This is a genomic window from Lachnospiraceae bacterium JLR.KK008 (assembly GCA_037015955.1).
Classification (GTDB): Bacteria; Bacillota; Clostridia; order Lachnospirales; family Lachnospiraceae; genus VSOB01.
In genome coordinates, this window is record CP143548.1 from 1,991,963 (window position 1) to 2,049,633 (window position 57,671).

General features: G+C 48.7%; 52 protein-coding genes and 1 pseudogene (2 of these 53 running past the window's edge). 4 read left to right on the forward strand and 49 right to left on the reverse strand.

What is annotated here, in order from left to right; translation table 11 throughout:
- The 4 genes in view from V1224_10060 to V1224_10075 are tightly spaced (at most 39 nt apart) and all read right to left on the reverse strand, a layout consistent with a single transcriptional unit that may run on beyond the window.
- A protein-coding gene (locus V1224_10060) for a glycoside hydrolase family 32 protein (protein ID WWR14840.1) crosses the window boundary here: on the reverse strand, positions 1–251 show its start. It extends 1,063 nt beyond the left edge of the window; only the first 251 of its 1,314 coding nucleotides appear in the window; it begins with the start codon at positions 249–251; the stop codon falls past the left edge of the window.
- A gap of 39 nt (positions 252–290) precedes the next feature.
- The gene (locus tag V1224_10065) at positions 291–1,151 is read right to left on the reverse strand and encodes a carbohydrate ABC transporter permease (GenBank protein ID WWR14841.1); all 861 of its coding nucleotides are present in this window, start codon (positions 1,149–1,151) and stop codon (positions 291–293) included.
- The gene (locus V1224_10070) at positions 1,151–2,023 is read right to left on the reverse strand and encodes a sugar ABC transporter permease (protein ID WWR14842.1); all 873 of its coding nucleotides are present in this window, start codon (positions 2,021–2,023) and stop codon (positions 1,151–1,153) included. The genes V1224_10065 and V1224_10070 overlap by 1 nt, the downstream gene beginning before the upstream one ends.
- Positions 2,024–2,038: 15 nt before the next feature.
- A complete protein-coding gene (locus tag V1224_10075) occupies positions 2,039–3,415 on the reverse strand; it encodes an ABC transporter substrate-binding protein (GenBank protein ID WWR14843.1) in 1,377 nt (458 codons plus the stop codon).
- A gap of 226 nt (positions 3,416–3,641) precedes the next feature.
- Between V1224_10075 and V1224_10080 the strand changes: the two genes are divergently transcribed.
- Positions 3,642–4,673 carry a LacI family DNA-binding transcriptional regulator gene (locus V1224_10080; protein WWR14844.1) on the forward strand — a complete coding sequence of 344 codons (1,032 nt, stop codon included), beginning with the start codon at positions 3,642–3,644 and terminating at the stop codon, positions 4,671–4,673.
- Between the two features lie 82 nt (positions 4,674–4,755).
- On the opposite strand, the gene V1224_10085 is transcribed toward V1224_10080, so the two are convergent.
- The 4 genes from V1224_10085 to V1224_10100 form a co-directional block, all read right to left on the reverse strand.
- The gene (locus V1224_10085) at positions 4,756–5,784 is read right to left on the reverse strand and encodes a GDSL-type esterase/lipase family protein (protein ID WWR14845.1); all 1,029 of its coding nucleotides are present in this window, start codon (positions 5,782–5,784) and stop codon (positions 4,756–4,758) included.
- A 44-nt stretch (positions 5,785–5,828) separates the two neighbouring features.
- Entirely contained in the window at positions 5,829–7,451 is a 1,623-nt protein-coding gene (locus V1224_10090) for a DUF5722 domain-containing protein (protein ID WWR14846.1), read from the reverse strand.
- A gap of 86 nt (positions 7,452–7,537) precedes the next feature.
- On the reverse strand, positions 7,538–10,468 hold the full coding sequence (locus V1224_10095) for a response regulator (GenBank protein WWR14847.1): 2,931 nt from the start codon (positions 10,466–10,468) through the stop codon (positions 7,538–7,540).
- 55 nt (positions 10,469–10,523) lie between these two features.
- Positions 10,524–11,828, reverse strand: a complete 1,305-nt coding sequence (locus V1224_10100) for an extracellular solute-binding protein (protein ID WWR14848.1) — start codon at positions 11,826–11,828, stop codon at positions 10,524–10,526.
- Positions 11,829–12,037: 209 nt separating this feature from the next.
- Between V1224_10100 and V1224_10105 the strand changes: the two genes are divergently transcribed.
- Positions 12,038–13,780 (forward strand): NFACT RNA binding domain-containing protein, encoded by a 1,743-nt coding sequence (locus V1224_10105; protein WWR14849.1) that lies wholly within the window; start codon positions 12,038–12,040, stop codon positions 13,778–13,780.
- Positions 13,781–13,902: 122 nt separating this feature from the next.
- Here the strand turns inward: V1224_10105 and glgA are convergent, their stop codons facing one another.
- From glgA to spoIIIAA, 25 genes are all read right to left on the reverse strand, one after another.
- Positions 13,903–15,348, reverse strand: a complete 1,446-nt coding sequence (gene glgA / locus V1224_10110; protein ID WWR14850.1) for a glycogen synthase GlgA — start codon at positions 15,346–15,348, stop codon at positions 13,903–13,905.
- A 541-nt stretch (positions 15,349–15,889) separates the two neighbouring features.
- Positions 15,890–16,408: a sporulation transcription factor Spo0A gene (spo0A, locus tag V1224_10115; protein ID WWR14851.1), complete on the reverse strand. Its 519-nt coding sequence runs from the start codon at positions 16,406–16,408 to the stop codon at positions 15,890–15,892.
- 121 nt (positions 16,409–16,529) lie between these two features.
- On the reverse strand, positions 16,530–18,863 hold the full coding sequence (locus V1224_10120; GenBank protein ID WWR14852.1) for a DUF4125 family protein: 2,334 nt from the start codon (positions 18,861–18,863) through the stop codon (positions 16,530–16,532).
- A 37-nt stretch (positions 18,864–18,900) separates the two neighbouring features.
- A complete protein-coding gene (gene spoIVB / locus V1224_10125) occupies positions 18,901–20,148 on the reverse strand; it encodes a SpoIVB peptidase (GenBank protein ID WWR14853.1) in 1,248 nt (415 codons plus the stop codon).
- A 79-nt stretch (positions 20,149–20,227) separates the two neighbouring features.
- The gene (gene recN, locus V1224_10130; protein WWR14854.1) at positions 20,228–21,913 is read right to left on the reverse strand and encodes a DNA repair protein RecN; all 1,686 of its coding nucleotides are present in this window, start codon (positions 21,911–21,913) and stop codon (positions 20,228–20,230) included.
- On the reverse strand, positions 21,903–22,361 hold the full coding sequence (locus V1224_10135; GenBank protein ID WWR14855.1) for an arginine repressor: 459 nt from the start codon (positions 22,359–22,361) through the stop codon (positions 21,903–21,905). Before V1224_10135 ends, recN begins: the two co-directional genes overlap by 11 nt.
- Before the next feature lies 1 nt (position 22,362).
- Positions 22,363–23,220 (reverse strand): NAD(+)/NADH kinase, encoded by an 858-nt coding sequence (locus tag V1224_10140; GenBank protein WWR14856.1) that lies wholly within the window; start codon positions 23,218–23,220, stop codon positions 22,363–22,365.
- Between the two features lie 72 nt (positions 23,221–23,292).
- Positions 23,293–24,117: a TlyA family RNA methyltransferase gene (locus V1224_10145; GenBank protein WWR14857.1), complete on the reverse strand. Its 825-nt coding sequence runs from the start codon at positions 24,115–24,117 to the stop codon at positions 23,293–23,295.
- 12 nt (positions 24,118–24,129) lie between these two features.
- Positions 24,130–26,013, reverse strand: coding sequence for a 1-deoxy-D-xylulose-5-phosphate synthase (dxs, locus tag V1224_10150; protein ID WWR14858.1), 1,884 nt, complete (start codon positions 26,011–26,013; stop codon positions 24,130–24,132).
- A 12-nt stretch (positions 26,014–26,025) separates the two neighbouring features.
- Entirely contained in the window at positions 26,026–26,919 is an 894-nt protein-coding gene (locus V1224_10155) for a farnesyl diphosphate synthase (GenBank protein ID WWR14859.1), read from the reverse strand.
- The gene (xseB, locus tag V1224_10160; GenBank protein ID WWR14860.1) at positions 26,909–27,112 is read right to left on the reverse strand and encodes an exodeoxyribonuclease VII small subunit; all 204 of its coding nucleotides are present in this window, start codon (positions 27,110–27,112) and stop codon (positions 26,909–26,911) included. The genes V1224_10155 and xseB overlap by 11 nt, the downstream gene beginning before the upstream one ends.
- Complete coding sequence (gene xseA, locus V1224_10165) at positions 27,109–28,314, reverse strand: exodeoxyribonuclease VII large subunit (GenBank protein ID WWR14861.1); 1,206 nt, start codon at positions 28,312–28,314, stop codon at positions 27,109–27,111. The genes xseB and xseA overlap by 4 nt, the downstream gene beginning before the upstream one ends.
- Complete coding sequence (gene nusB, locus V1224_10170; protein ID WWR14862.1) at positions 28,311–28,736, reverse strand: transcription antitermination factor NusB; 426 nt, start codon at positions 28,734–28,736, stop codon at positions 28,311–28,313. The genes xseA and nusB overlap by 4 nt, the downstream gene beginning before the upstream one ends.
- A 10-nt stretch (positions 28,737–28,746) precedes the next feature.
- The gene (locus V1224_10175; GenBank protein ID WWR14863.1) at positions 28,747–29,127 is read right to left on the reverse strand and encodes an Asp23/Gls24 family envelope stress response protein; all 381 of its coding nucleotides are present in this window, start codon (positions 29,125–29,127) and stop codon (positions 28,747–28,749) included.
- A gap of 109 nt (positions 29,128–29,236) precedes the next feature.
- Positions 29,237–30,490, reverse strand: a complete 1,254-nt coding sequence (locus tag V1224_10180; GenBank protein WWR14864.1) for a transglutaminase domain-containing protein — start codon at positions 30,488–30,490, stop codon at positions 29,237–29,239.
- Positions 30,491–32,086 carry a peptide chain release factor 3 gene (locus tag V1224_10185; GenBank protein ID WWR14865.1) on the reverse strand — a complete coding sequence of 532 codons (1,596 nt, stop codon included), beginning with the start codon at positions 32,084–32,086 and terminating at the stop codon, positions 30,491–30,493.
- Complete coding sequence (locus V1224_10190) at positions 32,076–33,251, reverse strand: phosphopentomutase (protein ID WWR14866.1); 1,176 nt, start codon at positions 33,249–33,251, stop codon at positions 32,076–32,078. Before V1224_10190 ends, V1224_10185 begins: the two co-directional genes overlap by 11 nt.
- A 228-nt stretch (positions 33,252–33,479) precedes the next feature.
- Positions 33,480–34,241, reverse strand: coding sequence for a SpoIIIAH-like family protein (locus V1224_10195; protein ID WWR14867.1), 762 nt, complete (start codon positions 34,239–34,241; stop codon positions 33,480–33,482).
- A gap of 12 nt (positions 34,242–34,253) precedes the next feature.
- On the reverse strand, positions 34,254–34,874 hold the full coding sequence (locus V1224_10200; protein WWR14868.1) for a stage III sporulation protein AG: 621 nt from the start codon (positions 34,872–34,874) through the stop codon (positions 34,254–34,256).
- Positions 34,867–35,445 (reverse strand): stage III sporulation protein AF, encoded by a 579-nt coding sequence (locus tag V1224_10205; protein ID WWR14869.1) that lies wholly within the window; start codon positions 35,443–35,445, stop codon positions 34,867–34,869. The genes V1224_10200 and V1224_10205 overlap by 8 nt, the downstream gene beginning before the upstream one ends.
- Before the next feature lie 14 nt (positions 35,446–35,459).
- Positions 35,460–36,506 carry a stage III sporulation protein AE gene (locus tag V1224_10210; protein WWR14870.1) on the reverse strand — a complete coding sequence of 349 codons (1,047 nt, stop codon included), beginning with the start codon at positions 36,504–36,506 and terminating at the stop codon, positions 35,460–35,462.
- 3 nt (positions 36,507–36,509) lie between these two features.
- The gene (locus tag V1224_10215; protein ID WWR14871.1) at positions 36,510–36,896 is read right to left on the reverse strand and encodes a SpoIIIAC/SpoIIIAD family protein; all 387 of its coding nucleotides are present in this window, start codon (positions 36,894–36,896) and stop codon (positions 36,510–36,512) included.
- A 9-nt stretch (positions 36,897–36,905) separates the two neighbouring features.
- Complete coding sequence (spoIIIAC, locus tag V1224_10220) at positions 36,906–37,100, reverse strand: stage III sporulation protein AC (protein WWR14872.1); 195 nt, start codon at positions 37,098–37,100, stop codon at positions 36,906–36,908.
- Positions 37,101–37,121: 21 nt separating this feature from the next.
- Positions 37,122–37,640 (reverse strand): stage III sporulation protein AB, encoded by a 519-nt coding sequence (locus tag V1224_10225; GenBank protein WWR14873.1) that lies wholly within the window; start codon positions 37,638–37,640, stop codon positions 37,122–37,124.
- Positions 37,625–38,578, reverse strand: coding sequence for a stage III sporulation protein AA (gene spoIIIAA / locus V1224_10230; protein WWR14874.1), 954 nt, complete (start codon positions 38,576–38,578; stop codon positions 37,625–37,627). The genes V1224_10225 and spoIIIAA overlap by 16 nt, the downstream gene beginning before the upstream one ends.
- A 218-nt stretch (positions 38,579–38,796) precedes the next feature.
- Between spoIIIAA and grcA3 the strand changes: the two genes are divergently transcribed.
- Positions 38,797–39,042, forward strand: a complete 246-nt coding sequence (gene grcA3, locus V1224_10235; GenBank protein WWR14875.1) for an autonomous glycyl radical cofactor GrcA3 — start codon at positions 38,797–38,799, stop codon at positions 39,040–39,042.
- A gap of 201 nt (positions 39,043–39,243) precedes the next feature.
- Here the strand turns inward: grcA3 and lgt are convergent, their stop codons facing one another.
- Together lgt and ychF are read right to left on the reverse strand one after the other, a co-directional pair.
- Positions 39,244–40,146 (reverse strand): prolipoprotein diacylglyceryl transferase, encoded by a 903-nt coding sequence (gene lgt, locus V1224_10240; GenBank protein WWR14876.1) that lies wholly within the window; start codon positions 40,144–40,146, stop codon positions 39,244–39,246.
- 56 nt (positions 40,147–40,202) lie between these two features.
- Entirely contained in the window at positions 40,203–41,303 is a 1,101-nt protein-coding gene (ychF, locus tag V1224_10245; protein WWR14877.1) for a redox-regulated ATPase YchF, read from the reverse strand.
- Between the two features lie 269 nt (positions 41,304–41,572).
- Here ychF and V1224_10250 point away from each other — a divergent pair, with 269 nt between their 5' ends.
- Positions 41,573–42,100: a hypothetical protein gene (locus V1224_10250; GenBank protein ID WWR14878.1), complete on the forward strand. Its 528-nt coding sequence runs from the start codon at positions 41,573–41,575 to the stop codon at positions 42,098–42,100.
- An 89-nt stretch (positions 42,101–42,189) separates the two neighbouring features.
- Here V1224_10250 and rsgA read toward each other — a convergent pair whose 3' ends face one another.
- From rsgA to V1224_10320, 14 genes and pseudogenes are all read right to left on the reverse strand, one after another.
- Positions 42,190–43,068, reverse strand: a complete 879-nt coding sequence (gene rsgA / locus V1224_10255; protein WWR14879.1) for a ribosome small subunit-dependent GTPase A — start codon at positions 43,066–43,068, stop codon at positions 42,190–42,192.
- A 16-nt stretch (positions 43,069–43,084) separates the two neighbouring features.
- Complete coding sequence (gene pknB / locus V1224_10260; GenBank protein WWR14880.1) at positions 43,085–45,217, reverse strand: Stk1 family PASTA domain-containing Ser/Thr kinase; 2,133 nt, start codon at positions 45,215–45,217, stop codon at positions 43,085–43,087.
- A gap of 36 nt (positions 45,218–45,253) precedes the next feature.
- Positions 45,254–46,000, reverse strand: coding sequence for a Stp1/IreP family PP2C-type Ser/Thr phosphatase (locus tag V1224_10265; GenBank protein WWR14881.1), 747 nt, complete (start codon positions 45,998–46,000; stop codon positions 45,254–45,256).
- Between the two features lie 183 nt (positions 46,001–46,183).
- A pseudogene (locus V1224_10270) lies at positions 46,184–46,882 on the reverse strand (ATP-binding cassette domain-containing protein).
- Positions 46,883–47,024: 142 nt separating this feature from the next.
- Positions 47,025–47,807, reverse strand: coding sequence for a sulfate ABC transporter permease subunit CysW (gene cysW, locus V1224_10275; protein ID WWR17459.1), 783 nt, complete (start codon positions 47,805–47,807; stop codon positions 47,025–47,027).
- Positions 47,808–48,032: 225 nt separating this feature from the next.
- A complete protein-coding gene (gene cysT / locus V1224_10280) occupies positions 48,033–48,887 on the reverse strand; it encodes a sulfate ABC transporter permease subunit CysT (GenBank protein ID WWR14882.1) in 855 nt (284 codons plus the stop codon).
- Between the two features lie 34 nt (positions 48,888–48,921).
- On the reverse strand, positions 48,922–49,989 hold the full coding sequence (locus tag V1224_10285; protein WWR14883.1) for a sulfate ABC transporter substrate-binding protein: 1,068 nt from the start codon (positions 49,987–49,989) through the stop codon (positions 48,922–48,924).
- A 158-nt stretch (positions 49,990–50,147) separates the two neighbouring features.
- On the reverse strand, positions 50,148–51,980 hold the full coding sequence (gene cysC, locus V1224_10290) for an adenylyl-sulfate kinase (GenBank protein ID WWR14884.1): 1,833 nt from the start codon (positions 51,978–51,980) through the stop codon (positions 50,148–50,150).
- Between the two features lies 1 nt (position 51,981).
- Positions 51,982–52,884 carry a sulfate adenylyltransferase subunit CysD gene (gene cysD, locus V1224_10295; GenBank protein WWR14885.1) on the reverse strand — a complete coding sequence of 301 codons (903 nt, stop codon included), beginning with the start codon at positions 52,882–52,884 and terminating at the stop codon, positions 51,982–51,984.
- A gap of 3 nt (positions 52,885–52,887) precedes the next feature.
- Positions 52,888–53,232: a helix-turn-helix transcriptional regulator gene (locus tag V1224_10300; GenBank protein WWR14886.1), complete on the reverse strand. Its 345-nt coding sequence runs from the start codon at positions 53,230–53,232 to the stop codon at positions 52,888–52,890.
- Between the two features lie 79 nt (positions 53,233–53,311).
- A complete protein-coding gene (locus V1224_10305; protein ID WWR14887.1) occupies positions 53,312–54,418 on the reverse strand; it encodes a Helicase associated domain protein in 1,107 nt (368 codons plus the stop codon).
- Positions 54,419–54,448: 30 nt separating this feature from the next.
- Positions 54,449–55,177, reverse strand: coding sequence for an ABC transporter ATP-binding protein (locus V1224_10310; GenBank protein ID WWR14888.1), 729 nt, complete (start codon positions 55,175–55,177; stop codon positions 54,449–54,451).
- On the reverse strand, positions 55,178–56,479 hold the full coding sequence (locus V1224_10315; GenBank protein ID WWR14889.1) for an ABC transporter permease: 1,302 nt from the start codon (positions 56,477–56,479) through the stop codon (positions 55,178–55,180). It abuts the gene before it with no gap.
- Between the two features lie 50 nt (positions 56,480–56,529).
- Positions 56,530–57,671 carry the 3' portion of a glycosyltransferase gene (locus V1224_10320; protein ID WWR14890.1) on the reverse strand. It continues 10 nt past the right edge of the window, so only the last 1,142 of its 1,152 coding nucleotides appear in the window; its start codon lies beyond the right edge, outside the window; its stop codon occupies positions 56,530–56,532.

Below are 57,671 nucleotides of genomic sequence, written 5' to 3' on the forward strand. Positions count from 1 at the left end.
TCATGTTCCACAGCACTGCCGGAAAAGCAACCGTTCTGATCGCCATATTTACTTGGAAAAAGGGCAATCCCCTTGTGTTCCCAGTTTACCAGATCCTTACTCACCGCATGCCCCCAGTGCATGGTTCCCCATATGGGAGCATAGGGAAAGTACTGGTAAAACAAATGGTAGCATCCCTTATAGTAAATGAATCCATTGGGATCATTGATCCAGTTTCCCGGTGCTTTCAAATGTACTTTGTCTCGTCTCATGTCCCGTCAATCCCCTGTTATTTTCATATATTTGGTTCGTTATTTTACCGCTCCGGCCACCACGCCGCCGATGATCTGTTTTTGAAGCACTACATACAGTACGAGGATCGGAATGACGCAGAGAAGTAATCCCGCCATGATTGTACCATAATCAGCCGAATATGTCCCGTAAAAGCTGTAGGTAGACAACGGCAGCGTCAGCAGTTCCTTGTCCGTCAACACAAGCGACGGCAACAGAAAATCATTCCAGAATGCCAGTGAATTTAAAATAACCATTGTCGATATAATCGGTTTCAGTAGTGGAAACACAATCAGGAAAAATGTCTGTACATGACTGCATCCATCGATACGGCTTGCTTCCTCCAACGCGATCGGAACATTTCCTTTGATAAATCCATGGAACATAAAAACCGACATTGCCATGGAAAATCCGGTGTGCATAAAAATCAGAGTCAGCCTGTGGTTGAGAATGTTCAATGTACCTCCATAAATGCTCACGAGTGGAATCATAATCGCCTGAAAAGGAATAATCATGGAAGCGACCATCAAACCGAAGGTAATGCTGGTGACCTTATTTTTATTACGCACGATATAATAGGCCAGCATTGCCGCAAACAATGTGACCAGTACCGTCGAGAGCCCAGTCACGATCAGAGAGTTTTTGAAAGCATTCAGAAAATCCATCTGTTCAAATGCTCTGACAAAATTATCAAAAGACAGTCCCTTGATCGTAAACAGCCATGAGAATGGGCTCTTGATAATATCTCTCTTTTGTTTCAGCGAGTTAATCACAACCATCAAAAAAGGAAACATATATGCTGCAAATAGCATTGCCAGCAGAATGATTGCCAGTATGTGCAGGGCTTTTCTTCTGTTTCCGCCAACTGTCGTCTGTTTCATTATGCTTCTACCTCCTGTTTCTTTGTCAGATATACCTGAATACCACTGATGCAAGCCACCACGACAAACAGAATCAGTGCCTCCGCCTGCCCTACACCAAACGCTCTGGACGTAAACGCCTTTTCATATACGTGCATGGCCGCCATCTCCGTCGTACCATAAGGTCCGCCTGCCGTGAGAGACAGATTGACATCATATACCATAAACGCACGCGATAATGTCAGGAAAAGACAGATTGTAATGGACGACATCATCAGCGGTACGACGACGCTCACCATCCTTCTCCAGCCGGAAGCGCCGTCTATACTTGCCGCTTCCATAACATCTTCGCTCAATCCCATAAACCCGGCGACGTAGATCAGAATCATATAGCCCGAAAGCTGCCATACGGACACGAGTACCAGCGCCGCAAACGCTTTTCCTGGCGTAGAAAGCCAGGAAATCTCAAACAGATCCCAGCCCGTCGATTCACCGATATTGACAAACGCCCTCGAAAACACGAATTGCCAGATATAGCCGAGCACAATACCGCCGATCAGATTCGGGGTGAAAAATCCTGCCCGGAAAAAGTTCTGTCCTTTGATTCCTCTCGTCAACAGATAGGCAATGGCAAACGCAAACACATTCACGAGAAGGACAACTACAATCACATACTGAAAAGTAAGAAGCAGTGAGGTCCAGAACTGTCCGTCCCGCACGACTCCCAGAAAATTGGCAGCTCCGATAAAATTCTTCTTCGTGGCCACACCGTCCCAATCCGTCATCGTCAGATAAACGCCATACACAAACGGAACAATAACGACTGCGAAGAAACAAAATAATCCCGGCAATCCGAATATGCAGAAATCTTTTCCGCTGTTTTTTGATTTCATAACTCCTTCCCTCCTCTATTTCTGCTGCGCCCAATAGGCGGCAATCGATTGTGTCAGTTCCTCTCTGTCACTTCGATCAGCCATATATTTCTGCATTGCCGATCCCAGAACCGACCAATGGTCATTGGGAACGATGGCCGAAGCGTTGAACGCGTTACCCGCATGGACTTTCTCATAAATATCTCTGCTCAGAGGATCCAGCGGTTCATAAGGGTTATTCCGGAAAGGCGGAATCACATTGCATGTCTTTACAAGCATCTGCTGACCGATCTCGCTGTACACAATCCAGTTCAGGAACTCCCGGGCCGCCGCCTGCTCCTGCTGTGATGCAAATTGTCCATCCACCATCACCTGTTTTGACGGCGAGGCCTGAATCTCCCGGTTCGCAAAATCTTCGACATCATTATTCATAAAGTAAGGCAGAAATCCGTATTCATCCGTATTTACCGCTCCCGCTTCCTCCAAGTTCGGCCACGCCCAGTTGCCGTTAAACCAAAAAGCGGTCTTGCCATCCGCCAAATCAATGGCCATCTCATCATAGTCAGCACCAAGAGGATCTCCTTTGGCCACATTATATTTTTTCAATATATCGAACATATCCAGAAACTGAGAGAGCCGGTCATATTCCTCCAGCTTCACCTCTCCGGCTCTGATTCGCCCGATCGCGTTCTGTGCTCCCTCAGAAGTCCCGTCGTAAGTCTCATAGATATACTGAAGGTGATGTGCCCCCAGAGACCAGTCTTCTTTTGCCAGAGAGACCGGTTTCTCCATACCCGCACGCACAAGTTCATCCAGAAGCTCCGTAAATTCTTCCTGTGTCGTGATCTCGGAAGGATCAAAAGACCTGCCCAGAATATCTTCTATGACCGCCTTATGATAAATGATCCCCCGTCCTTCAATGCAAAGCGGCAGGCTGTATACCTTTCCGTTTACAAACGTCAGATACCCTTCCGCCTCCTTCGTCCACGGCTCATCCGTCAGATCCGCCGCCTTTTCCTCCGCAAGGGCAATGACATCCGTCGTGTCCAGAATCGACAGTGTAGGCGGGTTTCCCGAATTATAAAGGCTCACTACCTTCGTATACGGAGAATCTCCATCCGTGACCGGCATGACCTCTACATGGACGCCTGACCGCTCTTCATACTCCGCGCTCATCTTTTCCAATGCCACCTGAATCTCAGCCTTGGAATTAAGAAGTGTAATGCTTGTTCCTCTCAGAGAATCGTCGTAAGCAAAAGAATCCACTGACAGATCAATGGGAACTTCTTCTTTTACCTCGTCCGGATCATCTGGATCGCTGGCAAACCCAAAGGTACAGCCTGTCAAAGCGGCCGCTGTCATGACGGCTGCCGCCACGATCCCGACGACTCTCCATGAAATCGTTTCCTTCATGTAACCTTCCTCCTTTTCCTCATTCTTTTTGTAACCGGTTAAGTGACCGGTTACTCTTGTTATATAAACACATTACCACATGAAACTTCAGAACGTCAATCCAGAGAAAAAACTTTGTAAATCTTCTATAATTTTCACTGGCCTCTTTTATTTAATTTTCACAAAACCGGTTACGTAATCGGTTATTCCTTGTTTTTCCTGATATTTCCTGCTATACTGTTCCATTATGAGAAAGAAAAAGAATGTTACATTCAGCGATATTGCAAAATATACCAACTTTTCCAAGACTACCATTTCCCGATATTTCAATGATCCGGACTCCCTCACTCTGGAAAACCAGGAAATTATTTCCGCGGCGCTAGAAAAACTGGATTACAAAGAAAACAAGGTTGCACGTATTCTTGCTAATGGAAATACGGAATTTATCGGTATCATCATTCCCAATATGTTTTACCGCTATTATTCCGAAATGATGAACCGTATCCTGTCCACTTATGAAACCTTCGGTTATAAATTTCTTGTCTTTATCGGAGATCAGGACGAAGAGGCCGAGCGGCGCTATATCAGAGAATTGTTAGCCTATAAGATAGAGGGCCTTATCATTTTAAGCGATACGATCCCCTCCCGGGAACTGGCGCAGCTTCAGATTCCCATCGTTACCATCGAACGTGAGGATAAATATGTATGCAGTGTAAATACCGATAATTACATGGGCGGAATTCAGGCCGTCAGTCTGCTGGCAAAACATAACTGTGACGTTTTCCTACACATCAATTCCCCGACACCACCGGAAGTTCCTGCCTTTGGTCGTATTCAGGGATTCCTGGATTTCTGCGTGGAACATCATCTGGAACACCGGACAGTCTATAAGGAAATGGGTGCCCGTTACGAACTCGTACAGGAAAATATGAAGGAAATCCTGACAGAGCTGGAGCAGCGCTATCCTGGCAGAAAAAAAGGGATTTTTGTTTCCAATGATACCCATGCCAATGTCCTCGTCAACCTTCTGGTAAGAAAATATGGAACACTGCCGGATGATTACCTGATCGTTGGCTTTGACAATTCCCCGATCTCCACGGAAGCGGTTATCCCCATCAGCACGGTCGGTCAGCAAATCGACAAAATTGCATACGAAGCAGTCAGTCTTCTCGTAGAGCAGATGAAAGAACGCCAGAAAAGAAAACCGGTCCCCTTGAAAGAACCCATCCACAAGGTGATCGTCCCTGTCTTAAAACGGCGGGAGACAACAGAAAAATAAATATAAATAATATGAAACAGGGAGAGACGCTTCACGCGCTCTCCCTGTTATCTTTATCATAATATTGTCTCTAATGACAGACTCAATTCTGAACTGTCACATCAGACACAGCCATTTCATACGGATTCTCAAACAACTGGCGGTACACATAAGCACCGATCAGTGCCTGCCCTGTCGCATTGGGATGCAGTCCATCCACAAGATATGAGGATTTACTGGAAAAATCCAGCTCCGGTTCATTGAAAAGATCTATGACCCGAATCCCCCAGAACGCCGCCATCTGCTGAATCGCCAGCACATACTGGTTCAGGTAATAACCATTCCGGTTTCTCCGCATATACCCTACCCGGCGCAGCGGTGTCATAAAGACGATCTCACCGTCCGGATACATCTGTTTCAAACCGCACATCATCAGATTGAGACTCCCATAAAAAGTATCGGGTGTCATATCTCCGATCTGTCCGATAATCGTACCGTCTTCGTTACGCCCACCGTAGTCATTGGTTCCGCCAAGTACTAGAATCAGGTTGGCATCCCGCGCCATCGTCGGGTAGCGGTCGATCAGTCTGTCCGGATGAGGCCCCGCTACACTCGAGCCGTTCCATCCATAATTGTTCAGACAGACCGCACCTGCCTTCGCACTGACAACATTGGGAAACGACAGCGACGTATCGGAAAGTTTATCACCATAAGTAATACTGTCGCCGAGGGCATTGATCTTTATGTCCCCTTCAATGGAAATCTCTCTCCAGAGCGTGGGCTCAGGCATCACGTAATTCTCCGCCGCGTCTCCGGGAATATATCCGATCATTCCCATATAGTAGATCTGTACCCATCCGTTGTCCATCCTGCTTATCGCGATTGCAGGCTGCCCTTCTTTCAGAACGCCAAGCACATCCCATGACGTTCCCGGCTGAATATGCACCTGCGTGTCCGCTTTCATCGACAGATAAACGGACATGTCAATCTGTGGTCCCTGACCTGCATCGGTCGTAGTCTGTGTCGTCTCGTTTTGTACCGGCTCCTGCGCGGCGACTGTCCTTCCTCCTGCGAAAGAACAGATGCCGCCAAGCAGGATACCGCCGAGCAGCACTGCTGTTCTTCGTATCATACTGCGATCAATCTCCGATCATTTTGCTGATTTGTTCTCATCCCTTATCTCGGGGAGATCACCTGGCTCAGATCGGCAACGCCTCTGAGTGCCAGAGCCTGCTGAAGGTAAGCAGCTGCATTCGGGCCATCCAGGTTTTTATAGCAATCATAGGTCGTCTTATGGCTGCCGTCAACATTCGTCAGACCATAGATAAGTCCCTGAGGAATCTCCGCTGCAATATCAGACTGTCTGGAGAAGATAAATGTGTCGATATGCTGATTGTTTGCAGCCTGCTGATATGCCAGCACCATTGCTGCACATGCATAGTTCTCACCCTGTGTCGTATTATAACCTGCACCTACCTGAATGGAACGTACCTGTCCTGCCGGATTGAGAAGTTCCGGTCTGCACATATAGTCTGTCAGCACTTCGATGTTCTCCATCGTTACATAAGGAGAATTCTCGTTATGTTTTACAAGATTCTTGTAATATGCGCCGCCTGTCCAGTAAGCTGCCCATGTAAGCGGTACCGGATAAGGATGGTTCATCAGACCCCAGTCAATGTTACCGCCTGCAATAATCGCATTGTTGAACGCATTGATGAAATCTTTCGCATCATACTTTCCTGCTTCCCGTGTATTGCGGTCCCACTGCTGATCCGTACAGATATTGACATGCGCATTGGCATTTTTGCTCTTGATCGCATTGTAGCACAGACGTACCGCTTCCGCATACTCATTGGCATACGCGTTCAGATCGGAAATATTGACATAGTTCCACTCATATCTCTTGTTGACTTCGTTACCAACGATCCAGTTATCTACTTTACCGTTCTTATCGTTGCTGAAATGCTCCGCACAGAAAGAAGCAACAGCTACCAGATCTTCCACTGCCTGTGCTTCCGCCGTATTCAGGGCATAGTGAGGGCTGTTAAACCCGTCTCTGGAAAGCGGATGAAGGAAATGGCCGTTTCTGCCATTGTTCTCATTCAGGAAGATTGCTGTAATCTGGATTCCGTTCCTGCCGAGCGTACCGAAGATATGCTCATACTCTGCGACAAGAACACCGTTCATCTGATAGGTCTTTCCGTTGTATGTATAGTTGATCGTAGGATAAGCCGGGTTATCCGTAGGCCCTAACATTCTGTTGACAGAAATGTTGTAAAGCACCTGTTTAACACCCAAATCCTGAAGTTCTCCGTTTGACAGCTTTGCCGGATCAATCAGAAGACCTTTCAGCCCTGTTTCTGTTCTGGCAAAAGTCTTTGTTGCGAGCGCTTCCGGGTTTACGATAAATGCACCCGAATTGAGCGGCACATACTGTCCGCCCTGCACTGCGGCTACGATAAATTTGTCGTACAGACGGGAATTGGCACTGTCTGCATTGAGCGGTGTCGTGAACGTAGCGTTTGCCGCTGCCGGAACACTTGCCAATGCACTTGTCGTGATCCCATCCGAATAGATCGGCTCTGCGAACAGGTATAACATCCCATCATCGCTGGCCGGAGCAGCAGTCGCAGCTGCCACAACATTGACATTACTGCCGCTGATCGCTGCCTGCACATTCATGCCTGCCGGGGCTGCCTCCACCACACTGACATCGTTACCTACGCCGCCGGTTACCCCCAGCAGTAACGCGGAAACGATGCCTGCGGCAAGAATGCGCATCATCTTTTTTTGTTTCATACGTTATTGTCCTCCTTCATAAGTAATTGTACGTTACATTATCATTCTATCAAAATAACCTCACAGCCGCAACTGTTTTGCATACTTTAGTCCCTTTTCTCAAAAATTTCGGCAACTACATTGCCCAGCAGCTCCAGATTGACCGGTTTGGCCACATGGGCATCCATACCGGCATCCAGCGCATTCTTAATATCTTCTGCAAACGCATTGGCAGTCATGGCGATGATCGGGATCGTCTTCGCCAGCGGATGATCACAGGCGCGAATTGCCCGTGTCGCTTCATATCCGTTCATAACCGGCATCTGTACATCCATCAGGATCAGATCATATTGTCCGGGCTGCGACTGCTGGAATTTTTCCAGAGCGATCTGTCCGTTTTCAGCCATCTCACAAGTCGCCCCGGCCATATCAAGCAGCTCCACAAGAATCTCCGAATTCAATTCATTGTCTTCCGCCGCCAGAATATGTTTTCCTGACAGACTGCCGGATGAGGGCTCTTTCTTCGGAATAATCTCTTTTTTCTCCCGCAGCCGCTCCACTGTCTGTTTGAAGTTGGTGAGGAAAAACGGTTTCGGGAGAAATCCGTCAATTCCCGCAGAAACAGCCTCTTCTTCAATTTCGCTCCAGTCATAGGCAGTGAGAACCATAATCAGCGTATCGGACGATATGATCTCCCTGATCCGGCGAGCCGTCTCAACACCGCCCATATCCGGCATTTTCCAGTCAATCAGCACAAAGTCAAAATCGTTGCCCTCTTCATGTGCCTGTTCCACCATTTTTACAGCATCCAGACCCCTTACCGCAAATTCTGCCGCCACGCCTGCGCTTCTCATTGCACCAGCCACACTTGTACAGACATCTTCCTCATCGTCCACAATAAGTGTATGCGTCACTCCATATTTTTTCCAGAACTCTTTGTCGACGCCCTGATCCTGCATACGCAGCTCCAGATTCACATGGAAAGCGGTACCCTTCCCCGGTTCGCTCTCTACCGTGATCGTCCCTCCCATTAGATCGACGAGGTTTTTTGTGATCGCCATGCCAAGTCCGGTACCCTGAATGCGATTCGTCGTGCTGTTAATCTCCCTGGTAAACGGCTGGAAGATTGTGTCGATATATTTTTGGGACATTCCGATGCCATTATCCTGGATTGTAAACTGCAGATTGACATAGTTTTTCGTATCCTGAGGCATCTGCCGGATAATCATTTCTATACAGCCGCCCGGCTTTGTATACTTTACGGAATTAGACAGAATATTAATCAATATCTGGTTAATGCGCAGCTTATCGCCAAGCAGATGTTCCACTTTTACATCATAGACGGAAATCTCAAATGTCTGCCGCCTTGCTTTTGCCTGCGGCCGTATGATCGTTCCCAGCTCCTCCACGATCTCCGCCAGGCTGATCTCCGAAATATTCAGCGTTGTCTTGCCGGATTCAATCTTACTCATGTCAAGGACATCATTGATCAAGCCAAGCAAATGCTGGCTGGAAGCTGTAATCTTCCTCGTGTGATCCCTAACTTTTTCCGCATCGTCTGCATCTCTCTGTAAGAGAGTGCACAGGCCGACTACCGCATTCATCGGTGTGCGAATATCATGACTCATATTGCTGAGAAACGCACTCTTGGACTGGTTCGCCACTTCGGCAATTTCCAGTGCCTGCTCCAACGCCTGCTCTCTTTGTTTATCCAGCGTTTTATCAAAAAAGGAAACGATCAGTTTCTCCGTATCATCAATTATTACCTTATACAATGTCTCGGTAAACCAGAGATGTTCTCCCGTTGTCCTGTGAACCCGTTCTCCTTCCGATACAATGGAAGAACCCGGTTCCATCCTTCTGATTTCCTGTCTGCCGACCATTTGTTCCTCTTCTCTTCGCTCTCTCCGAAGTACGGTAAAGTCAGCCTTCACTTCTTCCAGCGGAATTCCCAGAACCCGTTCTATATTCGGACTTATGTACTCTACTTCATAGTCGCCCGTCGTAAACATGGCGTAGACGTCATCCGTATTGTTTGTCAGAATTCCAAACAGCTGTTCGCGATACTTGACTTCCTGTTCCACTTCCATAATATCTTTGTGGCTTCTCCATAATAGCAGCATAAAAGAGGCAAAAACAATCATTGATGCGCCGACAAGAAAGATAAAGATCTGAGAACTTTTCAGCACCTGATCCGCCTGCGTCATAATGACCCGATTGGGAATGATTGTGATCAGATACCAGCCGTTTGTGATCTCAATCGGCACATAGGCATACACATACTCTTCGGATCGGTAGAAAAAGCGGGCTACACCGGTCTTTCCTTCCGTCAGTGCATTGCGAAAGCTCTCCGATATATCCACACTGTTCTCCTCAAGATTGATCACATCGAACACATTACGAAAAGTACGATTACTGTTGCGATGCTCCGAACGAATCAGAATATCTCCCGATGAATTCACCACATAGGAAAAACCTGCATTATTATAGAAGGAAAGCGAAAATTCTTCCGCGATTGACGAAAGAAGCTGCTCTTTCTTAAGCAGTCCTCTCGCTCCATCCATAAACTGAAAACACTCGTAATATCCCATCATCCTCTGGCCGGTGTCTTCACTTAGATATGGCTCCTCAATACCACTGCCGGAAAAGCCCTCATAGCCTGCCAGCTGTTCGTCGGACAGTTGTGCGATCTCAATATTGGTTCCGCCCTGCTTAGAATACAATACGCCATTGTCCAGGTCTACGACAGAATAATTGGCACCGGTTTCACCGAACGCATTCAGTTTGGCCATGATCGCCTCTTCGTCCCAGGAATATCTCTGTTCGAGATTCAACGTAATTCCGTGCAGCATTTCCATATCTTTTGTGATATACACTTCAAATGCGTGAGCGCCCTGTGACGTCACTTCTCTCACATCCGTGACAGACTTCATCCAGAGAGACTCCTGCACCCCCGTCATATACTCTCTGCCTCCGGCCAGAATCAGTACTGTTGACAAGACTGCCAGCAGTATACCCATCTTTTTCCTTCCAGTCATAGCCTGTTGCTCCTTCAAACTCTTGTATTATTCTGGTCTTATTTCAACTGTTTTTTTATGTATCAAGAAGATCGGAAAGATATGACAGCGCTTTCTCTGCGCTCATTCCCTGCAACATCTCCTCACAACACTTTGTCAAAGCATTATCTAAAGGCAGTTTCAATCTATAATCCGAACCGATCACACTCTGCCCGTTCGTGAGATACGGCAATACGGGCGCTATCGTCTGATCTGCAGGAATCCGGTCGTCCTTCAGCGGCGTAAACGAATTCTGACTGTCACAATACTCCCACACGACGTCCGGCCGTGTCAGATATTCTACGAGCCTTTTGGCATCTTCCAGATGAGCGCTGTCAGCGCTCACGCTGACACAAGTATTGACTTCTTCCACAAGGACACTGCCGTCATCCAGCACCGGAAGCGGATAAACTTCATAGGCAAAATCAGGTTTCATGGCACTCACTCTCACCGAAACCCAGCCACCCGCTATCATAAAAGGCCGTTCCCCGGTTGAAAAGATGTCCAGATCATCTGAGATCGGGTCCGTTACCAGCGCTTCCTCACAGTCAAACCAGCCTTTTTCTATCATTTCTCCGACCATTTCTATACCAGGCTGCAGTGTCTCCACAATATCCGCTTCTCCACGGTTGAATTTTTCGATCTCTCCAGCCGTGTCTTCCTTCTGATAGACAGGATACAGGCCTTTGGCAACGATCAGACTCCGCAGAGAAGTATAGTTGTTGGCAACAATCGGAGTGATACCCTGGGAAACAAAATAATCGCATACCTGTGTGAACTCTTCCAGATTCGTCGGAACTTTCTGCCCGTGCTCTTCCAGCATATCGAGGTTCACATGCAGCACATAGGCGGCAATACAGGTTGGCAGAAAATAGACGCTGCCGTCCTCTTCCACAAACTGGCTCCGTGCCAGAACATCAAAATTATCTACCGTAGTCAGGCCTGACAAATCTGCCAGCATGTTTTCCGCACGGAGCGCCAGCATACGATCATGATCGATCATCACAATGTCATCCATATTCCCGGTGTCCGCCCTTTTTTCAAAAGCATCCCAGTAGATGCTCGTTCCTTTGATGCTTTCATAAGTTACCGTTATATGTTCATTTTCATCCATAAATCCGTGAAGTGAGTTTTCGATTGCCACAAGATCCAGCGCATCCGCCTTATGGCCGAGGAACGTGAGCTTTTCCTCTTTTTCGCCGTTTTGCCCCTCTTCTTCTTCCAAAATGATATTGATATTTTGATTCTGTTCCGAACAGCCAACGACCAGTCCGCTTATCACGACTGTGGCGACTAAAAAGGCCACTATCCTCTTCGCTCTTTTATATGTAATCTGTCTCATTTTTTCCCTCCCGAGCCAATGCCGTAATATCAAGATTTTATCACTTTTCTCCTTTATTTGCAACTGTATGAACGGCCGGAACAGACAACATTTCCCCAGACCCCCTGTCCATTTCCCATATTTTCTGCTATACTGAGTACCAGTGCCACCGGTGACTGATTCATTTGACAGTCACGTCTGGCACAAGTATCCGAAAAGGAAGTTTGATTATGGCATTTGATGGAATCACAACCGCATGTATCACAGACGAGCTGCGCCGCGCCCTCACAGGCGGACGCATCTATAAGATCGCACAGCCGGAAAACGACGAACTGCTGATCACAGTGCGGCGGGAAAAAGAACAGTATCGGCTCCTGCTCTCCGCCAGCGCTTCCCTGCCTCTGGCTTACCTCATCCCGGACAATCTGCCAAGTCCAATGACAGCGCCTAATTTCTGTATGCTTTTACGCAAACATATTCAGAACGGAAGAATCGTCTCTGTGAGCCAGCCCGGGCTTGAGCGCATCATCCGTATCGACGTGGAACATTTAAACGAACTGGGCGACCTCTGCCGGAAATCACTGATTATTGAGATTATGGGAAAACACAGTAACATCATATTTTGCGACGATACTTCGATTGTCATCGACAGTATCAAGCACATATCGGGAATGGTCAGTTCCGTACGCGAAGTGTTACCCGGCAGACCATACTTCATTCCCCAGACACAGGAAAAAGCAGATCCGCTGAGCATCAGTGAAAAAGGATTCTGGCAGACGCTCTCCGGCAGAGCCATGCCTGTTTTCAAGGCGCTCTATATGGCGTTCACCGGCCTCTCGCCCTTTATCGCTCAGGAACTATGCTGGCGGGCACAGGTTGACGCAGACAAACCCGTGCAGTCTCTCATTTCACAGGAATCAGACAGACTCTGGCACGCCTTTTCTTCCCTGATGCAGACCGTAAAAGACCGGACCTTTCTACCTCACATCGTATATGAAAACGGACAGCCAAAAGAATATGCCTGTGTAGCTCTTACAATCTACGAAAAAGACCAGACAAAAGAATATCCGTCTGTTTCCGGGCTGCTCCACTCATTTTATGCGGAAAAAAATGCAATCACCCGAATCCGCCAGAAGTCTTCGGACCTGCGCCGCATCGTACAGACTGCGCTGGAACGAAACGTCAAAAAATATGACCTGCAATGCCGACAGATCAAAGACACGGAAAAGAGAGAGACTTATAAAATTTACGGGGAACTGCTCAATACGTATGGTTACAATGTGCCGGCAGGCAGCAAATCTATGGAAGCCGTCAACTACTATACCGGCGAGCCTGTCACCGTTCCGCTGGATCCTACGCTCACCCCTTCGGAAAATGCCAAAAAGTATTTTGACAAATACGGAAAATGCAAGCGGACTTTCGAAGCGCTCTCTGAACTGACGCTGCAGGTAAAACATGAAATAGACCATCTGGAATCGGTCGCCGCCTCTCTCGACATTGCCCTTCGGGAAGAAGATCTCGTACAGATCAAAGAAGAATTGATTGAGAGCGGTTATATCCGGCGAAAAGGCGGAACGAAAAGGGCAAAAATCACAAGCAGGCCTTTTCATTACGTCAGCAGCGATGGTTATGACATTTATGTCGGAAAAAACAATTATCAGAATGACGAACTGACATTTCGGTTCGCAGAAGGCGGAGACTGGTGGTTTCACGCCAAGGGCATCCCCGGTTCCCACGTCATCCTGCGATCCGCAAAGGAAGGCGAAATGCCCGATCGGGCATTTGAAGAAGCGGGAAGACTTGCCGCTTACTACTCCAAAGCAAAGGGACAGCAGAAAGTGGAAATCGACTACACACTGAAAAAGAATGTCAAAAAGCCCGGCGGAGCAGCGCCCGGCTTTGTCGTATATTATACGAATTATTCTCTCATAATTGACAGTGATATTTCCTCCGTAACGTTGTTATCCGACTGACAACATACAGAAAATCGTTTCCCTCTGCTTCACCATACAAAAGAAAAAGGCGACGCCGAAAACATTCTGCGCCGCCTTCCTTTTTATCTTCACTTCATTCTATTGTTGCTTTTCCTGACGACTTAGCCTACCAGCCAGTCATACATTTCCTGATACTTTTTCGCTGATACATTCCAGGAAAAATCCGTGGCCATCGCTCTGTCCACGATCTTATTCCACTCTCTCTTCTTATCATAATAGATACGCTCCGCATAGCGGACAGCATCCAGCATTTCATGCGCATTGTAATTGGTAAAGCTGAAACCAGTTCCTCTGCTCTCATACTCGTTATAAGATTCCACCGTATCTTTCAGTCCGCCTGTCTCACGAACGATTGGTACCGTACCATAGTGCAGCGCCATCAGCTGACTGAGTCCGCAGGGCTCAAACAATGAAGGCATCAGGAATGCATCACAGCCACCGTATATCTTATGAGACATTGCCTCGGAATAATAAATGTTGGCAGATACTTTGCCTGCATATTTCCAGTCAAAGTGGCGGAACATATTTTCGTATTGCGGATCTCCCGTTCCCAGGACAACAAGCTGAACATTATCCTGACAGAGCTCATCCATTACATAAGCGATCAGGTCAAACCCCTTCTGATCGGTCAGGCGGGAAACGATACCGATCATAAATGTCTTATCATTCTGATCAAGCCCCAGTTCTTTCTGAAGTTCCCGTTTGTTTTTAATTTTCTCCTTGCGGAAGTTCACCGCATTATACGGATAGGGAAGGTAAGCGTCATTCTCCGGATTAAACTCATCATAGTCGATCCCGTTGACAATACCGCGCAGGTCACCCGCTCTGGCACAGAGCAGCCCGTTTAAGCCCTCTCCATAAAAATCTGTCTTGATCTCTTCCGCATAGGTATCGCTGACTGTCGTGATTGCATCCGCATATACCATACCGCCTTTGAGCAGATTGGCGTCTTTATAGCATTCCAGTTTATCGGGCGTAAAGAAATAGTCCGGAAGTCCTGTAATCTCCTTCACCGTCTTTACATCCCATTTTCCCTGGAATTTGAGGTTATGTATCGTCATAACCGTTTTTATGCCATGGTAAAATTCATTCCCCTGAAATCTTTCCTTCAGATACACGGGAACAAGACCTGTCTGCCAATCATGACAATGGATCACATCCGGTCTGAACTCGATGACGGGAAGAATAGAAAGCACTGCTTTGGAAAAAAACGCATATTTGGTAATTTCCCAGAGGGTATCATCTCCATAAGGTTTCGGACCGCCAAAGAACTCTTCATTGTCGATAAAGTAAAAAGTCACTCCCTCTACCTGCGCCGTCATAATGCCCACATACTCACTCTTATAATGGAAATCCATATAAAAATGAGTCACATATGTCATCCTGTCCTTGACTTCCTGCTTCATACAGGGATATTTCGGCATGACAACTCTTACGTCAAAAAATTCCTTATCAATACATTTGGGGAGGGAACCTACCACATCGGCCAATCCGCCGGTTTTAATAAAAGGGACCCCCTCTGATGCTGCAAATAAAATACGTTTCATAACTATCCTCTCATACCTTCTTTTGTTTTGCTGTGTTTCGGGCACAGCTGCCACCACCCATTTATGTTGCATAGATACAGTGCTCGCGTGCTGCGCACGTTCGCACTCTCCGCAAACCTCTTTCGCAGTGCGCTCACGTGCTGCGCACGTTCGCTCGCTTTGCAAACATGTCTTCGCAACCTTCTCTCGCAGTGCGCTCGCGTGCTGCGCACGTTCGCTCGCTTTGCAAACATGTCTTCGCAACCTTCTCTCGCAGTGCGCTCGCGTGCTGCGCACGTTCGCTCGCTTTGCAAACATGTCTTCGCAACCTTCTCTCGCAGTGCGCTCGCGTGCTGCGCACGTTCGCTCGCTTTGCAAACATGTCTTCGCAACCTTCTCTCGCAGTGCGCTCGCGTGCTGCGCACGTTCGCTCGCGGGCTTTCGCCCTATGAAAATGTAATCTGTCAAATCTGCCTGCGAGCAGTCAGTTTGCCATCTTACATTTTCGCACTGCTCAATGCTCTCGCGTACATTATATCATTTCCATTGTCGGTTGGAAAGCCTAATCTCGATATTGGAGGCGGATTTTATCGGCGATCAGGGCGATAAATTCGGAATTTGTCGGTTTCCCTTTTCCGGTGTTGATTGTATATCCGAACATGGCGTCCAGCGTCTCCATCTTGCCTCTGTTCCACGCCACTTCAATGGCATGGCGGATTGCACGTTCCACTCTGCTGGAAGTTGTCTGAAATTTTTTGGCGATCGTCGGATAGAGGATCTTGGTAATAGAATTCAGCATCTCCACATCCTCCACTGACATCATAATCGCCTCACGCAAATATTGATACCCTTTGATGTGCGCCGGCACGCCAATCTCATGGATCATATCCGTCACATCTTTTTCCAGATCGCGGACCGCCGGCCTGCTGCCTCCGTAAAGTGTCTTTGTCTCCTCCTGCTGTCCCGCCGACGGGACCGTAATCATGATCTGAAACTCTTTATTCGTATGAATTAAATCGGAAAGTAATTTGAAAACCTGCTCGTTATCTTTCGTAGCCGCAACACTCAGTTGTTCCATCATTGACCTCCGTTCACTATAATTCTTTACGATGTCTCATGAATCGTCTCTATTCATTATAAACAGATGTCAATCTACGTTCAACTACCATCAATCGCAGAATGCGCGCTAAAACGCCCCTTTCCTACAACTTACTTTCCAGCTCCTCCAATGACCCATAACCGTAAAGTCTTGCAGAATTGCCGATGATCTCTTCTGCCAGGTTCCTTCCTTCCATGCACAGAGCCGCGATAAACCTCCCGTACAAATCCAGCGTTCTGTCGGAATACGTCGAGATTTCCCCACGTAAATAAGTCTCATAAGAAGTATTGTACAGACTGTCTTCATACGTGTGTATACTTCTCGCAAGTCTGGCAGCCTTCGGAAACCGTTCTGCGCATGTCTCCATCCATCCGACCTGGATCTTAACGATCTCTTCAATAATCGCCTTTTTTTCCTCCGGAATCTCCGCGAAGTGGCCGGAGATGTCCACATAGCCTTCCGGATCCGTACTCTCCATCATCCTCCCATATTTCTCCGCAATCAGATTCCATCCCCGCGCGTCGGCCTCCACAAAGTCCTCGATGTAACTCTGCAGCATCGGCACCGTCCAGGCCAGATACTGGCTCTTTCGCATAATGGAAAATGTATTCCAGTCATCCTGACAATCAGCCCGGCCGCCAATATTCTTCACCTGATCAAATGACTGCCATTCCAGGCCGATTAGTCTCCGCATCAGTTCTTCTTTTACTGTCGACTTGCTCTCTTCCTTCTGGGTAATGCTGTGCAGGATATTGTCCGTGTGATGATCCAGATAATTATCGCTCCCTGTTGTCAGGCTCTGTTTTTTCATTTCGTCGATAATAAGCGTGACGATAATTTCTATTGTCTGAGGTATCCTCTCATCTCCGACCGGCATGTCGGCAATCGCATTCAATATGTCACCGATGACCGCCAGCACCGGAAGATGTTCCATTCCTTTGTGCATCCATTTATAAAAAGGCGCATACCTGCGGTTCAGCAGATAGACAATCGACATCGTATGTCTCATAAATTCGCCCAGCGCCACTTCCGCCGTCACCTTATCGCCCCTTTGCAGCATCCGGCTATAGTTATACTGTCCCGACTGCGCAATCAGCGCCGCCTCTCTGGCAATTTTCTTGATCCGCACTTCCTCCGGATAATGAGCGAGCAACCCTCTTCTGATTCTTGTAAACTCTCCCAGCTCATCCCGGAACACTCTGCCGCTTGTGGCTGCCGCGAGCTGATAGTCTTCGGCATACAGCCACTGGCTGCGCGATTCCGGCACATCTGAAAACCCGATCAGCTTCTCGTAAAAATCCCCGATCCGGAACACACCGACTCTCTTGGGCGCCTTCGGTGTCACTCTGCGGGTAACGCCCATATACGTCTTGGGCAGCCTGTCGTATTCCGCCTGCAGCGCCTCGCCGATCTCCTCATAGACCGAGTCTGTTAAAAACAGACAAAAACCCGGGCCGAAATCATGATCTCTCGATATTTCGTCATCAAATCCAAGACACTCCGACCCTTCGCCGACAAGTCCGGCTGCGATATAAGGCATGTAAGACGGAAATTTCTGCCAAAGCATCGGCTCCCCATATTCATGATAAAAAGACTCGCACAGATCAAGTCCTTTGGCAAACTGTCTGACGACACTGACTCTCCCCGCCATCTGTTCTTCCACTGCGCTTAAATTCTGAGCTACGATTTCATAGGCGGTAGAACGCCCGGTGTTTTTCTCAATCTCCGCCAGCGCCATTTTATAATATCTGGCCGACTCCTCCAGATTGCCTGCCATATACTGCGCTTCTCCCATCGCAGACAAAGCGCCGCTGTAATGAAAGTCTTTCTTCTCATCCATCTCAAAAATAGAGAACGCTTTTTGCAGATGATCCATAGCCTCCTCATACCGTCCAAGTTTCAGCAGAGACGCCGCCAGATTCGTATGTGTGACCGCCGTCTCAATTCTGGCCTCCGCATACGAACTGACGATAGGCAATGCCTTCTCCAGACAGTGACACGCCTCCTCGAAATCTCCCATCTCCTGATAGAGCAGACTCATATTATTGTAGAGACTGGCAAATCGGAAATCATTGGCCTCTAATTGATTCCGGTAGATCAAAAGCACAGTCTGATAGCCGGACATAGACTCGGCCAGTTTTCCGGCAGCCCGGTAAGCATTGGCAATGTTCAGCAGAGAAGTCGCATAGGGTACGCTCCCCCGCATCTGGTTGCGCTCCAGCACTTCCATGAGCTTATCACAATACAGGCAGCACTTCTCATATTTGCTCACATCCCGCAGGTACCCGATCATCTCATTCAGCAGAGTGATCAGCGAGCCGTCGTCCTGCGCCTGCACCGCCTGTGCCATCTGATTCTCCAGAAACCCTTCCACCCGGTCCATCTGGTACGTGGCAAACAGTCGGTCAAGCTCCTGTAATATTTTTTCCATATCCATAACAATCACCTCTGGTAAGAGTATAGCACTTTTCCGCTCATCCCTCCAGCATCTCTTCAATAAAAATACCATACCCTTTGGTGGCATCCTGCACGAATACATGTGTGACTGCACCTACCAGCTTCCCATTTTGCAAAATCGGAGCGCCGCTCATACCCTGTATGATACCGCCGGTCTCCTCGATCAGTCTCTCGTCGGTGATCTGCAATACGATCTCTCTGTTGATATGTTCCTTATCATAAGTGATGTCCGTGATCTTTACATCATAGAGCTCCGTATTTTTTCCGTCCAGGCTGCAGAGGATCTTGGCCGGACCAATCCTCGTATCCTGCTTGAGTCCGATCTCCACCGGTGCAAAGAGCGCTTCTTCCTCCAGCTCCTCTCCGCAGATACCGAAAATACCCTTGTCCTCATTGCGGTCGATGACCCCCAGCAGATTGTCGTCCCCATAATCGATCAATCCTGTCAGTTCCCCCGGCTTCCCCGCCTCTCCCTTGCGGATCCCGATAATATCCGTATGGTACAAAGAGCCTTTCTGCAGCGCCATCAGTGTACTCGTATCCATATCGTTGATCCCATGTCCAAGCGCACCGAATCCGCCGTTTCCGTCGATGTAAGTGAGTGTCCCCACGCCCTGGGCGTTGTCACGAATCCAAATGCCGATTTTATAGACCCCCGCCTGATCTTTGATTGGAACGGTCTTCACATCAAATACTTCCTTACCTCTGCGGATTGTCAGCACAGTATCCATCCCGTCTGTCTCCTGCAGCGACTTCATAAACATCTTTTTCCCGGTGACATCTTCACCGTTTATCCCCAGAATATAATCGCCGCTCTTCAGTACGTTTTTGGCCGGAGAATATCTGACGCCGTCAAAACCCGTAAATTCTCCGGTCCCCACGACGAGTACACCTTCCGTCTTCACATAAATACCGACCGGCATACCGACCGGGATCACGGATGTCCCTTCGATCACCTGCACATCCACATTTTTTAAAGGTACGAAGCCGAACAGCTTTACATCCATCTCATAACTGTTTTTCTCATTGGCATAAAAGACAAGCGGACGGCTCAGACTGACAGGAATCGCTTCCTCGCCGGAAGCACGGATCATCCCCATAGCCGGCAGCTCCAGATTCATTTCCTCTCGTTCCCCTGCGCGGATCTTGATACTGTCCGGTGTCCTGTGCCAGACAGACAGGTAGACGGCGCAGAGAAGCAGGCATACCGCATTGCCTGCCAGCATATATAAAATGCGGCGGTATCTCCTCCTTAACTCCATCATTCCACTTCCTTTCCACAACAAAAACAAAAAGCATCCTGCAAGATGCTTTTTTAGTATGTGAGGAAATATCATTTTTACTTTAGTATTGTTTTGTATGTGCTGCCAATTCTTTCATTTCTCTTGCATTGGAGATTGCCGCCTCCGTCAGAGAATCACTGCCGAGAAGCCGCGCCAGTTCTTTCGTGCTGTCCGTCTCATCCAGAGTGAAAATATCTGTTCTGGTATGATTTTCCTCCTGTTTTTTTTCTATTTTAAAATGAATATCGGCCATCGCCGCGATCTGTGGCAGATGTGTGATACAGATCACCTGATGCTCCTGTCCCAGGACCGCCAGTTTTTTCGACACCTGCCATGCGGTCTTACCGCTGATACCAGCGTCGATCTCGTCGAAGATCAGCGTATTGACGGAATCCTTTTCTGCCATCACAGTCTTTAATCCCAACATAATCCTCGAAAGCTCACCGCCACTGGCAATACTTCCCAGAGGTTTCACCGGCTCGCCCGGGTTTGTGGAGAGCAGAAACTCAGTCTCGTCATACCCCTGCGCACTGATCTTTTCCTCATCAGATGTGACTCTGATCTGAAACTCCACTTCCATAAAATTCAGATCATGAAGCGCCTCTGTCATTTGCTGTGCCAGTTCTTTCGCCTGTTTTCTGCGAATTCGGGAAGCCTTCTCACAGAGGGTGAGCAGACCGGCCCTGACCGTCTCCATTTCATCCTGCAGCTTTTCCAGCCAGGCGTCATAATGATTCAGCTTTTGCAGCCGCTCTTCCTGCTCTTTCTGATAATCGAGAATTTCCTCGATCGTGCCGCCATACCGGGACTTTAAATGATTGACAAGATCAAGACGTCTCTGTGTCTGGTCAAACACTTCCGGTTCAAACTCCAGCCCTTCGCTATAGTCAGCCAGCTCTCTGTGCAGGTCCGTGACCAATCCCTCAATCTGCGCAAGCTGCTCCGTATAGCCCGCCAACGCTTCGTCATAGCTGTCGATTCCCTTCAGCTCCCGCAGCGCTCTGCCTGTAAATTCGGAGATACTTTCCTGTTCCGTACTGCCAAGAAGCCCGCACACAAGGCAGACGCCTTCCGCGATCTTCCTCGCATTTGCCATCTTCCGGTAATCCGCTTCCAATGCTTCATCTTCACCGACTGCCAGACGCGCCTCTTCGATCTCCTTCAGTTCAAACTCAATCAGAGAACACTCTTTTTCCCGCGCATGGGCGTCACTGTCCGACGCTTCCCATTCTCTTACAAGTTCCCGGTATCTTTTATATTCTCCCGCGATTTTTTCTTTTATACTTGCTAATTTTTGACCGCAAAATTCATCGAGGATTTCAAACTGCTTTTTTTTACCGGTCAGAGACTGGTGCTCATGCTGACCATACACATCAATCAATACTTCTGCCAGCTCTTTCATCTGTCTGGCCGTCATCGTCTGCCCTCCGGCCCGGCAGACACTTTTGCCGGCCGTGACCTTTCTGGAGATCACGAGCGTATCCTCCTCCGTGTCCAGATCAAGTTCTCTGCATTTATTTCTCTGTACTTCATTATCCAGCGTAAATACAAGTTCCACAAGCGCATAATCTTTTCCGGTACGAATCATCTCTTTATCCGCTTTGGCGCCAAGTGCCAGGTTGATCGAACCGATGATAATAGATTTTCCCGCGCCGGTTTCACCGGTGAGTATATTCAGTCCTTTCGCAAAGTCCACTTCTGTCTCCTCGATCAATGCGAAATTTTTAATATGCAAGCTATTTAACATTGTTTACGATTTCCTCAATCTTCCTCATAACCGTTTCCGTGTCTTCTCTCGTCCTCACCGCCATCATAATCGTATCGTCACCCGCGATCGTACCTGCGATCTCGTTTAACTGCATGGCGTCAAGCGCAGCAGCCACTGCCATCGCCATACCTGACACGGTCTTGACAACGAGCAGATTTTCCGCCATTCCCATGGAAGCAAACCCTTCCTTCAGCACCCGGCTGTACTTGTCTCCGAGATAAGGCTGCTCCCGGTGAAAAGCCACATATTTCTGTCTGCCGCCACCGATCGACACTTTGGACAGCTTCAGCTCACGGATGTCTCTGGAGACAGTTGCCTGCGTGACATCAAAGCCCGCCTCCCCCAGACGCAGAGCCAGTTCCTCCTGCGTCCCAATGTCATATTCCGCAATCAGGCGAAGTATCTCACTTTGTCTTTTTTCTTTCATCTCACTTCTCACTCATCTTTTTATGTAATGTCTCTACAAAGCTGCGCTTGCTGAGCTTCACTATATCCGTCATCTTCTCCGACTCTGTGATCACGATCCGGTCTCCCGCCTCCAGCGGCGCCATATGGCTGCCGTCAAAATTGACTTCCGCCTGAAAGGCTTCACTTCCCTTACCGTTGACCATCTCCACAACAACCTCGTCTTCCGCTGACAGCACAATGCTCCTCGTGTTTAACGTATGCGGGCAGATCGGTGTGATTACCATCAGTCTCGCTTTGGGCTCCACGATCGGACCGCCGGCAGACAGATTGTATCCGGTGGAACCGGTCGGTGTGGAGATGATAATGCCGTCCGCATTGTATTCATTCAAAAATTGTCCGTTTACATAAATATGAAAATGAATGATGCGCAGTGATCCGGTTCTCGTGATTACAATATCGTTAAGCGCATAGGAACGTTCCAGACAGACGCCGCTGCGGCAATGCCAGCCGTCCAGCATCATCCGGCTTTCGGTCTCATACTGATCGCGCATCAGAAGTGTCAGCGCATGAGTGACCGCATTTTTTTCCACTTCCGCCAGAAATCCCAGCGTTCCCAGATTGATACCGAGAAGCGGTACATTCAAGTCAACCGTATCCCTGGCCGCCTCAATCAGCGTCCCGTCGCCACCAAGCACAAGAATGCACTGCGTATCACCCGGAATCCGGGAGACATCCGTATAGGTCCGCCTGCCTGGACCGGCCTCCCTTTCAAGCTGCATTTCGACCTGCACATTACAGGTGCAGCCTTCCCGAATCAGAAAATTCTCGATCTGCCTCGTCGTTTCCAGACCGGGATCTTTCAGGGGATTTGTTATCATAAAAAAATGTTTCATCTCTTCCTCCGCGGCATCGCACCAGACATCCCGCATCTCATCTCACATCCGCACTTATCAGTCCAACGCTTCATGTGCTGCGGAAACGATCTGTGCGATCTGTATCCTGTCAGATTCCGGTACGTTTTTCTCCACTTTCTTCTTCAGAAAGGTCAGGTATTCGATATTCCCTTCCGGACCTTTGACCGGCGAAAACGTGAGACCAGCCACAGAAAACCCCGTCTCTGTGGCAAACCAGAGTACTTTTTCAATCACTTCCCGGTGTACTGCCGGATCTTTGACGACTCCCTTTTTTCCAACCTTTTCTCTTCCGGCCTCAAACTGGGGCTTGATCAGACAGACCATCTCCCCGTCCGTTTTAAGCAGTTCCCTTGCCGGAGGCAATATTTTAGACAATGAGATAAAAGACACATCCGCCGACGCAAAGTCGAGATCATCTGCGATGTCTTCTCTCACCATATAGCGGAAATTCGTCTTCTCCATACAGACAACCCGTTCGTCTGTCCGCAGCTTCCAGTCAAGCTGCCCATGCCCCACATCCACACTGTAAACTTTTCTCGCTCCGTTTTGCAGCATACAATCCGTAAATCCGCCTGTCGAAGCGCCGATGTCCATGCAGATCTTATCACGCAGAGCAAGTCCGAACGTTTCCACCGCCTTTTCCAGCTTCAGTCCTCCCCGGCTCACGTACTTCAGCGTACTGCCCCGCACTTCAATCTTCACTGCCTCTTCCGCAAACATGGCTCCGGCCTTGTCCTCACGCTGACCGTCCACAAACACACTGCCAGACATAATGACCGCTTTCGCCTTTTCTCTTGACTGCGCCAGGCCCTGTCTCACAAGCAATATGTCCAGACGCTCTTTCTTATTTTTACCATTCATTACAATTCGCTCTCAACTTCTCGCCGCTTCCGCCTCTGCCGATACATAGGCCGTCACCACCCGTTTGGTCACACAGTCCGCGTCGATGCCAAGCTCCTGATACAAAAGATTGACATTGCCGTGTTCCACATATTCATCCGGAATCGCGATTGACAGCAGCCGGCACGGCGTATTCAGACTATCCATACATTCCCTGACTTTCTCACCGAAACCGCCGCTGGCAACGTTCTCTTCCATCGTCACCAACAACTTATGACTCTGAGCCATCTCCCTGATCATCACCTCATCGATCGGCTTCACAAAACGGGCGTTGACCAGACTGCAGGAATAGCCGATCTCCTTCAGCGCCGCGCGCACGGTAGCTGCCGTCCTGACCATGCTGCCGACCGCAATCAGCGCAATATCCTCTTCCTCATATAAAACCTCACTTTTGCCAAACTCCATGGGTTTGCGGAATTCTTTCAGCCCGTCCCAGGCGGTTCCCCTTGGATAGCGGACTGCCGCCGGCACGCCCAAAGTCAGCGCATATTTCAGCATGTCGGAAAGTTCCCATTTATTTTTAGGCGCCATAATGTGCATATTGGGAATGCTGGACAGATAAGACAGATCAAAGATGCCCTGATGTGTCTCACCGTCGCTTCCCACGAGTCCCGCCCGGTCTATGGCAAATACGACCGGAAGATTCTGGATACACACATCGTGCAGAATCTGGTCATACGCCCGCTGTAAAAACGAAGAATAGATGGCTACAATCGGTTTCATACCGCCTGCCGCCAGTCCGGCTGCAAATGTGACTGCATGCTGCTCCGCAATTCCTACATCAAAAAATCTGGCCGGATACATATTTCGAAATCGCTTGAGCCCGGTGCCGTCGGGCATTGCCGCCGTGATCGCCACTACTTTCTCATCTCTGGCGCCCAGCTTTGTCATCACAGTCGAAAACACGTCAGTATAATTGGGCGTCGTCCTCGGATGCGCGGGCAATCCCGTCGTGACGTCAAACGGCTCCGTACCATGAAATCGTGCCGGATGACGCTCCGCCGGTGCAAATCCTTTCCCCTTCTGGGTAATTGCGTGAATGAGCACTGCGCTCTTACACCGTTTCGCTTCCCGAAGCACTTTCATCATCGCCGACACATCATGACCGTCCACCGGTCCCAGATAAGTGATCCCCATATCCTCAAAGAACATGCCCGGAATGACCAGATGCTTGACGCTGCTCTTGGCCCGCCGGATATTTCTCACAATATGCTCTCCTTTGGGGATATTCTGCAGGGCATTGTATACGCCCTCTTTCAGATCGAGGTATCCGGTCGCGGTGCGGACATTATTCAAATATTTGGATACGCCGCCCACATTTTCGGAGATCGACATATTGTTGTCGTTGAGGATAATAATAAAATTTGTCTTTAACTGCGCAGCATTGTTCAGCGCCTCATACGCCATGCCGCCCGTCAGGGAACCATCCCCGATCACAGATACGATCGTCCTGCTTTCCCCTGCCAAATCCCTTGCTTTCACAAGGCCCAGACCGGCCGAGATCGAGGTGGAACTATGTCCTGTGTCGAAACAGTCGCAGCTGCTCTCCTTACGTTTCGGAAAGCCGCTCATGCCGCCGTATTTGCGCAGTGTCTCAAACCCTTCCCGTCTGCCTGTCAACAGTTTATGAGTATACGCCTGATGCCCCACGTCCCAGACGATCTTGTCGTCGGGCAGATCAAGGCTCAGATGAAGTGCCATCGTCAACTCCACCGCACCCAGATTCGAACCCAGATGTCCGCCGGTCACACTGATCTTTTCGATCAGAAACTGCCGGATTTCTTCCGCCAGCGCAGCGTAATCCTCTTTCTCTATCTGCTTTATATCATTCTCTTTTGCAATTTTTTCCAGAAGCATGTTCTACTCCTCTTATTTCTTCCTCGTAACAAGAGTCTCCACCAGCGTCTCCAGAAATGGATTACGCCTGTCGAAAGACTTAAGAAGCGCCACGGCCTCCCCGGAAAGCGCCTTCTGATCGACCTGCGCCTGTGACAATCCCTTTCGTGTAACATAAGTCACCTTACTGTTTTTCTCGTCACTGCCCACAGGTTTACCGAGCGTCTTTGTATCTCCGGTCACATCAAGAATATCATCCTGGATCTGAAAAGCGACACCAATGTCATACCCAATCTTTTCCATCTTCCGCACTTCTTCCGCAGAAGCTCCCGCCAGAATCGCTCCTGTCATAAGCGCACTTTGAATAAGCGCAGCGGTCTTATGGGCATGAATAAACACGAGCGTCTCTTCCGTCACCTGCTCCCCCATATTCTCCGCCTCGATATCCGCAGTCTGTCCGCCGATCATGCCGAATACCCCCGACTTTTCCGCAAACAATGTGAGCGCCTGTCCGATACGCACCGGATCGCCCCCAAGGGCAAAGGCTTTCGCTGCCGTCTCAAAAGCCAAGTTGAGCAATCCATCCCCGGCCAGAATCGCCATCGCTTCTCCATATACGACATGCGTAGTCTTTCTTCCTCTGCGGTATGCGTCATTGTCCATGGCCGGCAAATCATCATGGACGAGAGAATACGTATGCACCATCTCAATAGCCGCCATGAAAGGCTCGATCTCTCTGCCCTGTCCGCCGAACATTTCATAAGCTTCTTTCATCAGCATTGGGCGCAGCCTCTTCCCACCCGCCAGTATGGAATAATTCATGGCTGCAAGTACCGTCTTCTGCGGCCCGCGCTCCTCCGGAAGATAACTGCCTATGATCCGCTCTATCTCTCCGGTTTTCATTTCCTGTTCTTCCTTAAAATTCATCCAGTTCTCCGTTTTCGTTTATTTTCAGTACTTTCTTTTCCACCGTATCGATCGAAGCATTGCAAAACTGCAAGAGTTCCATTCCTTCGCTATAGGCTCTGAATGACTCCTCCAGAGAGATGTCTTCCGCTTCCAACCTTCCGATGACTGTCTCCAACTGTTCAAACGCATCTTCCAAAGTCTGTTTTTTCAACGTATCACGCTCTCCTTCCGCTCTGCTCTCGCTTCCACAATACCGTTTTTTAAATGGATCGTCAGCAAATCCCCCGGTTCAATCCGGCCAACATCCGTCACTGCCCTCTCCTGCTCGTCCGTCACATAGGAAAATCCCTGACTCAGCTTCTCAAGCGGCGATAATCCCCGCAGCTTTTCCGTATACAGTGCAAACTGATGCCGCTTTTGCTGCAGCTTCCTTTCCATGGCCGCCTGCAGTCTCTCTTCCAGCCGCAGCGCATATGTCTGCGTCTCTTTGAGTCTTCTTGCAGGGCTGCCCGCACGAAGCCTTACTGCCAGCCCATCTGCCCTCATACGACACAGATGACACCTTCCTAGTATACCCCGGTAAAGGGCAGTGGCATACTCTTCCATTTTTTCTTCCAACTGGGATATTTCAAAGACGGCAAGCTCTGCCGCTGCCGAAGGGGTAGGCGCACGCATGTCTGCTGTATAATCAGCAATGGTCGTATCTGTCTCATGTCCTACTGCAGATATGACAGGAATCGGGCAGTCAAAGATCGCCTGAGCCACTTCTCTCTCATTAAACGCCCATAGATCTTCTATCGAACCGCCGCCTCTGCCAACAATGATGACATCCACCCGCTGCTCTGTCAGCGCACGGATGCCCTGGATGATACTTGCTACCGCCTGTTCTCCCTGCACGGTAGCGGGATACAGGATAATCTGTACGTATGGATTGCGCCTGGAAGCGATCTGAATTATATCCCGGACTGCCGCTCCGGTAGGCGCTGTCACCACACCGAGCCTCTGAATGTATTTGGGAATCGGCTGCTTATACTGTTCCGCAAACATGCCAAGCTCCAAAAGCTCTGCTTTCAGCTGTTCAAACTGCTCGTAGAGCCGCCCGACTCCGTCCTGCGTGATATGCCGGGCATACATCTGATACTTACCGTCCCGCTCATATACATCGATGCTGCCTTCCACGATCACCTGCTGTCCTTCCTGCATCCGAAAGGACAGACCGCTGCGACTGCCTGCAAACATTACACAGGCCACAGCGCTCTTCTCATCCTTCAGTGTAAAATAAATATGACCCAAAGAATGATATTTGCAGTTGCTGACTTCACCTCTGACCCGGATCGACTGCAGCATGAAATCCTCTGCAAACATATTTTTAATGTAAGAATTTACCTGTGCTACAGAATAAACGTTTTTCATTCCTCCGGTTCCTTTGTCTCCTGTGGCGCAAATCTGGCAAGAACACCGTTTACAAACGATTTCGCAAGATCCTGACCAAACTTTTTCGCAAGATCCACCGCTTCGTTGATGGCCACTCCCAAGGGCACTTCCTCATCATATAGGACTTCATAGACAGACAGCCGCAGAATCGTCAGTTCCACCTTGCCCATTCTGTCTGTCGTCCACTTCTGTGCTTTCTCATTTAACAGTCTGTCGATCTCCGGCAGTCTCTCCATGATCTTCTCATATTTTGCAGTGATATACCGCCTGTCCGGTTCTGCCAGCTCTTCATCGCTCTCTTCAAAGAAAAGGCGAAGCTGTTCCGGCATATCCTCTTTTTCGTTAAACTCAATGCGAAATAGCAGCTTAAAAATCTGCTCCCGCTGTTCTCTTCTGCCCATTGGTAAGCCCCTATCCGTTCATAACAACACCGACGATACGAATATTCACGTCATCCACCGACAATCCTGTCATCGTCTCAATCGCACTTTTTACTTTCTCCTGAATTTTTTCGGAAACTACAGGAATGTTATAACCGTACTTCAGATTCACTGCCATATCCACACTGACAGTCTGCTCCGTCACTTCCACTCTGGCCCCTTTGTTCATCCCTTTCACTCCGACTTTAGAAAGAAGCTCCTCCGTCACATTGCCGGCCATCGAAGCCACGCCGTCCACCTCCAGCGCCGCAAAGCCGGCAATCATCGCCACAACATCATCCGCGATCTGCACTTCACCGATACTGCCGCCGCGCTGCAACGCATACGTATTACGTTCCGTATCTTTTCCCATATCGCTCTTCCTTTCCCAAATAATTACTGATTATATCAAAGATGCCATTTCTTGACAAGAGCGCCGGTTCCTGCGTTTCTCCCGCTCCTGCTCGCCCTGCTTTGCACGATCACAGCCAGAATGACAGCGCAAGCTGTGCCTCATTTGTCGTATAAGCTACCGTTCCGTCCGTCGTATGCAAATACCGGAATACTTCCTGCTGATCGATCAGATGCCGCTCCATCTCCTCGTACACCGCACTGTCCGCACACTTGAATGTCACATACGCAGTTCCGTCCTCGTATGCTTTTGCAAACAGACCCGCGGCCTTGTCCATATCGGCCTCGGTAAAATAAGCGCCCTCCCGCACATAATAATTGGCTGTCATACTGTTGCACTCCGGAACGGGCACAACACTGCCAATCGTATGGGTACGAAATAACTGTCTGTCGGGCACACACAGATATTCATAATTGATCTCCGGCAGTTTGCCGTCATAGCCGCTGCCTGGGCCGTCCGCCACATAGGAGGCATCGCCCCATGTAGTATCTATATGATAATAATCTCCATCTACCCGGACAATATTCCAGGCATGGTCTTCTCCGCTCTCCACCCTTCCGGAAACAAAGACAGAATAAATACCAATCCGGTCAAACAGATATTGCGCCGCCTTGGCATACCCCTGACAGACCGACTTGCCGCCCAGGAAAACAGAACATATATTTTGATTGTCTTCTGCACCCTGCACATATTCCGTATGAGTAATCAGATATTCATACACATATTTGACTTTGTCATACTCACTGCCCGCTGCCGGAACTCCGTCAAGGATCTCCGATACTTTTTCCTCAATCTGCTCCTTTCTCTGTGCAATCTCCTGAGGATCATAAATATAGCTGCCTGAAAAGGCGTTGCCTGTCACAATCTCTCCTTTTGTATACTTGATAAACGTATATCCGTCCACATAAAAGATCTCCGGATGGTCATTGATCACACATTGAAACACTTTCTCAAATACATCCTCCTCCGTCTCCGGAATCGGCACATCGGAAGCGCTCCGCAGCAGCCCGTCCAGAATGATCTCATAAAGTTTTTGTTCTTCTTTGGAGAGCTGCTGGTAATCATAGGCATGTTCTGCCAGATCCGCGCGCATGGCAGATGCCCCGTCAGGATCACCGGTTTCTGTCTCACCGGACTCCTCCGCTTCGGCTGCATACTCCGTCTCTGTCAGCACCATTCCGTCGGATATTTCCTCCGCTGCTCTGGAAAGATTTTCGACGACCTGCGCCGCCTGTTCCTGTGCCTGCGTATCGTCAGGTACCGCTGCGCTGCAGCCGGTCATTCCCAGAACAAGCAGACACAGAAAAATTAAAAATCGTTTCATTCAATCACGTCCAAACTCTGAGAGGATCAGCCCCTGATTTCTGTCTATTGTCATCCCCACACTCCAGGCATTGACAAACAAAAGAAGCGGATTCCCCTTCATATCCTTTACTTTTTTCATATCGGATGTACCTGTCAGCTTATCCAGATCAATCTCCTTGTTTTCGATCCAGCGGATATGCTCATATGGTAAATTTTCCAGACGTATCTCCACATTGTATTCATTTTCCAGACGGTATTTCAGCACGTCAAACTGCAAAGTGCCCACGACACCGACGATGATCTCCTCCATACCGGTATGGAACTCCTGAAAGATCTGAATCGCGCCTTCCTGCGCGATCTGCGTGATCCCCTTCACAAACTGCTTCCGCTTCATCGTGTCCATCTGACGTACCCTTGCAAAGTGCTCCGGCGCAAATGTCGGAATTCCCTCATAGGCAAAATTTTCTTTTGGCATACAGAGCGTATCCCCGATGGAAAAAATCCCCGGGTCGAAAACCCCGATAATATCTCCCGCATAGGCCTCCTCAACAATCTTGCGCTCGCTGGCCATGATCTGCTGTGGCTGGGAGAGCCGCATCACCTTATTGCCCTGCACATGCTTTACTTCCATACTGGCATCGTATTTTCCGGAACAGATTCGCATAAACGCCACTCTGTCTCTGTGCGCTTTGTTCATATTGGCCTGAATCTTAAAGACAAACGCCGAGAACTCCTGCTCCGCAGGGAAAATCATGCCGGTGTCCGCCTTTCGCGGAAGCGGCGGCGACGCCATCTTTAAAAAATTCTGCAAGAAGATCTCCACTCCGAAATTAGTCAGTGCGGAACCGAAAAATACGGGCGTCATCTCCCCTCTGCTCACTTCCTCCATATCAAATTCCACGCTCGCACCATCGAGCAGTTCGATCTCATCGCTGAGCTTGTCCGCCATGTCCTGACCAATAAAGGACACGACTGCCTCTTTCTCCTCCATGGGGATCTCTCTCGTCTCCCCTTCTTTCGTCCCTTTCTGTGTATCCTCATAAGTGATGACACATTCTTTCCGGCGGTCATACACCCCTTTGAATGATTTCCCACAGCCAATCGGCCAGTTGACCGGGCAGGTGGCAATCCCCAACTCTTTCTCAATATCGTCAAGCAGTTCAAACGTGTCGTTGGCATCCCTGTCCAGCTTATTGATAAACGTAAAGATCGGTATTTTGCGCATGACACATACTTTAAAGAGCTTTCGTGTCTGAGCTTCCACACCTTTGGACGCATCAATTACCATCACGGCCGAATCAGCGGCCATCAGCGTACGATACGTATCTTCAGAGAAATCCTGATGTCCCGGTGTGTCCAGAATATTGATACAACAGCCTCCATATTCGAACTGCAATACGGAAGACGTGACCGAGATTCCTCTCTCTTTCTCGATCTCCATCCAGTCAGAGACCGCGTGTCTGGCCGTCGCCTTTCCTTTGACGCTCCCTGCGAGATTGATCGCGCCACCATATAACAAAAATTTCTCTGTCAGCGTCGTCTTGCCCGCATCCGGGTGAGAAATGATCGCAAATGTCCTTCTCCTGTTGATCTCCTGTGCATAATTATGACTCACGTATTCTGTCCTCCTGCAACATGGAATCTCCCCGGAATTCAGGAGTGATCCCAAAATAATCGAGCACGGTCGCGCCAATATCCGCAAATGTATCCTTTGTTCCCAGATTGCCCGGTCTGATCCGGCTGCCATACATAATAAACGGCGTGTGTTCCCGTGAATGATCGGTAGAGACCGTATAACCCGGATCACAGCCATGGTCCGCCGTGATCATCAGAATATCGTTCTCCCTCATCTTTGTCAGAAATTCCGGCAGCTTTTCATCAAAATAAGTCAATGCTTTCGCATAACCGTCAATGTCGTTCCGATGCCCATACAGCATATCATAGTCTACTAAATTGATAAAACACAGTCCTTCAAAATCCCTGTCCATATATTGCAGGCTTTTCTCAATACCATCTGCATTGCTCTCGGTATACACAAACTCCGTAACACCCTTTCCGGCAAATATATCTTTTATTTTGCCCACACCAATCACAGTGAGACCCTTCTCCTGTAATTGGTCAAGCATCGTCACCGAAGGCGGAAGCAGTGAGTAGTCATGCCGCCTCACTGTCCTCGTATAGTTCCCGCTCTCGCCCGTAAACGGCCTGGCGATGACACGGCCCACCCCGTGTTCGCCCTGCAGCAGATCACGCGCGATCTGGCAGTATTCATACTGCTTCTCAATCGGAATCACACTCTCATGCGCAGCGACCTGGAACACGCTGTCCGCCGAAGTATACACAATCAGTTTGCCTGTCCGCACATGTTCGTCTCCGTAATCACGGATCACTTCCGTGCCGGAATAGGGCCGGTTACACAAAATACCTCTGCCTGTCCTTCTGGAAAATTCATCCAGTATCTCCTGAGGAAAACCGTTCGGATAGGTTGGCAGCGGCCTCCCCGAGATCACACCCGCGATCTCCCAGTGCCCCGTCGTCGTATCCTTACCTTTCGAAGCCTCTTTCATCCGTGCCACTGCCGCCGTGATCTCCTGCTCCTTCTCACCACAATCTACGCCGTCTATATTGAATAAGCCCATTTTTTTCATATTAGGTACATGAAAATAAGAGCTGGAAGCGACAGAGCGGATGGTGTTCGTTCCCTTGTCACCATACTCCGCCGCATCTTCCATCTCTCCAATCCCAAAGCTGTCCAATACGATCAAAAATATTCGTTTCATATCGTTCCTCTTTTCTGTATCTCATTGTATTTTGTCCGGGTAATGTCCAAAAGTATCGCTGAACATTTTCACGCAGATATACCCGCACCCCTGACTCGCAAATCCGCGCTCCCGCGCTTTTTCGTCCGATTACATCGGACATTTGCTCGTTCATACCGCAAGAAAAACAAATGTCTGCTTCCGCAGCCGCTTGTTTTTCTTTTGCGGTTATTATATCATGCTTTTTTGTTATTTGCTACATTGGATAATGATATTTTCCGGGGCGGTACCGGTCTTTCTTGTGACGATGTCTTCGATCTGCGCACACTGTGCCTCTGTCAGTGTCTCCGCATTGACGACGACATCCACGCCAGTCTCGCTGATGCTCACAACAACATCCTCGAACCCTTTTGCCTCTAAGAGAATCTCAGCCGCTGTCTCCTTCTCCGCAATCTCCGTCAGGGCGATCATTCCCTCAATGGCGTTTTGTTTCTGCTCTTCCGAAATGCTTGTGCTGTTGATGATTTCCAGCAGAGTCTCTTTATTTTTCGCTCTTGTCTGTTCCTTCATCAATTTGGCTCCGGACATGGAATTTACATTGGTCGTGGAAGTAAACACTGCCTCACCCGGTGTATCGCTCTCAGTCACTTCACTGCTCGCCATTCCCTCTGACAGATAATCGGTCGAAGCCGTAATATCGTCCGTATCCAGACTCTCAATATCCTGCAGCGCTGTCTGATCTTCTGCGCCCGCAAGACTAATATCTGTGTCTGCCAGTTCCGTGTCCTCATCGGAAATTTCCAGAGCGGCGCTCGAATACATATCGCCTGTGGACATCTCCTCCTCCAGCGCAAGCTCCTCCCCGTTCTCCACCACTACCGATTGTCCCGAGACATTCATCAGTTCCTCATCGCCCAGCTTTGTCCCCGCAAAGTTGAGGTACCCCGCCACCGCAATCATAATTGCCAGGGCTGTGATCATAATCTGGTTTTTTTTCAGTACATTTTTCACGGTATTCTCCCCTTACTTCATCACTTTCATTTTAGCTATTTTAATTTTATTCGCATCGATGTCAAATAATGCCTGAATTGCCTCGCTTATATTATTCTTCACCATCTCGCTGCCGCCTCCCTCTGCCAGCACCGCGACCCCTTCCACTTCAGGCTGCATCGTTTTCCTTACATAAGGAATCTGCCTGCCTTCTCCGTCCGTGACAAACACGGTCGATTCCTGGCTGCTCAGATCATTGGTATTTCTACTGCCGCCTGTCCCGTCATCCTCCGTCATATTAGACCGCTCTGAAGGCCTGTCCTTTTCCACAATCTCCTCACCGGTGGACTTTAATGTAATCATCACCTTGACTCTGCCGACGCCTTCCATACAGGTCAGAAGTTCCTCCAGTTCCTGTTCCATGCACGATACATAGTCGTTCATATCAGAGGCGGCAGCCGCCTGCTCCATTTCCCTGGCATTATCTCCCTTGTCTGTTTTTTCCCCCTCCTCGCTCGACAGGCTGCTGCCGATTCCCACATCGGCGCTGCCCAATGTCTGTCCGCCCTCCTTCTTCTTTACCGGAAGACACACGATGAGAAGCAATATACCGGCCAGTGCAAATATGATAAATTTTTCTTTTTTTTCATTCATCGATCACTACCTCCACCCTGTCTTCTTCCATCCCCAGTATCTGCGCCGCCCTTTGGGTAAATTCCTTCCCGGCGCCACTCCCTCCTGCATTCTCTTGTCTGCCATTATCATCCTGCAGACCGATTTTATCGATCCGTATCGGTGAGATCTCCGTATCAATCGATGACACATATATTTTGATTCTGCAATCTTCTTCTGCTATTTCTCCATCTCCGGAAATTCCCAGTAATTCCACACGTTTTACCTCATATCCCTCTGTAATCGTGTCATTGTTTAATTTCTTTTTTATCTCCTCTTCCATCATCCGCAGATATGACTGAGAAGGCGTCATCTCCACTGTAAGCTGCCGGCTTGATACTTCTTCCAGATATGCCGTATATTCATCCACACAGGCCTGATACTTCTCCATCATTCCGCTGCGCAGTAATTCCATAAAAGGAATCACAAAAATAACAACTGTCATGATCCCGGCCAGAAATTTAAAGTATTTTTCATAGGAAGGATTCGGCCGGAAATGGATGAGAGCCTGTGACAAAATCATAAAGATACTGGCTCTTTTCATAATCGTCATAATATAATCTTCCATCAAAAACCCCGATTCGTCGTCATTGCTACGATTGCTATGGTGACAAGAAACAGTCCGATCGCAGTCAGCAGAATCCGCAGGATGAGCAGGCTGCCCTCCCCCGCCCGGTCGATGCAGGAAGTGATCCTTCTGTCACTGATTACTCCCGTGAGAGCAGCAGAAAATTTCAGCATCATAGCAAACAGCCATATTTTGACCGCAGGTACCGCACACAGCAAAACGAGCAGGCAGACAGTCAGTACACCGACACTGTTTTTGATCAATACGGTGGAACCGATCACCATCTCCGTCACACTGTCGCTCACATTGCCGATTCCCGGTATGAGAGAGATCGTCTTCTGCATCGCCGACATTTTCATGGAATCAATGACCGGTGTGATCATCGACTGGATCATACTGATACCAGTAACGACAGCAAACGAAATTTTCAGTGCATACCCGGCTATTTTCCTGATCAGATCCATCATCATATTCAGCTTTTCCTCCGTCCACAGACCATTCATAAAGGCAAGAAACAGATAGACTTTAACGAGTGGCATCAAAAATGCGGAGAGCGCCGCCTCCACACCATAGATCAGCGCCAGAATAAACTGATAATAAAGCAGTGCGGTCGTAACCCCTGTCGCCGCGCCCACAGCGAGAAAATAAACCGGCATAAATAATTTCATAAACAGAAGCAGATCGGAAATCAACGTCTGTGCCGTATCGGACACAATGCCAAATACCCGCAATAAAATCAATACGAGAAACAGATAGACAAAGTAAAATCCGATGTCTGCGATTTGCTTATTTTCAAACAATTCTGTCAGATTTGTCAGCAGTGCTGCCAGAATCCCCAGACAGATCAGCAAAATCATGATCTCTGCCAGACTTTTTGTCTCTCCCTGGAAGATACGCGCCATATCCTCAAACAGCAGTTTCATCACTTCAGTCACTTTTCCCTGCAGGAGCATTTCAAACAATTCTTTCAGATCGATATGGCAGTCCGGAAACAAACCGTTGACCTGTTCATTTAACGTAACGATCGCATCTGTCAAATTATCCATGCTTCACCCCTTGAAATTTTGTATCGTCTGAATGACCGAGAGCAGGATCGGCAGCCCCGTCAGCAACACCATCACTTTTCCAAAAATTTCTATCTGTCCGCCCACCGCTCCATACCCGGCATCTTTACAGATACCTGCACAGAACTCACAAATATATGTAATTCCCACAATCTTCAGCAGAATAACAAAAAACCCCCTGTCCTGCCTGATGAACTCCTGAAGCACCTGCATCTCTTCCATAAAAAGTGCCAGGCTGCGCACTGTATACCAAAAAATCAGAAGTGCGGCCAACACACCGATATACACACCATATTCCGCCTTTACTGTCCGGAAAAAAACTGCAAACAGAACACCGATAACGCCTAATAATGCAATTTTGACAACTTCCATAAATATCCTCTATATTTGAAATAGTTTCTGTATTGTTTCAAACAGATCATAAATATACGGAACAATCCATGTCAGTACGACGAGTAGTCCGGCCAGACTGACAAGAAACGCATGTTCTTCTCTGCCACTGTGCTTCAATACCTGACTGAGAATCGTCACCAGTATGCCAACTGCTGCAATTTTAAAAATCAGACTTACGCCCATCTCTTCCTCCCGGTCGCTGTGTTACACGAATATAATAATAAGAAGCAGACCTCCCATTATGCCAAAACTCATAGCCATCTTTTCACGCTCTGCCAAATGTGTCTCTGTCTTTTGTATGCTCGCCAGCAGGGCGGCTGTCTGATTGTCGATCGCCTGTTTCTGAAGCTCTCTGTCCGCATGACCAAAGCTGCGCGCGAAATCAGCAAGCAATGCCTTGTCCTCCTTTTTGAGCGGAAACCGTGGGAAAAACTCCTCTACCTGTTTCTCCCAGATGTCCGGAAACGGCTGACCCGTATTTTGCTCAGACTCCTCCCATACGGCTTTGAGCATATCCGAAAAAGGCGGCTTCATATATCCTTCCGCCATCCTGCATGCCTCCGGAAAGGCCGCAAGGCAATACCCGACCTGGCTGTAAAACAGTTCATACATCCGTTTCATCTCATACAGACATTTCAAACGCTCTCTCATATCCACACAATAGCAAAAGCTATACCCTATCGTGCCAGTCAGCAAAAGCATCGAGCCTAATAACCGGAACATAACCTGTAATCCTCATCAAAAATACCCTCCACCACACACTTGTCCTTCTTTCTGCCAAGTACAATAAAACGTCGAAATTCCTGTTGTGCCAACAGTTGCCCGATATACCGTTTCTCTCTCATCTCTTCCATACTGCTGCCATGAGCGGTAACAATCAGACTGCTGCCGCACCGGAGCACCTGCATCAGCGCCTGCACATCTTCCATGCTTCCGATCTCGTCTACCGCCACTACTTTGGGAGACATAGAGCGGATCAGCATCATCATCCCCGCTGCCTTGGGACAGCCATCAAGCACATCTGTGCGAATACCGATGTTATTCTGGGCAACTCCCATATAACTTCCCGCGATCTCCGACCGTTCATCCACCACACCGACACAGCGCCCTCCGCCATATGGGTTCCCGTCGGAAACCTGTCGGATAATGTCTCTGAGCATTGTCGTCTTGCCGCAGCCCGGCGGAGAAATGATCATACCACTCAAAAATCTCCCCTTCTCATACAGATAGGGCATGACCCGGTCTGCCGCGCCAATGATCTCATGTGCAATTCTGATATTCATGTATGAAATATGCTTGAGCTTTCTGATTCCGCCATCCTCGTCTGCCACTGCCTGTCCGGCTACTCCGATACGGTGTCCTCCGGGTACCGTCAAAAACCCCTGCCGCAGCTCTTCCTCATACGCATAGACCGAATACCGGCATATGTGATTTAAGACTGCTTCCAGTTCCCTGGCACGAATCCGATATGCCTGTCCTTCATCAGCAGTCGTCCCGCCATCTTTGCCCAGAAAGCATTCTCTCTGCCCCAAAAGTACCGTCACTGGCTTGTCTGCCCGCAGACGAATCTCTTGCAGACTATCAGCCTGACTGGCAATGTTCTGCCACAGTCCCCTGAGAAAATCCGGAAACAGACCTAATATTTCTTCTCTGTGTACCATGCCCTCACCTCTTTATCTCAATATATGAAGGGGGTAAAAAGTTATGACTGTTTTTTGGAAGATTCACCAGTCAGGCCCGTCAGCACAAATTTACACTGTATACAAAAAAATACATAATTTTCCTCAAAAAATACTAGACATAATCAATCTCCAGTGATATTATAATAACATAAACAGTAACCATTATTATTATTAAAGGAAATAAAGGAGTGGACATTATGGCAGCAACGAACACAGCGCAGGTTGAAAATTTGGTATCTTTATTGGACGGTTATGCAACAAAAGGCGGACATCATTTGAATGTTAATGTATTGAACAGAGATATGCTGTTGGATGCTCAGAAACATCCTGAAAACTATCCTCAGCTTACCATTCGTGTATCCGGATATGCGGTGAACTTTATTAAGCTGACACCGGAACAGCAGGCTGACGTTATTTCAAGAACATTCCATGAGTCTATTTGATCAGATTGATAGTGTTTCTATTATTGTTTTTTAATCTTTAAATTCAAGAATTCTGCTCTGCAGGATTCTCCGCCTGCGGCGGGCCGCTTCGGCGGTATTCCCTTCCTGCCGCAGTGTGGCGCCAAACTTGCAGACATAACAAAAGGTGTAAAGTCGGGGGCAATCCCGCAGTCTTTACACCTCTTTTTATAATATGACTTATTATTTCTCTTTCTCGATATAGTCCGATTCTTTTTCTCTGATGCACGCTGCCCTTCTGCGGACTATGACCTCCGTCAAAAGCGCAAACAGCACGAGTATCCCGGCCAGCACCTGAGACACTGCAATCTCCGTGTGAGGAAGCAAAAGCTGGTCTGTGCGCAGACCCTCGATCACGCATCTCCCCAATCCATAGCCGCCCAGATAAAGCAGCATAATCTCTCCCTGGAATTTTTTATGTTTCCGATATAACAGCAACAGACAGAGAATCAGCAGATTCCACAGACTCTCATATAGAAACGTCGGATGCACCTGAATATAATTCGTCCCCTCCAACATATGCTCAGACAGAGAAGTCGAGATTTCCCAGGGCCTTACCGCCTCCACCGGCAGACGCATGGCAAACAGATTATCCGTATACTGTCCGAAAGCCTCCCGGTTCATAAAATTCCCCCATCTGCCGATGATCTGACCCAGAATCAGTCCCATGACCGCCGTATCCCCAAGCTGAAAAAAGGAGATCTTTTTGACATAGCAGTAAATCGCCGCCGTGAGAAAAGAAGCAATCACCGTACCGTAAATCGCAAGCCCGCCGCCCCGCAGATTAAATATGCTCAGAAGGTTATCTTTATATTGATCCCAGGAAAATATCACATAGTAGACCCTTGATCCCACAATGGAAAAGAAAATAGCATAAATCGCAAAATCCCAATAAATATCCGGGTCCTGGCCTGTGATTTTCGCTTCATGAACGACCATCCATACGCCGGCGATCACACCAATCCCGATAATCAGTCCATAAAATGCAACCGGAAATCCAAAGACCGAAAATGTCTTCGGCACATTTTCCAGATAGATGCGCAGATGGGGAAATGCAATATCTCCCGTATTCATCAGTTCCTGCATTGTTTCATTCCTTTCCGCCTACGATTCACAGCAAAGCATTCCCAGCCATGCCATTTCTATACATTGAACCGGAATAAGATCACATCCCCGTCCCTGACGACATATTCCTTTCCTTCCATACCGACAAGTCCCTTTTCTCGCGCAGCGGCAAGAGACCCCTGTTCCAGCAGATCTTTATAATTGACTACCTCAGCCTTGATAAACCCACGTTCAAAATCCGTATGAATCTTACCGGCAGCCTGCGGCGCTTTGGTGCCAATCCTGATCGTCCATGCACGTGTCTCGTCCTCTCCTGCCGTGAGAAAACTCTGCAGACCAAGCAGACGGTAACTTGCCCGGATCAGTTTTTCCAGACCCGACTCTTTTAACCCCAGATCTTCCAAAAACATCGCTTTTTCGTCCTCATCCAGCTCCGCGATCTCCTGTTCGATCTGCGCACAGATGACAAACACCTCGCTGCTTGTCTCAGCGGCAAATTTGCGGACTTTCTCCACGCCTGCATTGCCCCTGCCGTCTTCAGCAAGATCTTCCTCGCTCACATTGGCGGCGAAGATAACCGGTTTTGCCGTGAGCAGGTTATAACTGCTGAACAAGAGTATTTCCTCTTCCTCTTCTCCCGGATCAAAATTCAGAGCCAGACTTCCATTTTCCAGATGCGCTTTCAGGCGCTCCAAAAGTGCCAGCTCTTTTGCCAGCGCCTTGTCCATTCTGGCCCCCTTGGCCACTCGGGCGATCCTCCGTTCTATAATCTCAATATCTGAAAAAATCAGTTCCAGATTGATCGTCTCTATATCACGCAGCGGGTCAACGCTCCCATCCACATGAATGACATTATCATCCTCAAAACAACGGACCACATGTACAACGGCATCCACCTCACGAATATTACTCAAAAACTGGTTGCCCAGCCCTTCTCCTTTTGATGCGCCTTTTACAAGTCCCGCAATGTCAACAAATTCTATGACAGCCGGCGTCACCTTTTTCGAATGATACAGATCTCCCAGAAGTTTCAGCCTCTCATCCGGCACGGTAACGATCCCGATATTAGGATCTATCGTGCAGAAAGGATAATTGGCCGACTCTGCCCCCGCCTTTGTCAATGAATTGAACAATGTACTTTTCCCTACATTCGGCAGTCCTACGATGCCCAGTTTCATACTTATCTTCCCCTGTCCGAAAATCCTTCGTTTATTTAAAAGATTCTCGCCTTTCTCTATACTTTAGCCACACCGGCCTTTGCCATCCGCTTTCCTCGGAAACTGCTTTATACAGCTTGTCATTATATCATATCATCTCTGGTTTTGGAATAATCAAATCTACTTTTCACTCTAAAATTATTGTCTCCTGCCTCATCAAAATTTGTACCATTTTTCATAGACTTTCCAATTCAACTATGATATACTCGACGCACAGGAGGTGAAACAATATGACAGATAGTGAAAAACTTGACCTGATCTTAAATGAGGTGCAGGGCATGAAATCTGATATGCATGGTTTGAAAATTGACGTGCAAAATCTGAAGAGTGATGTGCAAGAACTGAAAAACGATGTGCAAGAACTGAAAAACGATGTGCAAGAACTAAAAAATGATGTGCAAGAACTGAAAAGTGACGTACACAATCTGAAAAATGATGTGCAAGAACTGAAAAGCGACGTACACAATCTGAAAAACGATGTACAAGAACTAAAAATTAAAGTAAAGAACCTGGAAACTGGCATGGAAAATCTGAACACAGAACTTCAGGAAGTAAAGCGGCGCGTCACTAAAACAGAGCTGACGATCGAAAACGAAATCCGCATCAACATCCAGCGTGTGGCGGAGGGCCATCTTGACTTGTTAAGAAAGCTAAACGAATTGGTAAAACTCTACGGTGAAATCAAAGATAAGCAGGAAGTGCATGACATTTATATCAACATGCACGATAATAAGTTAAAAGCATTGGTGGCACAGTAATAATCACTTTGTCAGATCGGCGGCGAAAAAGTAAACTACCAAATCCCAGATCGCTTCTACCGCCAGTTACTCAAATCTCAGATCATATCTCAATATTTTTTCTGATTTTTTAATTCCTCGTACAGCAGGCAGTAATTATCATAGCGAATTTTATTGATCTTTCCTTCAGAAAGTGCCGTTCTGACCATGCAATCCGGCTCATGTACATGTACGCAGCCCATAAACCTGCACTTGTTCTCATAAGGCAAAAATTCCGGATAAAGGTACCGCAGTTCTTCCTTCTCCAAGTGAAACAGTCCCAGTGAACTGAATCCCGGCGTATCCATCAGGTACGTATCCTCTGCAATGCAGATCAGTTCACTGTGACGTGTCGTATGCTTTCCTCTGGCAATCTTCTCGCTGACAGCCCCTGTCTCCATCCGTACATGAGTCTGCAGCGTATTGACAAGAGAAGATTTACCAACGCCGCTTGGACCTGCAGCCGTTGTTGTTTTTCCCTGCAGCAAATCTTTCAGTTCCTCGATACCACTGCCATCCAGGGTGCTTGTAAAGACCAAACGGCAGCCCACTGCTCCATATATATCCCGAAATGCCTGCTCTTCCTGCTGCGTAGCCATGTCCGTCTTGTTAAAGCAGACGATGCCAGGCAGGCCCTGCTGCCGGATCATCACGAGAAATCGGTCCAGGAGATTAAAATTGGGCAGAGGACGATTCATGGCAAATATGACAAGCGCCTGATCGACATTGGCAACTGCCGGCCTGATCAAGGCATTTTTTCTGGGAAAGATCTGATCGACATTGCCCTCTTTTGCACTCTCATCGATCACAGACATCTCCACATCGTCTCCAACCAGAGGTTTTATCCCCAGCTTACGGAAAATGCCCTTTGCCTTACAGGTATAGATCTCCCCTTTCCCCGTATGGACATAGTAAAACCCTGCAATTCCCCTGATGATCTTTCCTTTCATGATACCCTTCCGCCTGCTATGATTCCGGTGTAAACTGTACCGGCCTTTCAATGATCCTCTGTTCCTGACTCCCCGGAACCGTAATCTGCTCTCCGGTAGCCGGATCAGTCGTCACTGTCGGCTGTGTCTCCGCCGTGTATACAAATGTAAGTTTCCCTGCTGAACTCCCTTTAATGCCCGCGATATTAATGGAAAAAGGGAAACTGGTTCTGTTATTTTCACGAAGCAGTTCCTGACCGCTGTCAGTCGTCAAAACGACCGTCACAGGCGTACCTGCCAGAAATGCCGGGTCTTCCAGTACCGGACTATCCACATTGGCTACATAACCGTAAGTCAACTCTGCCGGCCCCACACTGATCCTTATATCGATCGGCGTTGACGGATCAACGAGCATATCCGGAGACGTGCTCTGATAACATACAAGACCGGTAAATGCCGGGTCCTCATAATTAACTTCCTCCACATTGCCAACTACAAGCCCTGCTTCTGTGAGTGTGACAGTGGCATCCATCTCCGACATGCCCATGACACTGGGCACACGTACCTTACTCGTATCCGGCCCGCTGCTGATCTGAAGACTTACGGTAGACCCTCTGGGCACCTTCTCTCCTGCCTTGGGAGACTGACCTGCCACATTGCCTTTCTCTACCGTATCGGACGGCACATCCGTCTTTCCGACCTGAAATCCTTCTTTTTCCAGAAGCGCTGTCGCTTCCGCCAGTGACTTTCCGGTCACATCGATCATCTCGATACCTTCTTTGCCCGCACTCACCGTCAATTCGACTGTCGTACCAGCAGCAGCCATTCTCCCTGCTGCGATGTTACTGCCGATTACAATATCCTGTTCATATTCGGAAGATTCTTCATACGCCACACTGTAACTAAGGCCAAGCTCGCTTAACATTTCTTTCGCCTTTGTCAGCGACATTCCTTTCACATCCGGCATCTCTACTTCTTCTTGCTTCTCTGTGCCGAATCTGGATTTAATATCATCCAGATCCACGATCCCCAGTGTCTTGCCTGCAATAAAAAGGACGATACAGCCAATGAGTACCGCTGCGATTACTGCCAGTATCGTAGTAATGCGTTCCATCTTCGGATCATAATCGTCCTCATCCTCTTCGTCGTCTTCCATTCTCTCGCTTCTGCTTTTACCGGACTTGCTCTTTTTCGGTTTCCTGCCAGTATCGTTGAGACGCAGATGTTCTTCTTCATTATCCTTTTTGGATGACTTTTTCTTTGGTTTTATATTTTCACTGCCTTGCTCCGTCACAACCTTGGTCTGTCCCGCCGTATCTCCATCGTCAATCACGACAAAGTCTTCATCCGGATTGATCAGAGAATGTTTCAGGTCCTCAATGACTGCTGCCATTTTCTGATAACGTCTGTCGGGACTTTTCTGTGTACATTTGTACACGATCTGCTCCGCACTGACAGGGATTTCCGGTACAAAATCTCTCGGAGACGGCATCTGATCCTGAATATGCTTAATCGCAATAGCTACTGTCGTCTCCCCATTAAAGGGGACCCTGCCGGTCAGCATCTCAAATAATGTGACACCAAGAGAATAAATATCGCTTTTCTCGTCGCTGTAACCACCTCTCGCCTGTTCCGGAGACGTATAATGTACCGAACCCATGACATTGGACGTGATCGTATTGCTTGTCGCCGCCTTGGCAATCCCGAAATCCGTTACCTTCACTTTACCGTCTTTAGATATGATAATATTCTGCGGTTTGATGTCCCTGTGAATGATATGGTTGTTATGCGCGGCTTCGATCCCCATGGAAACCTGAATCGCAATACTGATTGCTTCCTTGACCGACAGTCTCGCCTTTTTTTCTATATATTTCTTTAATGTAATGCCCTCTACAAGCTCCATTACAATATAATAAATATCGTTTTCCTCTCCGACATCGTACACATTGACAATGTTGGGGTGCATCAGCCCCGCTGCCGCTTGTGCCTCGCTCCGGAATTTGGAGACAAAATTGGTGTTTTCACTGAATTCCTGTTTTAACACTTTTACCGCCACAAAACGGTTCAGTTTGTGATCTTTTGCTTTATATACATCAGACATACCGCCGGTGCCGATCTTTTCCAATATTTCATATCGGTCGCCTATGAGCATTCCAATCTTTATCATCATTTACCTCCAGCAGCGCAGCATCTGCGCCATCAGTAACTATTTCTCTTCCCAGGTCGCAAAGGAATCAATCAGGATCACTGCAATGTTGTCTTTCCCGCCATTTCTGTTGGCTGCGTCAACAAGCTGCCGTCCTTTTTCCGAGAGGCTCCCGTCTCCGCTGACGATCTCCCGGATCTCTTCATCCTCCAGCATATTCGTAAGCCCGTCCGAACATAGCAATATAAGGTCGCCCGGTGTCACAGATACCTGAAAAAAATCGATCTCTATCGTATCCTGTGCACCCACGGCTCTCGTAATAATATTTTTATCAGGATGACTTCTGGCTGCCTTTTTATCGATACCTCCCATACGGACCATCTCTTCCACAAGAGAATGATCCTTTGTGATCTGCCTGATCTCTTCCCGGTCGATGATGTACAGACGACTGTCCCCGACATTGGCGCACTGTAACACAGCGTCCTCAAGCGTGGCTGCCACTACCGTAGTGCCCATCCCGAAAAGATTCTCATTTTCCTGCGCCATCCCCCGGATATACGTATTTGCCTCCCGAATGGCATTACCCAGTATCCATACGGGTTCCGTCTGCTCCGACAGCCTGATCTGATGCTCCATCATCTCAACCGTATATCGGGACGCATAGTCACCCGCATTGTGGCCGCCCATACCATCCGCCACAATAAACACATTCGGAAGGTTTCCAATGGGGCATACCGATGCGAACACATAATCCTGATTCAATTTTCTCCGCTTTCCAATATCTGTGATGGAAAATGCCTGTAACACCTTTATGCCTCCTGCAAATAAACCTACTATTCCATATTTACAAATATTAGCATACATACAGTAAAAGAGCAAGTGAAAACTCCCCTGCTCTTATAGTAGCCGATTATTATACTTTAAATTCCGCATAAATGCAAGTTATAAAACGAACACTCACGGCATCACATCCCGAAGCCGGGCCGTATCGATAAATTCAGCGACAAAATCCGTGCCGGGATACAGGCAGATGTCCTCGGGCGTACCGGTCTGCTCGATCCTGCCTGCATTGATGATTACGATCTGATCTGCCACTTCCATCGCTTCCTCCTGATCATGGGTTACAAAAATGCTCGTAATTCCCACACTGCGGATCATCTCTTTCAGCCATGAGCGCAGTTCCCGTCTCACCTTGGCATCGATTGCCGCAAAAGGTTCATCCAGCAAAAGGAGCTGAGGATCAGGCGCAAGCGCTCTCGCAAATGCCACCCGCTGACGCTGACCGCCGGAGAGCTGATGGGGAAACCGTTTGCCCAGATCGCGCATGGCGATCAGTTCCAGCAGAGCGTCAACCCGGTCATCGATCTCTGCCCTCTTCTTTTTCTGTACACGCAGACCAAAGGCAATATTTTCCCGCACTGTCATATAGCGAAACAGAGCATAATTCTGAAAGACAAACCCGATCCCCCGACGGCTGCCCGGTATGTCGTTGACTCTCTCTCCATTGATAAGGATGTCTCCGGAATCCGGCCGGTCCAGTCCCGCGATCATCCTCAGAATCGTTGTTTTCCCACTGCCGCTCGGACCGAGCAGCGCCGCCAGTTCTCCCTTCCCGATACCGAAGCTGACGTCTTCGGAAGCCTGAAATCCGTCAAATGTTTTATTGATATGCCGCATCTCCACATACATGGCTGCTCTCCTGTCTGTTTTTCGTTGTTCTCTTCTGTACTGCCTTTTTCTTACACTTTTATTTCCGGTTTTCTTCCCTGAATCTTCTCCGTACTTTCTATCTTGCCGCCTCTGCGTGTTTCCTCTCTGTTTCCGCACCCTGTCATTTTTGTTTCCATTCGATCAGGTTACGCGCAAGTAACAGCAATACCGCAAGCACAACCAGTATCGACGATACCGCAAAGGCGGCCGTCGTCTGAAATTCATTATATAAAATCTCCACATGAAGCGGCAGCGTATTCGTCTTCCCCCGCAAATGGCCGGAAATCACAGACACAGCGCCGAATTCTCCCATCGCTCTGGCCGCGCATAAGACTACCCCATATAGCAGCGCCCAGCGGATATGGGGAAACGTAATCTTACAAAATATCGTAAATCCCTTTGCTCCCATCAGCGCCGCCGCTTCCTCTTCTTCTTTCCCCTGTGCATTCAGAACCGGAAACAGTTCCCGGAATACAAACGGTAGCGTGACAAAAATAGTCGCCAGAATCACACCGGGCACCGCAAACACAATCTTTATGCCATGCATTTTCAGGAAATCCCCCATCCACCCCATATTGCCGAAAGTCAGAATAAACACCAGTCCTGCAATGACAGGAGAGACCGAGAACGGAAGATCGATCAGCGCCGCCAGCGCTTGCCGTCCCTTAAAATAATATTTCGACAATAGCCAGGAGGCAAACAGACCAAATATCGTATTAACCGCCACTGCACACAACGTCGCTGATACCGTTAGCTGTAGCGCCTTTTTTGTATATTCATCCAGCACGGCGTCCCCATATGCTTTCCAGCCGTCCCGCAGGGCATTTGCCACGGTCACGATCAGGGGCAGAACAAGCATTAACAATAAGAATGCCGCGCTGACGCCGATCAGCACGGCCTTCATGCCCCGGTCTGACGGAACCTTATGCGGCGGAATCACTTTCCGTATGGCAGTAATACCGTCTCCCGTAATATCCTGTTCATAGCTTTTCCTCAATCTTTGCGACTCTGTTTTCCTCAATGTCAGTTTCTCAGCTTTCCTGTTCATCGTCTGTTCCGATCCCGTTCTCCTCTTTGCAGACGCCGCACCGTCCGTTTATCACGCTGTCATGCGTCTTTCTTTTGTCTTCTAACTGTCTCTGCTGAATTTCTGCATCGCCAGCTGCACAGAATTGATGAGAAACATCAGCAGGAATGACAGCACAAGCAGTACCAGAGCGATTGCCGCAGCATCCTCATATTTATATTGTTCCAATTTCATCATGATAAGCAGCGGCGCAATCTGTGTTTGAAAAGGAATATTTCCGGCAATAAATACAACGCTGCCATACTCGCCAATACCTCTGGCAAACGCCAGCCCAAACCCGGCCAGAAGCGCCGGAAACAGCTCTGGTAAAATCACATGGAAAAAGGTATACGCCGGTCCTGCGCCAAGCATCGTGGCAGCCTCCTCATATTTCACATCCAGTTTCTCCAGGACCGGCTGCACAGCCCGGACAACAAAAGGAATTCCCACAAACACCATCGCAATCGTAATGCCGGTTCTGGTATAGGCGATCCGTATACCGGTCCTCGCTAACAGAGCACCGATCCATCCCTGATCAGAATAGAGATATGTGAGTGCAATACCCGCCACAGAAGTCGGCAGGGCGAGCGGCAATTCGATCAGCCCGTCCATCAGACGCCTGGCTGGAAACTCATAGCGCACGAGAACCCAGGCGAGAAGCAGTCCGAAGGCAGCGTTGATAACCGCCGCCATAAACGCGCAGGAAAGACTGACGGCATAACCGGTCATCACCTGCCGGCTTGTGACAATATCTGTAAATTCCTGAACGCTGAGCTGTCCCGCATATAAGAAGAGCGATGCCAGTGGTATGAGCACGAGACTGCCGAGCATGGCAAGTGTGATACCGAGAGACAGTCCAAACCCGGGAATGACTCTGATGCCATTGCGATTGATAATCTTTATGATCCGCTGTTCCATAAGTGCTCCTTCTCCTGTTCATGCGACCGATCGTCTATTCATAAATCTGATCGAAGACAGCGCCATCGTCAAAATAAGTGGCATACGCTTCTTTCCATCCGCCGAAATCATCGATTGTCACAAGAGTCATCTCCAAGTCAAACTGCCCGGAAAATTCCTGCAGAATTATCTCATCGGACGGACGATAATAATGTTCCCCGGCAAGACGCTGTGCCTGCTCACTGTACAGATACGACAGATAAGCCCCGGCGGCTTCCACTGTTCCGTGGGCGGAGGCGTTGGCATCCACAACCGCCACCGACGGCTGTGCCAGTATACTGATACTCGGCGTCACAATCTCGAACTCTCCCGGATATGCTTCCATGGACAGATATGCCTCATTTTCCCAGGCAATCAGCACATCTCCCTGTCTGTTCTCCACAAATGTATTGGTCGCCGCTCTGGCACCGGAGTCGAGAACGAGCACGTTTTCATATAACTTCTTCATCTGTGCCTTCGTCTCCTCTTCTTTCTCTCCATCCTGTTTCTGCCAATATGCCCAGGCGGCGAGGAAATTCCAGCAGGCCCCGCCGGATGTCTTCGGATTCGGCGTGATCACCTCCACACCGTCCCGGACCAGATCATCCCAGTCCCGGATGTTTTTTTCATTGCCTTTGCGTACCAGAAAGACTATCGTAGAGGTATACGGTGCACTGCCCTTTGCAAACTCTTCCATCCAGCCAGGCTCGACCAGCCCCGCTTCTTCGATGGCCATAATATCATGGGCCAGCGCCAGTGTCACCACATCGGCCTCATTTCCTTCGATCACCGAGCGGGCCTGAGAACCGGAACCGCCGTGCGACTGCGTTACCACCACGTCCTGCCCGCCCGTTTCCTTCCAATAGGCAACAAACAATTCATTATAAGCGGCATAAAATTCGCGGGTCGGATCATAGGAGACATTGAGCAGCTCCACCGCCCCATCAGCGCCTGCTACCTGCTGCGCCTCATCTCCGCATCCTGTCAGAACGCCGCAAAGTATCAGCAGCGCCGCTGCCGCGGAGACCGGGCGCGAAACAAACCGCCGCCAGTTTGTCTTTTCATCCGTTCTCACCATTCTCATTGCCTTTATCATTTTTTTCCCGGCTGTCTTTCTTAGCACAGTCACTTTACTTATCTTTATTGTCTTTATTCTCTTTAACGTATTTGTCATTCCTGTCTCTTTCGTCTTTGACTTTGTTATCTCTCCTTAATCCAGATACACAACGACCGCCGATACGATCACTGTTTTATATATTGTCGTATCTCTGCCATCACCTTCTCAGCCGCCTCTTCCAGCGTGAGGGCACTCGTGTCGATCTCGATCTGTGCATGCGACGGCGGCTCATAAGGGCTGGATATTCCCGTAAAATTCGGAATCTCTCCACTTCTCGCCTTCTGATACAGTCCTTTCACGTCGCGCCGTTCACACACATCCAGCGGTGTACTCACATAGACTTCCAGGAAGCTGTCATCTCCAATGACCGCTCTGGCCCGCTCTCTGTCACTCCGGTAAGGGGAAATAAATGCCGTAAGCACAATCAGTCCCGCATCATTCATCAGTCTGGCTACCTCCGCCACTCTTCTGATGTTTTCAATCCGGTCCTGTTCCGTAAATCCGAGATTCTGATTGAGTCCCATCCGCACGTTGTCCCCATCCAGCAGCATCGTATGGTTTCCACTTACATGAAGACGCTTTTCGATCTCGTTGGCCAGTGTCGATTTCCCTGCGCCCGATAGTCCTGTAAACCACAGTGTCACCGGTTTCTGTCCCATTTTACCTGCACGCATTTCCCGGGAGATGTCCAGTTCCTGCCACACGACATTTTCAGATCGTCTGAGCGCATGTTCGATGACGCCGCAGGCCGAAGTCATATTGGTAACCCGGTCAATCATAATAAAACTGCCCACCGATCTGTGGCTCCGAAACCGGTCAAACACGATCGTTTCAGAGGCCGCAATGTCACAGACCGCCAGCTCATTTTTATATAACTGCTTTACGGGCAGATGCACCCCTGTATTGACATCAATCTTGTATTTCACTTTCATGACAATCGCAGGGACCTTCTTGGTTCCTGTCTTTAACAGGAATCCCCTGCCCTCTACAAGCGGGCTCTCATCCATCCATAGCAGCGATGCGGTAAACAGTGCCGCCGTATACAGCTTTGTATCTCTGACAAACACACAGCCGCGGGAAACGTCAATCTCTCTGTCAAGCTGTATCGTCACCGGACATCCCGCCTGCGCCTTGGCCACTCTTTGGTCCGCTTTATAGATTGCCTGCACTGCAGCCTGCTCACGGCTCGGCAGTACGACAATCTCTTCTCCTGTCTCGATTGTCCCGCATTCGATCTGTCCCTGAAATCCCCGGAACCGATGATCAGGCCGGCAGACTCTCTGAACTGGCATTACAAAACCCTGTTCCATGTTCTCCTCATCAAGGTCCACCGATTCGAGAACCCCCAGGAGCGTATCCCCCTTGTACCATCTCATGTTTTCCGATGTTTGTGTCACATTGTCGCCTTCTGTAGCGGAGACCGGAATCACCGTCACGTGCTCCAGATCCAGATCTGCCGCCAGAATACGGACATCTTTCGTTACCTGTTCATAACGTGTCTCATCATAATGAACGAGATCCATTTTATTAACTGCAAACACAAAGTGCGAGATACCCATGAGCGCACAGATCCGGGCATGGCGCCTCGTCTGTAATAAAATTCCCTGCGATGCGTCAACCAGGATGACCGCCAGATCGGCAAAGGATGCACCGACGGCCATATTCCGCGTATACTCCTCATGCCCCGGCGTATCAGCCACGATAAAACTACGGTTCTGCGTCGTAAAATACCGATAGGCCACATCGATCGTGATCCCCTGCTCCCGCTCTGCCGTCAGTCCGTCAAGAAGCAGAGAATAGTCGATAAAACCGCCGCGGCTTCCAACTTTGCTGTCAAGCGCCAGCGCCTGTTCCTGATCGGCAAACAATAACTTAGCATCATATAACATATGTCCGATCAGCGTAGACTTCCCATCGTCCACACTGCCACACGTAATAAATTTCAGCAGTCCCTTCATATCAGAAGTAACCTTCTTTCTTTCGTTTTTCCATACTCGCAGAGCCGCCGTCCTTATCAATGACACGGCTTGTCCGCTCGGATGCCACCGAGCGCAGCGTCTCTTCAATGATCTCCTCAAGCGTCACCGCCCCGGAAAAAACCCCACCCGACAGCGGATAGCAGCCGAGTGTCCGGAAGCGGACCATCTTTCGCTCCGGGACCTCGCCCGGTAAAAGGCGCATTCTGTCATCATCGACCATGATAATATTCCCGTCCCGGCAGACGACAGGACGTTCTGCTGCAAAGTAGAGCGGAACAATGTCAATCGCCTCCCGCCGGATATACTGCCAGATGTCTTTTTCCGTCCAGTTCGAGATCGGAAACACCCGGATACTCTCTCCCTTTCTGATTTCTGTATTGTACAGCTTCCACATTTCCGGCCGCTGGTTTTTCGGGTCCCAGGCGTGAGCGGCATTACGAAACGAGAAGAGCCGTTCCTTGGCCCGGCTTTTTTCCTCGTCTCTGCGGCCACCGCCGAAGGCCGCCGTAAATCCATACAGATCAAGTGCCTGTTTCAAAGCCTGTGTCTTCATAATATCCGTATAAGCCGCGCCATGGTCAAAAGGATTGATGCCCTGTCTGATCCCTTCCTCATTCGTATAGACGAGCATCTCAATTCCCTTCTCTCCGGCGATGCGATCCCGAAAATCGATCATCTCCCGAAATTTCCATGTGGTATCAATATGTAAAAACGGAAACGGTGGTTTCTCCGGATAAAACGCTTTCATCGCCAGGTGCAGCATAACCGAACTGTCCTTGCCAATCGAATACAGCATTACCGGCTTCTCGCATTCCGCCGCCACCTCACGGATGATATAGATCGCCTCCGCCTCCAACTCGTCCAGATGTGATAATCCGCTCATTTGTTATTCCTCCAAATACACTTGCATGAGTTTGAACGCCATCTTTCTCTGTTCCGGCGCACTGCTCTCAAGAAGAGTCAAAATCTCCTTATCTTCCCCGCTCTCCGTCGATGCCGTCTCCCTGCCATAGATCAAAACATCGACCGTCACCTGAAAAAAAGAGGCTGCCTGTAATATCGTCTCGAGCGGAATCTCCCGCTTCCCCTCTTCCATTTCCAGATACGCATTTTCCTCCAGACCAAGTTCCCGGGCCATTTCCTGGCAGTCGGCCTCTCTCTGCAGACGCATCTGTCTCATACGGTCTCTCAAATCAAGTTTATCATCGGTCAGGTCACTTTCTTCTTTCATCAATGGTACGTCCTTTGTCTCATATATCTGTAATCCGGCAGCTTCCTGTCTTATGCTGCCTGCCCTCTGTCTTGCCGTGCTACTGTGTCAGACAGGCCCGGAGAATCTTTATGGCTTTTTCCCGTTTTTCTGTCTTACTGCGGCGCAGCAGGAGCAAAATCGCCACACTCTCGCGCGCATAGCCGCTTTCTCCTGTCACTGTCCAGTTGCCGCGAAGCACATATTCGAGCGGCACACGATAATAAGCGGCGAGCCGGACCGCTGTCTCCAGAGACAATTCTCCTGCGCCGGATTCATACCCCATATAATCCTCCTTTGTCATATGCAGATCCTTTGCTACTTTTCCTGCAGAAAAGCGAAGCAGTCTGCGCATCCCGCGTATCCTTGTTCCTGTGCTCTTTTGGTCATACCGAATACAACCGGAAATACCTGCTTCCTGTGAGACTGAAATTTTGTCCTGCTTTGACAGAGCCCTGCGGTAACGCTCCCGCTCCATACTCCAGATCATACCGATCGCTTCCAGTTTCCGTATTTCACTGTCCGACAGGTTACGCTTGCCGGGACGATGATGGTAACATTCTCTCTGTGTACAGAGCCATTTACCGAGCCGCTGCCCGCCTTCTGTCACATAATTGGCGCGCACCCGCAGATTGCCATTGGCCTCATAATAATTCCTGGCAATGGTATACCATGCTTCCCACTCCCGCGGCGTGTGCAGCTCCCAGCAAACCCCACACTGTTCCAGGTCTGCAACCTGCCTCTCTGATAACCGCCCTGCGGCAAATCTCTGTTTCTGTTCGATCAGCCAGTTTCCTAGGCTGTATGGTCCCTGAACATACCCTTTGGGAATTTCCAGATTCCCATATGTATGATAATACAATGCCGCCTGCCGCACCCATTCTTCCCACGGGAAACGGTACTCCAGTTTCCAGACCATACCGATGGCTTCCAGTGCATCGATCTCCCCGGCATATAATTGCCCATTGACCGAACCGACGCCATTATACTGTGCCCGTTTTCGCTCGATCCATCTGCCAAGACGATTCCCCTCCGGTGTGACATACTCACCCGGTACAAGCAGATCTCCATAGGTCTCCCGATAGATCTGAGCGTCCGCCAGCCACTCCTGAAAGGGACGTCGCTGCTGTCTGTTTCTGTTCTTCCCGGCGCTTCCTTCTCTGTTCATAGATCGAATTGCCACCTCTCATCTTCCCTGTTACAACTGCATAAATTTATCATATTCAGCCAGAACGTTCCCTGTCTCTCCCATCATCCGGTATTTACCGCCATCGATCCAGAGTATCTTGTCACAGAATTTTTTCAATGTCTCCGTCGCATGAGAGACAATAAGGACCGTACGGTCACTCATCATCAGCTCTTCCATTTTCCTGTAACTTTTTTTGCGGAATCGCTCATCTCCCACGGATAACACCTCATCCACCAGCATAATATCCGTGTCCAGAATTGCCGTGACGGCGAATGAAAGTTTGGAATACATACCGCTGGAATAAGTACGCACCGGGCGGTCAATAAAATCACCCAATTCCGAAAATTCAATGATCTCTTCCATATGCTCTCTGATATAGCCGAGGCCGCAGCCCAGCAGCATCCCGGACTTTAAAATATTCTCTCTGCCTGTATTGTTGCCGTTAAAGCCGATACCGATCGCCATCAGTGACACCCGGTTCCCTTTCGTATCGATTTCGCCCTCGTCCGGCTGAAAAATACCTGCGATTGAGCGCAGAAGCGTCGTCTTGCCGGAACCGTTGCGTCCGACAATGCCGAGAATCTCTCCTTTATTTACAGTGAAAGAAATGTCATTGACAGCGCGCACCACGTTCGCCTTTTTTACCTCTCCTTTTCGGAAGCTCTTTGCCAGAGACATGTGCGACAGATCATAATAATCAATACTGACATGTTCTACCTGCAATGCTTTTTCTTTCATCTATACCACCTTTACATATCCGTTTTCGCTCTTATATACGACATGAACGCCCATATAGCCAAGAAGCAGGGACAGCACTGTCCATACCCCAATCAGCGGAACATTCGCCATCACATTGCCAAGCAATGCATTCCGCATCGTATCCACAAACATGGATACCGGATTGAGCACAAGCATCATCACATTCAATGGCACCGAAAGGCCCGTGATCACATCATAAAAAACGCCGGATAAAAACATCATCATCTGCAGCAAAATTCCCACCGCATATCCCAGATCATCGATGTATACGCCATAATGAAGGAAGAACATGCCCAAACCAAATGATACCAGAATCATGACCCCATATGCCGGCAGCAGCCAGAAGACACACCAGCCGATCCGTACATGAAAGATCAACAACATTGGTATGAGTACGATCAGAGAAAATAACAGTTTAAAGAAATTCAGGATCATATTCGAGATCAACAGCACATGTTTTGGCACATACACTTTCGTTACAATATCTCTGTTGGAACGAACGCATTTTACGCTGTAATTGATCGTTTTATGAAAAAAGTTCCACATCAGAAGGCCGGAAAAGACAAACGTCGCATAATTTTCCACCGAGCTTCCCATGACTTTTCCGAAAACGATCACATAGACAAGCATATTAAAAAACGGTTCCAACAGCCACCAGAGACGATTCAGATAAGAATTGGCAACTTCCGCCTTCAGATCCGCATTTGCCGCGTATACCATAAAAGGACCATATCTTTTTATATCCTTCATAAATCTTTTTATCTCATAAATCGGGCTGTGATTATTACGAATATTTGGATCAAATCTCTCTCCAAACGCGTTGACTAAGATCCACAAAAACATAACGAGTGCAAGCAATATTTCCGCCAGAATCAGTCTCTCCGCAAAAAAAGATTCTGATATTCTCCGCAACATGTCGCCGGCTTTCCCATTAAACGTGATTTTGTTATCATTAATCACCGCGTACTCCTGCAAACTGCCAGACGGTATCTTCTCCACGCACACACTTTTAAATATGCGATATATTCTGATCTCCCTGATTCCCTGATCGGAATGATCTGATAAGTCCATACACAACTGCTCTGACTCTTTGATTTCATCGGCAGAAAAACGAGCAGAAACTGTACAGCCGTACATATCAATCATGACTGTCACATCCTGATCCTTCACCGGATATACCGCCAAAAGGATCATTGCGGTAAGAAAGAAAACCAAAAGAATCACTTTTAATACTTTTATCCATTTTCGTGTGTTGTTGTCGTAACTTATCCTGTCAGTCAAATTAAAGTATCCCCCAATAATAAACTGAATTTTTGTAAAACCAAACCAGATCATACCAGCTTCTGATCAATCAACGATTTTATTTTGGTAGAGCATGTCTGCTTTGTATAGGGGAAAAATACCATATCAGATCCCAATTCCCGCAGCCTTCGCTGCTCTCTCTGAAATCCCTCTTCATGCGCATGGTCGTCTCCTGAAAAACAGACATCAAAATGATACAGTGTCCAGGCATCTGGCTTTACCGTATTGTGAAAGTCAACCGGAACGACTTCATCTACATAACGAACAGACTGCACAATCTCCATCCGTTCCGCCAAAGGCACGAAAGGTTTGCGGCCTTTTTGATGTTCGATAAATTCATCAGTCATCACCCCGACCATCAGACGGTCACACTGCTCCCCGCATCTTCTCAGCAAATTCAAATGCCCGATATGAAACAGATCGAACGCGCCCGCCGTAAACCCCAGCGCATAGTTCTTCTTTTCCATTTCCGCTACGCTCTGACCTGTTCGCGGCAGTTTTTCCCACTCCTGTAAATATCTCCCGCCCCTCTCCGAAAGGCAGTCATACATCACCCAGTTTTCCGATAAGACGTCATCAATCTTATGAATATTGACATCCATCATCTCCACCGCACGCCTCAAAAGATCCCGGTCAAGGTCAATACCATCTGTTTCCGAAAACCCATGCAGTTTTTCCAGAAATTCCCGCCGGTACATGGTTGCGGAAGCCTCGGCCGGGTTGTGCAGTGAGAGCTCTTCTCTGACAGTCAGCGTTCTCCCACTGACCGGTTCCGGTAATATCACTGTGGAAAATTCCCTATGCTGTCGGTATCTGGAACAGAACAGGTCCGCATTTTGATCCGCGGCCGCTGCCTGCCGGAAACGTTCCAGTTTCCTGCTGTCCCACTCATTGTCGCTGTCAAGAAAAGCGATCAGGTCTCCTTTCGCCGCCCGGATCCCTGTATTTCTGCTGCTCCCCGTCCCCTTCGCAGTCGTATTGTAAAAATATTGGTAAGTTCCCAAATACAAAGACGCTATGTACTCTCTTGTCCCGTCGACCGACCCATCATCGACAATGATAATCTCATCCGCAGCTACTGTCTGCGCAAATACACTGCGAAGTGCACGCGCCGCTTCATAGCGTCTGTTACGTGTGGTGATGATAACTGAGATTTTTGTTTCATCCTTGT

Coding starts and splice junctions, on each gene's coding strand:
- V1224_10065 (WWR14841.1), bottom strand. CDS start 1,151: ATGAAACAGACGACAGTTGGCGGAAACAGAAGAAAAGCCCTGCACATA.
- V1224_10070 (WWR14842.1), bottom strand. CDS start 2,023: ATGAAATCAAAAAACAGCGGAAAAGATTTCTGCATATTCGGATTGCCG.
- V1224_10075 (WWR14843.1), bottom strand. CDS start 3,415: ATGAAGGAAACGATTTCATGGAGAGTCGTCGGGATCGTGGCGGCAGCC.
- V1224_10080 (WWR14844.1), top strand. CDS start 3,642: ATGAGAAAGAAAAAGAATGTTACATTCAGCGATATTGCAAAATATACC.
- V1224_10085 (WWR14845.1), bottom strand. CDS start 5,784: ATGATACGAAGAACAGCAGTGCTGCTCGGCGGTATCCTGCTTGGCGGC.
- V1224_10090 (WWR14846.1), bottom strand. CDS start 7,451: ATGAAACAAAAAAAGATGATGCGCATTCTTGCCGCAGGCATCGTTTCC.
- V1224_10095 (WWR14847.1), bottom strand. CDS start 10,468: ATGACTGGAAGGAAAAAGATGGGTATACTGCTGGCAGTCTTGTCAACA.
- V1224_10100 (WWR14848.1), bottom strand. CDS start 11,828: ATGAGACAGATTACATATAAAAGAGCGAAGAGGATAGTGGCCTTTTTA.
- V1224_10105 (WWR14849.1), top strand. CDS start 12,038: ATGGCATTTGATGGAATCACAACCGCATGTATCACAGACGAGCTGCGC.
- glgA (WWR14850.1), bottom strand. CDS start 15,348: ATGAAACGTATTTTATTTGCAGCATCAGAGGGGGTCCCTTTTATTAAA.
- spo0A (WWR14851.1), bottom strand. CDS start 16,408: ATGATGGAACAACTGAGTGTTGCGGCTACGAAAGATAACGAGCAGGTT.
- V1224_10120 (WWR14852.1), bottom strand. CDS start 18,863: ATGGATATGGAAAAAATATTACAGGAGCTTGACCGACTGTTTGCCACG.
- spoIVB (WWR14853.1), bottom strand. CDS start 20,148: ATGATGGAGTTAAGGAGGAGATACCGCCGCATTTTATATATGCTGGCA.
- recN (WWR14854.1), bottom strand. CDS start 21,913: ATGTTAAATAGCTTGCATATTAAAAATTTCGCATTGATCGAGGAGACA.
- V1224_10135 (WWR14855.1), bottom strand. CDS start 22,361: ATGAAAGAAAAAAGACAAAGTGAGATACTTCGCCTGATTGCGGAATAT.
- V1224_10140 (WWR14856.1), bottom strand. CDS start 23,220: ATGATAACAAATCCCCTGAAAGATCCCGGTCTGGAAACGACGAGGCAG.
- V1224_10145 (WWR14857.1), bottom strand. CDS start 24,117: ATGAATGGTAAAAATAAGAAAGAGCGTCTGGACATATTGCTTGTGAGA.
- dxs (WWR14858.1), bottom strand. CDS start 26,013: ATGCTTCTGGAAAAAATTGCAAAAGAGAATGATATAAAGCAGATAGAG.
- V1224_10155 (WWR14859.1), bottom strand. CDS start 26,919: ATGAATTTTAAGGAAGAACAGGAAATGAAAACCGGAGAGATAGAGCGG.
- xseA (WWR14861.1), bottom strand. CDS start 28,314: ATGAAAAACGTTTATTCTGTAGCACAGGTAAATTCTTACATTAAAAAT.
- nusB (WWR14862.1), bottom strand. CDS start 28,736: ATGGGCAGAAGAGAACAGCGGGAGCAGATTTTTAAGCTGCTATTTCGC.
- V1224_10175 (WWR14863.1), bottom strand. CDS start 29,127: ATGGGAAAAGATACGGAACGTAATACGTATGCGTTGCAGCGCGGCGGC.
- V1224_10180 (WWR14864.1), bottom strand. CDS start 30,490: ATGAAACGATTTTTAATTTTTCTGTGTCTGCTTGTTCTGGGAATGACC.
- V1224_10190 (WWR14866.1), bottom strand. CDS start 33,251: ATGAAACGAATATTTTTGATCGTATTGGACAGCTTTGGGATTGGAGAG.
- V1224_10200 (WWR14868.1), bottom strand. CDS start 34,874: ATGAATGAAAAAAAAGAAAAATTTATCATATTTGCACTGGCCGGTATA.
- V1224_10205 (WWR14869.1), bottom strand. CDS start 35,445: ATGACGATTATGAAAAGAGCCAGTATCTTTATGATTTTGTCACAGGCT.
- V1224_10210 (WWR14870.1), bottom strand. CDS start 36,506: ATGGATAATTTGACAGATGCGATCGTTACGTTAAATGAACAGGTCAAC.
- V1224_10215 (WWR14871.1), bottom strand. CDS start 36,896: ATGGAAGTTGTCAAAATTGCATTATTAGGCGTTATCGGTGTTCTGTTT.
- spoIIIAC (WWR14872.1), bottom strand. CDS start 37,100: ATGGGCGTAAGTCTGATTTTTAAAATTGCAGCAGTTGGCATACTGGTG.
- V1224_10225 (WWR14873.1), bottom strand. CDS start 37,640: ATGTTCCGGTTATTAGGCTCGATGCTTTTGCTGACTGGCACGATAGGG.
- spoIIIAA (WWR14874.1), bottom strand. CDS start 38,578: ATGGTACACAGAGAAGAAATATTAGGTCTGTTTCCGGATTTTCTCAGG.
- grcA3 (WWR14875.1), top strand. CDS start 38,797: ATGGCAGCAACGAACACAGCGCAGGTTGAAAATTTGGTATCTTTATTG.
- lgt (WWR14876.1), bottom strand. CDS start 40,146: ATGCAGGAACTGATGAATACGGGAGATATTGCATTTCCCCATCTGCGC.
- ychF (WWR14877.1), bottom strand. CDS start 41,303: ATGAAACTGGGCATCGTAGGACTGCCGAATGTAGGGAAAAGTACATTG.
- V1224_10250 (WWR14878.1), top strand. CDS start 41,573: ATGACAGATAGTGAAAAACTTGACCTGATCTTAAATGAGGTGCAGGGC.
- rsgA (WWR14879.1), bottom strand. CDS start 43,068: ATGAAAGGAAAGATCATCAGGGGAATTGCAGGGTTTTACTATGTCCAT.
- pknB (WWR14880.1), bottom strand. CDS start 45,217: ATGATGATAAAGATTGGAATGCTCATAGGCGACCGATATGAAATATTG.
- cysW (WWR17459.1), bottom strand. CDS start 47,807: ATGAAGGCCGTGCTGATCGGCGTCAGCGCGGCATTCTTATTGTTAATG.
- cysT (WWR14882.1), bottom strand. CDS start 48,887: ATGGAACAGCGGATCATAAAGATTATCAATCGCAATGGCATCAGAGTC.
- V1224_10285 (WWR14883.1), bottom strand. CDS start 49,989: ATGAGAATGGTGAGAACGGATGAAAAGACAAACTGGCGGCGGTTTGTT.
- cysC (WWR14884.1), bottom strand. CDS start 51,980: ATGAAGGGACTGCTGAAATTTATTACGTGTGGCAGTGTGGACGATGGG.
- cysD (WWR14885.1), bottom strand. CDS start 52,884: ATGAGCGGATTATCACATCTGGACGAGTTGGAGGCGGAGGCGATCTAT.
- V1224_10300 (WWR14886.1), bottom strand. CDS start 53,232: ATGAAAGAAGAAAGTGACCTGACCGATGATAAACTTGATTTGAGAGAC.
- V1224_10305 (WWR14887.1), bottom strand. CDS start 54,418: ATGAACAGAGAAGGAAGCGCCGGGAAGAACAGAAACAGACAGCAGCGA.
- V1224_10310 (WWR14888.1), bottom strand. CDS start 55,177: ATGAAAGAAAAAGCATTGCAGGTAGAACATGTCAGTATTGATTATTAT.